The 56,822-nt window shown below is 60.0% G+C and carries 55 protein-coding genes (1 of these 55 running past the window's edge); 32 read left to right on the forward strand and 23 right to left on the reverse strand.

All coding sequences use genetic code 11. The features are described from left to right. Nucleotides 1-242 precede the first annotated feature (242 nt). The 6 genes from msrQ to SOP95_RS25190 form a co-directional block, all read right to left on the reverse strand. Nucleotides 243-863: a protein-methionine-sulfoxide reductase heme-binding subunit MsrQ gene (gene msrQ, locus SOP95_RS25165; RefSeq protein WP_323608701.1), complete on the reverse strand. Its 621-nt coding sequence runs from the start codon at nucleotides 861-863 to the stop codon at nucleotides 243-245. Continuing rightward, the gene (gene msrP / locus SOP95_RS25170; RefSeq protein WP_274074597.1) at nucleotides 863-1,876 is read right to left on the reverse strand and encodes a protein-methionine-sulfoxide reductase catalytic subunit MsrP; all 1,014 of its coding nucleotides are present in this window, start codon (nucleotides 1,874-1,876) and stop codon (nucleotides 863-865) included. The genes msrQ and msrP overlap by 1 nt, the downstream gene beginning before the upstream one ends. A 63-nt stretch (nucleotides 1,877-1,939) precedes the next feature. Beyond that, nucleotides 1,940-2,797, reverse strand: coding sequence for a CDP-diacylglycerol--serine O-phosphatidyltransferase (gene pssA / locus SOP95_RS25175; RefSeq protein WP_274074596.1), 858 nt, complete (start codon nucleotides 2,795-2,797; stop codon nucleotides 1,940-1,942). Nucleotides 2,798-2,941: 144 nt separating this feature from the next. Then, nucleotides 2,942-3,958, reverse strand: a complete 1,017-nt coding sequence (gene ilvC / locus SOP95_RS25180; RefSeq protein ID WP_007909969.1) for a ketol-acid reductoisomerase — start codon at nucleotides 3,956-3,958, stop codon at nucleotides 2,942-2,944. 45 nt (nucleotides 3,959-4,003) lie between these two features. Continuing rightward, the gene (gene ilvN / locus SOP95_RS25185; RefSeq protein WP_003176102.1) at nucleotides 4,004-4,495 is read right to left on the reverse strand and encodes an acetolactate synthase small subunit; all 492 of its coding nucleotides are present in this window, start codon (nucleotides 4,493-4,495) and stop codon (nucleotides 4,004-4,006) included. A 2-nt stretch (nucleotides 4,496-4,497) separates the two neighbouring features. Beyond that, nucleotides 4,498-6,222 (reverse strand): acetolactate synthase 3 large subunit, encoded by a 1,725-nt coding sequence (locus SOP95_RS25190; RefSeq protein WP_274074595.1) that lies wholly within the window; start codon nucleotides 6,220-6,222, stop codon nucleotides 4,498-4,500. A 397-nt stretch (nucleotides 6,223-6,619) separates the two neighbouring features. Here SOP95_RS25190 and SOP95_RS25195 point away from each other — a divergent pair, with 397 nt between their 5' ends. Next, entirely contained in the window at nucleotides 6,620-7,039 is a 420-nt protein-coding gene (locus SOP95_RS25195; protein ID WP_323608702.1) for a DUF4124 domain-containing protein, read from the forward strand. Between the two features lie 118 nt (nucleotides 7,040-7,157). On the opposite strand, the gene SOP95_RS25200 is transcribed toward SOP95_RS25195, so the two are convergent. Genes SOP95_RS25200 through mrcB form a run of 3 tightly spaced genes read right to left on the reverse strand, consistent with a single transcriptional unit; the run spans nucleotide 7,158 to nucleotide 10,583 of the window. Further along, nucleotides 7,158-7,493, reverse strand: a complete 336-nt coding sequence (locus SOP95_RS25200) for a YqcC family protein (RefSeq protein ID WP_154910693.1) — start codon at nucleotides 7,491-7,493, stop codon at nucleotides 7,158-7,160. Then, entirely contained in the window at nucleotides 7,493-8,245 is a 753-nt protein-coding gene (locus SOP95_RS25205; protein ID WP_274074593.1) for a tetratricopeptide repeat protein, read from the reverse strand. The genes SOP95_RS25200 and SOP95_RS25205 overlap by 1 nt, the downstream gene beginning before the upstream one ends. Before the next feature lie 16 nt (nucleotides 8,246-8,261). Further along, nucleotides 8,262-10,583, reverse strand: coding sequence for a penicillin-binding protein 1B (gene mrcB, locus SOP95_RS25210; protein ID WP_274074592.1), 2,322 nt, complete (start codon nucleotides 10,581-10,583; stop codon nucleotides 8,262-8,264). A gap of 115 nt (nucleotides 10,584-10,698) precedes the next feature. Here mrcB and SOP95_RS25215 point away from each other — a divergent pair, with 115 nt between their 5' ends. From SOP95_RS25215 to SOP95_RS25235, 5 genes are all read left to right on the forward strand, one after another. Next, a complete protein-coding gene (locus SOP95_RS25215) occupies nucleotides 10,699-12,255 on the forward strand; it encodes a bifunctional aminoglycoside phosphotransferase/ATP-binding protein (RefSeq protein WP_274074591.1) in 1,557 nt (518 codons plus the stop codon). Nucleotides 12,256-12,346: 91 nt separating this feature from the next. Beyond that, nucleotides 12,347-12,691, forward strand: a complete 345-nt coding sequence (locus SOP95_RS25220; RefSeq protein ID WP_274074590.1) for a pentapeptide repeat-containing protein — start codon at nucleotides 12,347-12,349, stop codon at nucleotides 12,689-12,691. 243 nt (nucleotides 12,692-12,934) lie between these two features. Beyond that, nucleotides 12,935-13,207: a TfoX/Sxy family protein gene (locus tag SOP95_RS25225; protein WP_007971093.1), complete on the forward strand. Its 273-nt coding sequence runs from the start codon at nucleotides 12,935-12,937 to the stop codon at nucleotides 13,205-13,207. A 16-nt stretch (nucleotides 13,208-13,223) separates the two neighbouring features. Continuing rightward, complete coding sequence (locus SOP95_RS25230) at nucleotides 13,224-14,033, forward strand: Crp/Fnr family transcriptional regulator (RefSeq protein WP_274074589.1); 810 nt, start codon at nucleotides 13,224-13,226, stop codon at nucleotides 14,031-14,033. A 294-nt stretch (nucleotides 14,034-14,327) separates the two neighbouring features. After that, a complete protein-coding gene (locus SOP95_RS25235; protein WP_274074588.1) occupies nucleotides 14,328-14,645 on the forward strand; it encodes a Rieske (2Fe-2S) protein in 318 nt (105 codons plus the stop codon). Here the strand turns inward: SOP95_RS25235 and sfsA are convergent. Then, nucleotides 14,642-15,355: a DNA/RNA nuclease SfsA gene (sfsA, locus tag SOP95_RS25240; protein WP_274074587.1), complete on the reverse strand. Its 714-nt coding sequence runs from the start codon at nucleotides 15,353-15,355 to the stop codon at nucleotides 14,642-14,644. The genes SOP95_RS25235 and sfsA overlap by 4 nt on opposite strands. Further along, complete coding sequence (locus SOP95_RS25245) at nucleotides 15,355-16,527, reverse strand: pyridoxal phosphate-dependent aminotransferase (protein WP_274074586.1); 1,173 nt, start codon at nucleotides 16,525-16,527, stop codon at nucleotides 15,355-15,357. The genes sfsA and SOP95_RS25245 overlap by 1 nt, the downstream gene beginning before the upstream one ends. A gap of 334 nt (nucleotides 16,528-16,861) precedes the next feature. On the opposite strand from SOP95_RS25245, the gene dksA reads away from it, so the two are divergent. The 14 genes from dksA to SOP95_RS25315 all read left to right on the forward strand — a co-directional run bounded on the left by dksA (nucleotide 16,862) and on the right by SOP95_RS25315 (nucleotide 36,772). Continuing rightward, nucleotides 16,862-17,305: an RNA polymerase-binding protein DksA gene (dksA, locus tag SOP95_RS25250; RefSeq protein WP_046815673.1), complete on the forward strand. Its 444-nt coding sequence runs from the start codon at nucleotides 16,862-16,864 to the stop codon at nucleotides 17,303-17,305. 218 nt (nucleotides 17,306-17,523) lie between these two features. Continuing rightward, the gene (gluQRS, locus tag SOP95_RS25255; RefSeq protein ID WP_274074585.1) at nucleotides 17,524-18,420 is read left to right on the forward strand and encodes a tRNA glutamyl-Q(34) synthetase GluQRS; all 897 of its coding nucleotides are present in this window, start codon (nucleotides 17,524-17,526) and stop codon (nucleotides 18,418-18,420) included. 77 nt (nucleotides 18,421-18,497) lie between these two features. Then, nucleotides 18,498-18,674 carry a hypothetical protein gene (locus tag SOP95_RS25260; RefSeq protein WP_003176118.1) on the forward strand — a complete coding sequence of 59 codons (177 nt, stop codon included), beginning with the start codon at nucleotides 18,498-18,500 and terminating at the stop codon, nucleotides 18,672-18,674. Continuing rightward, nucleotides 18,658-21,612 (forward strand): sensor histidine kinase, encoded by a 2,955-nt coding sequence (locus SOP95_RS25265; protein WP_274074584.1) that lies wholly within the window; start codon nucleotides 18,658-18,660, stop codon nucleotides 21,610-21,612. Before SOP95_RS25260 ends, SOP95_RS25265 begins: the two co-directional genes overlap by 17 nt. Nucleotides 21,613-21,634: 22 nt before the next feature. Then, nucleotides 21,635-23,074: a sigma-54-dependent transcriptional regulator gene (locus tag SOP95_RS25270; RefSeq protein WP_274074583.1), complete on the forward strand. Its 1,440-nt coding sequence runs from the start codon at nucleotides 21,635-21,637 to the stop codon at nucleotides 23,072-23,074. Nucleotides 23,075-23,781: 707 nt separating this feature from the next. Beyond that, complete coding sequence (locus tag SOP95_RS25275; RefSeq protein ID WP_274074582.1) at nucleotides 23,782-25,182, forward strand: polynucleotide adenylyltransferase PcnB; 1,401 nt, start codon at nucleotides 23,782-23,784, stop codon at nucleotides 25,180-25,182. Between the two features lie 3 nt (nucleotides 25,183-25,185). Further along, on the forward strand, nucleotides 25,186-25,671 hold the full coding sequence (folK, locus tag SOP95_RS25280) for a 2-amino-4-hydroxy-6-hydroxymethyldihydropteridine diphosphokinase (protein WP_323608703.1): 486 nt from the start codon (nucleotides 25,186-25,188) through the stop codon (nucleotides 25,669-25,671). 328 nt (nucleotides 25,672-25,999) lie between these two features. Next, on the forward strand, nucleotides 26,000-26,800 hold the full coding sequence (panB, locus tag SOP95_RS25285; RefSeq protein WP_323608704.1) for a 3-methyl-2-oxobutanoate hydroxymethyltransferase: 801 nt from the start codon (nucleotides 26,000-26,002) through the stop codon (nucleotides 26,798-26,800). Then, on the forward strand, nucleotides 26,797-27,657 hold the full coding sequence (panC, locus tag SOP95_RS25290) for a pantoate--beta-alanine ligase (protein WP_274074579.1): 861 nt from the start codon (nucleotides 26,797-26,799) through the stop codon (nucleotides 27,655-27,657). Before panB ends, panC begins: the two co-directional genes overlap by 4 nt. A gap of 209 nt (nucleotides 27,658-27,866) precedes the next feature. Further along, on the forward strand, nucleotides 27,867-29,531 hold the full coding sequence (gene pgi, locus SOP95_RS25295; protein ID WP_323608705.1) for a glucose-6-phosphate isomerase: 1,665 nt from the start codon (nucleotides 27,867-27,869) through the stop codon (nucleotides 29,529-29,531). Nucleotides 29,532-29,690: 159 nt separating this feature from the next. Next, a complete protein-coding gene (acs, locus tag SOP95_RS25300) occupies nucleotides 29,691-31,628 on the forward strand; it encodes an acetate--CoA ligase (protein ID WP_323608706.1) in 1,938 nt (645 codons plus the stop codon). A 111-nt stretch (nucleotides 31,629-31,739) separates the two neighbouring features. Then, nucleotides 31,740-32,612 (forward strand): oxygenase MpaB family protein, encoded by an 873-nt coding sequence (locus SOP95_RS25305; protein WP_274074576.1) that lies wholly within the window; start codon nucleotides 31,740-31,742, stop codon nucleotides 32,610-32,612. 95 nt (nucleotides 32,613-32,707) lie between these two features. Next, nucleotides 32,708-33,724 carry a class I SAM-dependent rRNA methyltransferase gene (locus tag SOP95_RS25310; RefSeq protein ID WP_323608707.1) on the forward strand — a complete coding sequence of 339 codons (1,017 nt, stop codon included), beginning with the start codon at nucleotides 32,708-32,710 and terminating at the stop codon, nucleotides 33,722-33,724. 93 nt (nucleotides 33,725-33,817) lie between these two features. Next, nucleotides 33,818-36,772, forward strand: a complete 2,955-nt coding sequence (locus SOP95_RS25315) for a DUF748 domain-containing protein (protein ID WP_323608708.1) — start codon at nucleotides 33,818-33,820, stop codon at nucleotides 36,770-36,772. Between the two features lie 887 nt (nucleotides 36,773-37,659). Here SOP95_RS25315 and SOP95_RS25320 read toward each other — a convergent pair. After that, entirely contained in the window at nucleotides 37,660-38,013 is a 354-nt protein-coding gene (locus tag SOP95_RS25320; RefSeq protein ID WP_274074573.1) for a BON domain-containing protein, read from the reverse strand. A 308-nt stretch (nucleotides 38,014-38,321) separates the two neighbouring features. Then, nucleotides 38,322-38,741 carry a pilin gene (locus SOP95_RS25325; protein WP_274074572.1) on the reverse strand — a complete coding sequence of 140 codons (420 nt, stop codon included), beginning with the start codon at nucleotides 38,739-38,741 and terminating at the stop codon, nucleotides 38,322-38,324. 11 nt (nucleotides 38,742-38,752) lie between these two features. Here SOP95_RS25325 and SOP95_RS25330 point away from each other — a divergent pair, with 11 nt between their 5' ends. The 6 genes from SOP95_RS25330 (at nucleotide 38,753) to SOP95_RS25355 (ending at nucleotide 42,704) form a co-directional block, all read left to right on the forward strand. Further along, nucleotides 38,753-38,926, forward strand: a complete 174-nt coding sequence (locus tag SOP95_RS25330) for a hypothetical protein (protein WP_274074571.1) — start codon at nucleotides 38,753-38,755, stop codon at nucleotides 38,924-38,926. A 100-nt stretch (nucleotides 38,927-39,026) separates the two neighbouring features. After that, nucleotides 39,027-40,244, forward strand: a complete 1,218-nt coding sequence (locus tag SOP95_RS25335) for a type II secretion system F family protein (RefSeq protein ID WP_323608709.1) — start codon at nucleotides 39,027-39,029, stop codon at nucleotides 40,242-40,244. A gap of 1 nt (nucleotide 40,245) precedes the next feature. Further along, nucleotides 40,246-41,118, forward strand: a complete 873-nt coding sequence (locus SOP95_RS25340) for a prepilin peptidase (protein WP_323608710.1) — start codon at nucleotides 40,246-40,248, stop codon at nucleotides 41,116-41,118. Beyond that, the gene (gene coaE, locus SOP95_RS25345) at nucleotides 41,115-41,738 is read left to right on the forward strand and encodes a dephospho-CoA kinase (RefSeq protein ID WP_274074568.1); all 624 of its coding nucleotides are present in this window, start codon (nucleotides 41,115-41,117) and stop codon (nucleotides 41,736-41,738) included. Before SOP95_RS25340 ends, coaE begins: the two co-directional genes overlap by 4 nt. Beyond that, complete coding sequence (gene yacG / locus SOP95_RS25350; protein WP_060543361.1) at nucleotides 41,735-41,935, forward strand: DNA gyrase inhibitor YacG; 201 nt, start codon at nucleotides 41,735-41,737, stop codon at nucleotides 41,933-41,935. Before coaE ends, yacG begins: the two co-directional genes overlap by 4 nt. Nucleotides 41,936-42,143: 208 nt before the next feature. After that, nucleotides 42,144-42,704, forward strand: coding sequence for a magnesium transporter (locus SOP95_RS25355; protein ID WP_274074567.1), 561 nt, complete (start codon nucleotides 42,144-42,146; stop codon nucleotides 42,702-42,704). Nucleotides 42,705-42,736: 32 nt separating this feature from the next. Here SOP95_RS25355 and SOP95_RS25360 read toward each other — a convergent pair whose 3' ends face one another. The 5 genes from SOP95_RS25360 to SOP95_RS25380 are packed head-to-tail and all read right to left on the reverse strand — an operon-like array spanning nucleotide 42,737 to nucleotide 47,765. Beyond that, nucleotides 42,737-43,054, reverse strand: coding sequence for a cytochrome C oxidase subunit IV family protein (locus SOP95_RS25360; protein ID WP_323608711.1), 318 nt, complete (start codon nucleotides 43,052-43,054; stop codon nucleotides 42,737-42,739). Between the two features lie 13 nt (nucleotides 43,055-43,067). Further along, on the reverse strand, nucleotides 43,068-43,781 hold the full coding sequence (locus tag SOP95_RS25365; protein WP_323608712.1) for a heme-copper oxidase subunit III family protein: 714 nt from the start codon (nucleotides 43,779-43,781) through the stop codon (nucleotides 43,068-43,070). Between the two features lie 6 nt (nucleotides 43,782-43,787). After that, the gene (locus tag SOP95_RS25370; RefSeq protein ID WP_323608713.1) at nucleotides 43,788-44,477 is read right to left on the reverse strand and encodes a cytochrome c oxidase subunit 3; all 690 of its coding nucleotides are present in this window, start codon (nucleotides 44,475-44,477) and stop codon (nucleotides 43,788-43,790) included. Beyond that, nucleotides 44,474-46,249: a cytochrome c oxidase subunit I gene (gene ctaD / locus SOP95_RS25375; RefSeq protein WP_274074608.1), complete on the reverse strand. Its 1,776-nt coding sequence runs from the start codon at nucleotides 46,247-46,249 to the stop codon at nucleotides 44,474-44,476. Before ctaD ends, SOP95_RS25370 begins: the two co-directional genes overlap by 4 nt. 43 nt (nucleotides 46,250-46,292) lie before the next feature. Next, complete coding sequence (locus tag SOP95_RS25380; protein WP_323608714.1) at nucleotides 46,293-47,765, reverse strand: c-type cytochrome; 1,473 nt, start codon at nucleotides 47,763-47,765, stop codon at nucleotides 46,293-46,295. Between the two features lie 228 nt (nucleotides 47,766-47,993). Here SOP95_RS25380 and SOP95_RS25385 point away from each other — a divergent pair, with 228 nt between their 5' ends. Then, nucleotides 47,994-48,329: a hypothetical protein gene (locus SOP95_RS25385; protein ID WP_323608715.1), complete on the forward strand. Its 336-nt coding sequence runs from the start codon at nucleotides 47,994-47,996 to the stop codon at nucleotides 48,327-48,329. A gap of 57 nt (nucleotides 48,330-48,386) precedes the next feature. Here SOP95_RS25385 and SOP95_RS25390 read toward each other — a convergent pair whose 3' ends face one another. Both SOP95_RS25390 and SOP95_RS25395 read right to left on the reverse strand, forming a co-directional pair. Beyond that, nucleotides 48,387-49,076: an energy-coupling factor ABC transporter permease gene (locus SOP95_RS25390; protein ID WP_274074561.1), complete on the reverse strand. Its 690-nt coding sequence runs from the start codon at nucleotides 49,074-49,076 to the stop codon at nucleotides 48,387-48,389. A gap of 74 nt (nucleotides 49,077-49,150) precedes the next feature. Then, entirely contained in the window at nucleotides 49,151-50,083 is a 933-nt protein-coding gene (locus SOP95_RS25395; RefSeq protein ID WP_274074560.1) for a LysR family transcriptional regulator, read from the reverse strand. A gap of 248 nt (nucleotides 50,084-50,331) precedes the next feature. Here SOP95_RS25395 and SOP95_RS25400 point away from each other — a divergent pair, with 248 nt between their 5' ends. Further along, a complete protein-coding gene (locus SOP95_RS25400; RefSeq protein ID WP_274074559.1) occupies nucleotides 50,332-50,574 on the forward strand; it encodes a DUF2790 domain-containing protein in 243 nt (80 codons plus the stop codon). 13 nt (nucleotides 50,575-50,587) lie between these two features. Here the strand turns inward: SOP95_RS25400 and SOP95_RS25405 are convergent, their stop codons facing one another. The 3 genes from SOP95_RS25405 to SOP95_RS25415 are packed head-to-tail and all read right to left on the reverse strand — an operon-like array spanning nucleotide 50,588 to nucleotide 54,440. Further along, nucleotides 50,588-51,856, reverse strand: a complete 1,269-nt coding sequence (locus tag SOP95_RS25405) for an OprD family porin (protein ID WP_274074558.1) — start codon at nucleotides 51,854-51,856, stop codon at nucleotides 50,588-50,590. A gap of 16 nt (nucleotides 51,857-51,872) precedes the next feature. Then, nucleotides 51,873-53,093 (reverse strand): benzoate/H(+) symporter BenE family transporter, encoded by a 1,221-nt coding sequence (locus SOP95_RS25410; protein ID WP_274074557.1) that lies wholly within the window; start codon nucleotides 53,091-53,093, stop codon nucleotides 51,873-51,875. A 3-nt stretch (nucleotides 53,094-53,096) separates the two neighbouring features. Further along, nucleotides 53,097-54,440: an aromatic acid/H+ symport family MFS transporter gene (locus SOP95_RS25415; protein ID WP_323608717.1), complete on the reverse strand. Its 1,344-nt coding sequence runs from the start codon at nucleotides 54,438-54,440 to the stop codon at nucleotides 53,097-53,099. A gap of 219 nt (nucleotides 54,441-54,659) precedes the next feature. On the opposite strand from SOP95_RS25415, the gene SOP95_RS25420 reads away from it, so the two are divergent. The 4 genes in view from SOP95_RS25420 to SOP95_RS25435 are tightly spaced (at most 60 nt apart) and all read left to right on the forward strand, a layout consistent with a single transcriptional unit that may run on beyond the window. Further along, complete coding sequence (locus SOP95_RS25420; RefSeq protein ID WP_007970534.1) at nucleotides 54,660-55,286, forward strand: DUF1780 domain-containing protein; 627 nt, start codon at nucleotides 54,660-54,662, stop codon at nucleotides 55,284-55,286. Next, entirely contained in the window at nucleotides 55,283-55,810 is a 528-nt protein-coding gene (locus SOP95_RS25425; RefSeq protein ID WP_323608718.1) for an MOSC domain-containing protein, read from the forward strand. The genes SOP95_RS25420 and SOP95_RS25425 overlap by 4 nt, the downstream gene beginning before the upstream one ends. 51 nt (nucleotides 55,811-55,861) lie before the next feature. Further along, nucleotides 55,862-56,035: a DUF3094 family protein gene (locus SOP95_RS25430; protein WP_007996394.1), complete on the forward strand. Its 174-nt coding sequence runs from the start codon at nucleotides 55,862-55,864 to the stop codon at nucleotides 56,033-56,035. Nucleotides 56,036-56,095: 60 nt separating this feature from the next. After that, nucleotides 56,096-56,822 carry the 5' portion of an NAD(P)/FAD-dependent oxidoreductase gene (locus SOP95_RS25435; protein ID WP_323608719.1) on the forward strand. It continues 572 nt past the right edge of the window, so the window shows 727 of its 1,299 coding nt (coding positions 1-727); it begins with the start codon at nucleotides 56,096-56,098; its stop codon lies off the right edge, out of view.

The raw sequence follows: 56,822 nt of genomic DNA on the forward strand, positions 1-56,822 counted from the left end.
TTCAAGGAATCCTTAACAACTTCAACCACTTGCGCTTCAGATCTCTCGTCAGCGGGAGGCGAATTCTACAGCGTTACACGCTGCTGTCAACACCTCTTTTTCAACTTCCTTCGCGCCTCGATGAACTGAAGCAACCTGCTGTCAAAACTGCGTAACTCATTGTTTACCAAGGAGTTTTCCGTTTCGACTGCGCCGGAAGTGGGGCGAATTATAGGCTTCCAGAATCTGCCGTCAACCACTAATTAGGCCTTTTTGGCAGAAGTGCCCTTTTTAGCCACCAAACGCGGGATTCGACGCGCCAGGGGCGGCAGCCTCAGCACTAACAACAGCGCACCTATGGACGCATAGATCGCCCACTCCTTCAGATCGGCACGCACGATCCAGAGCATGTGCAGCAATCCGAGCACCAGAATCAGATACGCCAGACGATGCAGCTTCTTCCAGCGCACGCCCAAACGCCGCTGACTGTAGCGATTGGAAGTGCACGCCAACACCAGCAAACACAAAAAGCCCAAGGCCCCGACAATGATGTACGGACGTTTGCGCAGCTCCACACCCAGCTGCGACCAGTCGAACCCAAGGATGAACGCAAGGTAGGCGCTCAAATGCAGGACGACGTAAGCGAAACACCACAACCCCAGTTGCCGCCGGACAGCTATCCACCCGGCCCAACCCGTGAGCTTTTGCAGCGGCGTCATGCTCAATGTGATGAGCAACAGAACAAGCGTCCCCAACCCCAACCGGTCCACCAGCACCTTGCCAGGATCTGGCCCCAGTGCATCCTGCCAGGCCTGGTCCAACCACAGCAGCGGCCACACCATTGCACTCACGAAAACCGCTGTACGCCAGAGCGGATGGCGCATCAGTAATTCTTCCGCAGATCTAGCCCTGCATATAAAGAAGCGACTTCATCCGCATAGCCGTTGAACATCAGCGTGTCGCGTACATTCGGCTTGAACAGGCCACTGGGCAATCGACGCTCGCGCGCCTGAGTCCAGCGCGGGTGGTCAACCGTAGGGTTCACGTTCGCGTAAAAGCCGTACTCGTCGGAGGCAATGCTCTGCCAGGTGGTTTCAGGCTGCTCGCTCACCAGGCTTATCCGGACAATGGACTTGATGCTTTTGAACCCGTATTTCCATGGCACCACCAGACGCAGGGGCGCCCCGTTCTGATTCGGCAACTCTCGCCCGTACATGCCCACCGCCAGTATTGCCAGTGGGTTCATGGCTTCATCCAATCGCAGCCCTTCTACATAAGGCCAGTCGATCAAGGCGAACCCGGACCGTTGGCCTGGCATGCTCTTGGGATCCTGCAGGGTTTCGAAGCGGATGAATTTGGCTTTTGACGTAGGTTCCACCTGTTTGAGCAATGCCGAAATCGGGAAACCGATCCATGGAATCACCATCGACCACGCCTCCACGCAGCGCAGACGGTAGATGCGCTCTTCCAACTGATAAGGCTTCATGAAGTCTTCCAGCGCATACCGCCCAGGCCGGCCCACCTCCCCGTCCACGACCACGGTCCAGGGTTGGGTCTTCAGTGCGCCAGCGTTGGCAGCCGGGTCGCCTTTGTCTGCGCCGAACTCATAGAAGTTGTTGTAGTGCGTGGCGTCCTTGAACGGGGTGATCGCTTCGTCCTTCACGCTGACGGCGCCCCACTGGGTGGATGGAAGCTTTTCGGCAAACCAGGACGGTGCCTTGCCAGGCTCGACATCCGGGTAACGCGCCGCTTCATCGGCCACAGCCCATCGAGGCAGACTGCTCACGGCCAATCCGGCCACGGCCGCACCCAAAACATTGCGTCGAGAAAGGTAGAGGGATTCAGGCGTGACGTCCGACTCATGGCAGTCGGACGCTTTTGGGACTTTGATCAGCATGGCTACTCCGCAGCATTGGAGAACAGACGCACCAACGTACTGCGGAGTATGAGGGAAATTACATCACTCAGCGCTTTTGCGCCGACGAAGATGTAACAGGTATTGCACGGGACCTGAGGCTGCGTAGCCGAGGAATACCAGGAGCAGGATACGCGGCGGATCACTGAACACGACCGCAAACACCAGCACCACGGCGAGGATCGCCACGAAAGGTACGCGCCCCTTCAAATCCAGTTCCTTGAAGCTGTTGTACTTGATGTTGCTGACCATCAGCATGCCGGCCGCCGCAACCAACAGCGCCACCAGGAAGGACATCTTCGAACCCTGGATGCCGTAATCGCTGAACGCCCAGACTATCCCCGCCACCACACCGGCTGCGGCCGGGCTGGCCAGACCGATGAAATAGCGCTTGTCGGCGGTACCGACCTGGGTATTGAAACGCGCCAGGCGCAACGCCGCGCCCGCTACATAGATGAAGGCGACCATCCAGCCGACCTTGCCCATGTCGCCCAGGGCCCAGCCGAAGGCGAGCAATGCCGGCGCCACACCAAAGGCGACCATGTCCGACAGTGAGTCGTACTCGGCACCGAAGGCGCTCTGGGTATTGGTCATGCGCGCAACGCGGCCGTCGAGGCCGTCGAGCACCATCGCCACGAAAATCGCGATGGCGGCAAAGGCGAAATACTTGCTCGCACCGATCGAGTCACCGGCGCTCAAGGCAGCCTGGGCACTCATCGAGTTGATGATGGAATAGAAACCGGCGAACAGGTTCGCCGTGGTAAACAGATTCGGCAGAAGATAGATACCACGATGCCGGACTTTACGGCCTTCAGCGTCATGCCCTTCTTCGACATGTTCATCGATGGGCAGCAGGCTTTCGGCGTCAGAGGCCTGGTTTGGCTCTTCGGGACGTTCGCTCATGGACATTACCTTGCAACGGGGTGGAAAGTTTCGACAGGTGTCTGGGACGACGGTTCGACCGCAAACGATGCAGCTTTATACCAGAACCAGCCCCCCAAACGAAAAAACGCGGCCTAAGCCGCGTTTTTCGTACAAGAGCTCGACTTAGTTCTTGGCTTTGTCGACGATCTTGTTGGCACCGATCCACGGCATCATGGAGCGCAGTTGCTCGCCGATGACTTCGATACCGTGCGCGGCGTTGTTACGACGCTTGGCGGTCATCGAAGGATAGCCGGTAGCGCCTTCGCTGATGAACATCTTGGCGTATTCGCCGTCCTGAATACGTTTCAGGGCGTTGCGCATGGCCTGACGGGATTCGGCGTTGATGACTTCCGGGCCGGTCACGTACTCGCCGTACTCGGCGTTGTTGGAGATCGAGTAGTTCATGTTGGCGATACCGCCTTCGTACATGAGGTCAACGATCAGCTTCAGTTCGTGCAGGCACTCGAAGTAGGCCATTTCCGGCGCGTAGCCAGCTTCAACCAGGGTTTCGAAACCGGCTTTTACCAGTTCAACGGTACCGCCGCACAGAACGGCTTGTTCGCCGAACAGGTCGGTTTCGGTCTCGTCCTTGAAAGTGGTTTCGATGATGCCGGTACGACCGCCACCCACGCCAGCTGCGTAGGACAGTGCTACGTTTTTAGCGTTGCCCGAAGCGTCCTGGTAGATCGCGATCAGGTCAGGGATACCGCCGCCTTTGACGAACTCGGAACGCACGGTGTGGCCTGGCGCCTTCGGCGCGATCATGATCACGTCGAGGTCAGCGCGTGGCACTACCTGGTTGTAGTGGATCGCGAAGCCGTGGGAGAAGGCCAGGGTGGCGCCTTTCTTGATGTTCGGCTCGATTTCGTTCTTGTACAGGGAGGACTGGAACTCGTCCGGGGTCAGGATCATGACCAGGTCGGCAGCAGCAACGGCGGAAGCAACGTCAGTCACTTTCAGGCCGTGGGCTTCAGCCTTGGCAACGGTGGCCGAGCCTTTGCGCAGGCCAACAGTCACGTCAACACCGGAGTCTTTCAGGTTGCACGCTTGAGCGTGGCCCTGGGAACCGTAACCGATGATGGCAACTTTCTTGCCCTGGATGATCGACAGGTCGCAGTCTTTATCGTAGAAAACTTTCATGAATTTCCCCTATATCAGGCCGTTCAGGCCATTCGCTAATTTGGTTTAGATGCTGAGTACTTTGTCGCCGCGGGCGATACCGGTGACGCCACTGCGGACGGTCTCCAGGATCGAGGCGGTGCCAATGGACTGGATGAAGCTGTCGAGCTTGTCGCTGGTACCGGTCAACTGAACGGTATACACGCTGGCACTGACATCGACGATCTGTCCACGGTAAATATCGGTGGTGCGCTTGATCTCGGCGCGCTGGGCGCCGGTGGCCTTGACCTTGACCAGCATCAGTTCGCGCTCGATGTGAGCACTTTCCGACAGGTCGACCAATTTGACCACTTCGATCAGCTTGTTCAGGTTCTTGGTGATCTGCTCGATGACTTCATCGTGACCCACGGTGGTCAGCGTCAGACGCGACAGGGTCGGGTCTTCGGTTGGCGCCACGGTCAGGCTTTCGATGTTGTAGTTGCGCTGCGAGAACAGGCCGACTACACGAGACAAAGCGCCAGGTTCGTTTTCCAGAAGCAAGGAAATAATGTGCCGCATGATTAAGTACGCTCCGTCTTGCTCAGCCACATATCGCGCATGGAGCCGTCTTTGATCTGCATCGGGTAGACGTGCTCGCTGGTGTCGACCGAAATATCGATCACCACCAGGCGATCTTTCATGGCGAACGCCTCTTCCATCTTCGACTTCAAATCTTTCGAATCGGTAATGCGCACGCCAACGTGGCCGTAGGCCTCTGCCAGCTTGACGAAATCAGGCAGCGATTCCATGTAGGAATGAGAGTGGCGGCTGCCGTAGCTCATGTCCTGCCACTGGCGAACCATGCCCAGCACACCGTTGTTCAGGATGACGATTTTTACCGGCAAACCGTATTGCAGGCAGGTCGACAGTTCCTGAATGTTCATCTGGATGCTGCCCTCGCCCGTTACGCAGGCGACGTCGTCATCCGGAAAGCTCAACTTGATACCCATGGCCGCCGGGAAACCGAAGCCCATGGTGCCCAGGCCACCGGAGTTGATCCAGCGGTTCGGCTTGTTGAACTTGTAGTACTGCGCCGCGAACATCTGGTGCTGACCCACGTCGGAAGCAACAAAGGCATCGCCCTTGGTCACTTCGCACAGGGTCTCGATCACCGCTTGCGGCTTGATGACACTGCCGTCGCCCTTGTCATAAGGGAACAGGCCGCGGTCACCGCGCCACTCGTCGATCTGCTTCCACCAGCTGGCAACGGACTCCTTGTTCGGGGTCTCGCCGATTTCCTTGAGGATCGCGACCATTTCGGTCAGGACGCTCTCGACCGGACCCACGATAGGCACATCGGCCTTGATGGTCTTGGAGATCGAAGCCGGGTCGATGTCGATGTGAATGATCTTGGCGTTCGGGCAGAACTTCGATGCGCCGTTGATGACGCGGTCGTCGAACCGTGCGCCGACGGCCAGGATCACGTCAGCATGGTGCATCGCCAGGTTGGCGGTGTAGCTGCCGTGCATGCCCAGCATGCCGATGAACTGACGGTCGGTGCCAGGGAAACCGCCCAGGCCCATCAGGGTATTGGTCACTGGCAGGTTGAGCATTTTCGCCAGCTCGGTCAGCGGCGCGGAGCCGTTGCCGAGAATCACGCCACCGCCCGAATACATCACGGGACGCTTGGCCGCCAGGAGCATTTCTGCCGCCTTGCGGATTTGCCCCGAGTGGCCGCGAACGGCCGGGCTGTAGGAGCGCAGCTTGGCTTTTTTCGGGAAGATGTATTCGAACTTCTCGGCCGGGTTGGTCATGTCTTTCGGGATATCGACAACGACAGGACCAGGACGACCGGATTGCGCCAGGTAGAAGGCTTTCTTCATGACTTCCGGGATTTCCGACGCGTGCTTGATCATGAAGCTGTGTTTCACGATCGGCCGGGAGATACCGATCATGTCGGTTTCCTGGAAGGCGTCGGTACCGACCATGGTGCTCGGCACCTGGCCGGAAATCACCACCATCGGAATGGAGTCCATGTAGGCCGTGGCGATACCGGTGATGGCGTTGGTCGCGCCCGGGCCGGAAGTCACCAGTACCACGCCGGCTTTACCGGTGGCACGGGCGTAGCCGTCAGCCATATGGGTCGCGGCCTGCTCGTGACGAACCAGGATGTGGGTCACTTCCGGTTCTTTGAACAGGGCATCATAGACATGAAGAAGAGCACCACCCGGGTACCCGTAGATATATTTGACGCCTTCGTCACGCAAAAAGCGGACGAGCATCTCACCGCCAGATAAAAGCTCCACGTTGTTCACCTCTAAAACGCCAGAATACCGCCCACAAAAGGGACGGGTCTTAATAGGTTTACTTCTCAGCAGAGCATGAGCGACGGTGGTCGCCGACTACGTCAGCACTGACTGAGCAAGTATTGGGATCGTCCCAAGTGTTGCGGGCCTTTCCCACCCAGCGCGAGGTAACGCGTTGCGGGTGTAACAGGTCGGCGCGGATGTGCGCCTCATGATCTGCCGAGTGGGTCTGCTTCTGGCAGTCCCTCTACAGCGGACTTTGGATTCTTCTGTTTCGTCCCCTGCAAGTCAAGTCGTCTATGAGGTTTATTCTACTAACCACATGAGAACGCAAGAAAAAACCTGTAAACCTCCAGTGTGTTAGCTTCAATTGCGCAACTTTTGACTAGGAATTGGCATGCGTACGCACTTCTTCATCGCCGGCCTGATGGCCGCCCTCAGCCCGCTGTCCCTGGCCGCGCAAATTTACCAGTGGGTCGACGCCCAGGGCGTTACCCATTTCGATGCGCAACCGCCCAGGGATCAGCCAGCCACGACCCTCGTCACGCCCGCCTCCTCTGGAAAATCGGGTACCGCCGCACAGAGCGGCGCCATTGGTGACCAACAGGCGATCGACAAGTCGGTGAAGCAGCAGGTGGCCGAGCAACAGAATCAATTGAGGGCTTTCTGCGAACAGGCACGAACCAACCTGGCGCAGTTGCAGAATAATCCGCGCTTGAGAGAGGAAGTGGATGGTCAGATGCGGCGTCTGGATGACTCCCAACGCCAGGAGCGCATCGGCGAAACGCAGAAACAGATTGCCGACAACTGCATGTAGGAGCTGTCTCGTGGAACGAGGCTGCGATCTCTTGATCTTTGAAAAGATCGCAGCCTCGTTCCACGAGACAGCTCCTACAGGTTCCCGCAGGCACCACAGGTTCCGACGAAGGGGCGGGTTAGCGGGAGGCAGTGATCAGTTGATCGAACTCTTTGAGCAACACCTGCAGCTGACGATCCCGGCCCTGGACATTGCGTCCGGCGAAGACCATTTCCGCCATTTCCTGGATGCCCGATGCGTTCGGCAATGGCAGGTCCTGCTCGAGGATCATCTTCATGCGCGGCAGGAAGATCCATTGCAGCCACTGCTCGAAGTCCAGTGTATCGACCGAAAACGGCTCAACACTGGACAGCGCTTCAGCGGAGGGTGGAACTTCGTCCCACCACCCTTGCACGCGCAATTCACGCTCGATCAGCAGTAGCTGATCGGCGATTTTTAGAAAGCGTGCATCCATTACGACGTGACCTTGGCTTTCTGACGAGCCAGTGCCGCGCCCGAGGAGTCGCCCTGCTTCTCACGCGCCTGGGCGATCAGTTCCCACAGGCTGGCTTGAAGTGCCGGACGGCCGTTGGCGAAGGTCAGGCCACGGCGGGCAAATTGCTCGGCTTGCGGCGCATCGCCTTGGGCCATGCGCACTTGTGCCAGGCGATACAGCACTTGCGGCTCACGCGGGGCCACACGCTGGGCACGTTCGAGGCTGGACGAAGCGCCATTGAGGTCGCCGCTGGCCTGTTGTTGCTGAGCGGTGGTCAACAGGGCCAGTACCGGACCGTCCAGTTGCTCGTCGGCGGACAGGCCACCGGAACTACTGGCCGACGGAATACCGCTCGGCGTCGACGGCATGCTGTAGCTGCCCTGATTGACCGGTGCCGACTGTACAGGCGACGTGTCGATCGGGCCTGGCGTTATTGGTCCTGGAGTAATGGGCCCCGGAGTAATTGGACCAGTGCTGATCGGTGCCGACGCCACCGCACCACCACCTGGCACCATCACGACCACACCGGTATCGCCTTGTGGAATCTCCTGAGGCCTGGACTGCACAGGACGTTGCACCGTCGTCTGACGGTATCCGCCGTTCGCCGATACGCGCTCGCTGTTGGAAACCCTGGTGCCGGAGTCCTCCACCGGAATCGAGCCGCGCTGCACCGTGGAGCAGCCGCTGAGCAAAGCCACGGCGGTAACCGCTGGAATCAACCACTTGTTCACTTGAAACCCTCTTTGCTTAATTCATCCAGCCCTTGACCCAATCCATCACCGTTTCGCCGGAAGGGCTTTCGCCACCGCAAGCGGCACCGGGAGGCGGTTCGCTGCCGCGAATATACGGCATCTGCACGGCGCCCGGGCAACCGGCGTCGGAACCTTGTCCGGTGCGCGAATCGACCCAGGCCTGAACGATATTATCCGGCTGCGGCATGTCCAGCGGCAACGGGTCGGCCTTGCGCATGAAGCTGGTCCAGACCTGCAACGCACCGGTGGCACCGGTGAACGGGGTCTTGCCGTTATCGTCGCGCCCCAACCAGACCACCGCCAGCAAGTCCTGACTGAACCCGGCGAACCAACTGTCCCGCGAGTCGTTACTGGTGCCGGTCTTGCCGGCCAGGGTCAAAGTCTTTGGTAACACGTTGTAAACCGAGCTGCCGGTACCCTCGCGCATGACCCGCTGCATCGCGCTCTGGATCAGGTAGATCGACGCCGGGTCGAAACGCTGCTGGATCTGGAACGGATAGCGCTTGAGCGGCTCGCCTTCAGCCGTCAATACACTGCGAATCCCGCGCATTGGCGTATTGAAACCACCGTTGGCGAGCGTCTGGTACATGGTTGCCACTTCGATCGGGGTCATGCCGCCGGCACCCAACAACATCGACGGGAAGGCCGGGAACTCGCGGCTGACACCCAGGCGCCCGAGTGTCTTGAGGACATTCGGCACGCCCACGGCCAGGCCCAGGCGCGCGGTCGACAGGTTGTAGGAGTGCGCCAGCCCTTGATAAAGGAACACCGTGCCGTGGGAGCGGCGATCGTAGTTCTGTGGTTTCCAGACCTGGCCGTCCGCGCCCTTGACCGAGAAGGACTCATCCGACAGCCAACTGGTCAATGTGTACTGGCTGGGTTTTTCCAGCGCCGTCAGATAAACCGCCGGCTTGATCAACGAGCCGATCGGCCGCACCGCGTCCAGCGCCCGGTTGAACCCGGCAAAGCTGGCCTGGCGACTGCCGATCATCGCCTGCACCTCACCGGTTTCCGGGTTGGTCACGACCATGGCCGCCTCGACATCATCCGACCCCTTGCGACCCGACAGGCGCTTGAAGGTATCGTTGACCGACGCTTCGGCTTTCATCTGCAGGATCGGATCGAAGCTGGTAAAGATCCGCAGCCCCTCCTCGGTCAAGTCTTCGTCGCGGTAGTCTTCGCGCAGCTGGCGCTTGACCAGGTCCAGGAAGCCAGGGAACGAGCTGTCCGCCAGGCTGCCGCGCTTGGTCACGCCCAGCGGCATTTTCTTCGCCGCTTCGACTTGCTCGGCCGTGGCAACGCCCTGTTCCTGCAGCACATCGAGCACCAGGTTACGCCGCTCGAGTGCACGCTCCGGATAGCGGCGCGGGTTGTAGGAGGATGGCCCCTTGACCATGCCGACCAGCAAGGCCACCTGATGCAGCTTGAGCTCAGCCAATGGCTGACTGAAGAAGAACTGGCTGGCCAACCCGAAACCGTGCACCGCGCGTTGACCGTCCTGGCCGACAAACACCTCGTTGAGGTAAGCCTCGAGGATTTCACGCTTGTCGTAGTGCAGTTCGAGCAGCAGCGCCATCATCGCTTCGGTCAGCTTACGGCTCAGGCTGCGCTCGTTGGTCAGGTAGAAGTTCTTGACCAGCTGTTGAGTCAGGGTACTGCCACCCTGGCGCATGCGGCCCGACGAACCGTTGACCCAGATCGCACGGGCGATCGACTTCGGCGAAACACCAAAGTGGTGATAGAAATCACGGTCCTCGACAGCGACCAGGGTTTCGAGCAGATACGGCGGCACCTGGTCGATCTTGATCAGGATCCGGTCTTCGAGGTTTTTCGGGTACAGGCCGCCGATCAGCAGCGGCTCCAGACGCACCACCGACAACTTCGAGCCTTTGGTCGACGACAGCTCGGCCACGTAATCACCCGAGAAGCGCACACGCACCGGCTGCGCTTGCTCCATACCCTCATAGAACTGGAAGCCACGGGTATTCAGATCGACGGTATTGCCGTTGACCGACGCCGCGCCCGGACCGTTGGCCACGCTTTCACGGCGATAGCCCAAGGCATCGAGCTCGGTGAGAAAATCGTCCCTGCTCAACTTTTGTCCGACGAACAGCTCGAGCGGGCGCGCGTAGACCTTGGCCGGAATGGTCCAGCGCTTGCCGGAGAACTTCTCCTGCACGATGGCATCGAGGTACACGGCGAACCCGGCCAACACCACGAGGCCGACCAGGCTGAGTTTAAGGGCCCAGCCCAGCCAGGGCCGCAGGCCTCTGGAGGGTGGTTTTTTTGGGGTACGGGGGGATCGAGTACGAGTCATGGCGGCGGATTATACGCACTTTATTCATACTCAACAGGAGGCCCGCAAGTTTGCGTTAGGCTGGCTAGACGCCATAATGACGACCTGAATTTTTTCCGACTCTTAAGGATCGCCTGTGAGCCAGTCCCTGATCGCCGCCCTGCAAAACAAGGCCCTCTACCCGCATCCTGTAGATGGATTCAAGGTCATCGAGACCCACATTTCCTGGGTCGTGCTTACCGGCCCCTTTGCTTATAAAGTGAAGAAGCCGATGAACTTCGGCTTCCTCGACTTCACCACCCTCGAGGCTCGCGGGCATTTCTGCGCTGAAGAACTGCGCCTGAACCAGCGCCTGACCCAGGATCTTTATCTCGAAGTGCTACCGATCACCGGTAGCGCCGAAGCACCGCAACTGGGCGGCGAAGGCCCGGCCATCGAGTACGCCCTGAAAATGCGCCAGTTTGGCCAGGACGGTTTGCTCAGCACGCTGCAAGCCAACGGCGAATTGACGCCCGCGCACGTCGACCAGATGGCTGACCAGATCGCCCGCTTCCACCTTGACGCACCGCGCGTGCCGGCAGAACACGAAGCCGGGACCCCGGACAGTGTCATGGCCCCTGTGCGGCAAAACTTCGAGCAGATTCGCCCCTTCCTCAGCGACAAGGCCGACCTGCTGCAACTGGACGCCCTGCAGGCCTGGGCCGACAGCAGCTTCGAACGCCTCAAGCCACTGTTCAGCCAGCGCAAGGCCGAGGGTTTCATTCGCGAATGCCACGGTGATATCCACTTGGGCAACGCTACGGTGATTGACGGCCAGGTCGTGATCTTCGACTGCATCGAATTCAACGAACCGTTCCGCTTCACCGACGTGTACGCCGACACCGCGTTTTTGGCGATGGACCTGGAAGACCGCGGCCTGAAGTGCCTGGCACGCCGATTCATCAGCCAGTACCTGGAGCTGACCGGCGATTACCAGGGCCTGGAACTGCTCAACTTCTATAAGGCCTACCGCGCCCTGGTTCGCGCCAAGGTAAGTCTGTTCAGCATGCCGGCCGAGGCGACCCCGGTACAGCGCGCCACGACACTGCGCCAATACCGCAACTACGCCAACCTGGCGGAAAGCTACAGCACCATCCCTTCGCGTTTCATGGCCATCACCCACGGTGTGTCCGCCGTGGGCAAAAGCCACGTGGCGATGCGCCTGGTGGAAGCACTGGGGGCGATTCGCCTGCGCTCCGATGTCGAACGCAAACGCCTGTTCGGCGAGCAAACCGTGGCCAATGACCTGCAGGCCGGCATTTACAGCGCTGACGCCAGCGCCGCGACCTACCAGCGCCTGCACGACATTGCCGCAGTGATCCTGCACGCCGGGTTCCCGGTGGTGGTCGACGCCACTTACCTCAAGCATGCGCAGCGCGACAGCGCGGCGAAAGTGGCCGAGGCAACCGGCGCACCGTTCCTGATCCTAGACTGCAATGCACCGCAAGCAGTGATCGAGAGCTGGCTGGCCCTGCGCCAGGTCGACAAGAAGGATCCGTCCGACGCTACCCTGGCCGTGATCGAAGCCCAGCAAGCCAGCCGTGAAGCGTTGACGCCTGCAGAAATTCTCTGCAGCAAGCGCGTACAGACCAATGAAAGCGGCACCCTCGACACGGTGGTGGAACAGATTCGCCAGCGCCTGCCGGGACTGTAAGCAAACCTTTGGGCCGTGAAGCCTGCCCCGGCTTCGCGGCTTTTAGATAGTGGCACTACACTGGCGTCATGAATCCAACAGGTGACGCAAAATGAGCCAACCGAAACTGCTCGACACCCCGCTCTACGCCTTGCTGCACAAAGACGACATCGCGGGCTTCAATAAAGAGCGCCCCGAGCAAGGGCCTATCGACATGGTCGGTGGTGATTTCCGCGGCCTGGACCTGCGCGAACTGAACGCCGACGGCATCGACTTCACCGACGCCTATTTCCGCTCCGCCGATTTGCGCGGCATCGATTTTCGCAACGCATCGCTTGAAGGGGCGAGCCTCGCCCACGCGCAGATTTCCGGCGCCTACTTCCCGGTGGAACTGAGCGCCGACGAAATCCTGATGTCGATGAACTTCGGTACGCGCCTGCGTTATCGCACCCGCTGATCGCCCGTCTGAATTGACAAGTCCCGCGCCCTCGCCTCGCGCTTGACTGCGTGCTTTTTTGCCTGAAATTCTATCGTTTTTATCATCCTTACCCTCCTCTTCGCAGCTTTTCGAAGCACTCGCGCCTGCACCCTCTTAGAAGCGTTTGCGTCAAAAACGAGCAAACAATCACGCTTTTCCTACTGATGGCTACACTCCTCAGAAGCTTGCCCACGCACCATTCGGCCATCGCAAGGAGGCTTGATGAATGATGAACTGCAACACCTGAAGAATCTTGGCAAGACGTCGGCGCAGTGGCTGCATGCCGTGGGCATCCACAGCGCCTCGGACTTGCGTCGCCTGGGGGCGGTGGATGCCTATCGGGCCGTGCGCACGCGCGGGTTTCGGGCGTCCAAGGTGTTGTTGTACGCAATCGAAGGCGCGTTGATGGACGTGCACTGGAACGACATTCCCGCCGAACGCAAGGAAGCCTTGAACAAACAGCTCGAAGCCATCTCGTCACGCCACAAGAATTGAACGAGTACCGCTCGCCATGTACTTACTTGGGGAACAACCGGCTTACGCCGAAACACTGATCAATCGACTGCAAAACCTTCCTGCCCGCCTGTTGCAGGGGTTGGCACCGAGTGGGCCCGCCGTCGAGTTTCCTGCCATCGACGACCTCGCCGCGGCGCTACCCAGCGACCAGCTGTACATGCTGGACAGCGGTCGATTGCACGGATGCATCGATGATCGCGCGCTGTTCTATCTGCGCCAGGGCGACCTGATCGGCCTGCGCCAGGACGCGGGGTTGCCGCGCTGTCGCCTGTGCAGCAAGACGCCCCTGGCGCTGACGCCCTACCTTCGATCGCAGGTGTTCCAGCACATCTACGCCGACCCGACCCGCTCGGAACTGTTCCTGCAATACATGGCGGGCCAGACGGCCCTGCTGTCCGATGCCGTAGCACGCCTCAAGCAACCGGAATTTCGCGCCACCAACGGCTTCCAGCGCGTCGCCAGCGGCGAAACGCTGATCCATCAGGGCGATGAGGCGGACCATGTGTTCGTGATCATCGAGGGTCACGCCGAAGCATTTGTCGATGGATTCAAAGTGGGCGATGTGCCCAAGGACGAGATTTTCGGCGCCATGGCGGTGTTTACCGGCGAGAAACGCAGCGCTACGGTCATCGCCAGCGAACCAAGCACCATAATGCGTATTCCCAAGGACCAGTTCCTGAGCCTCACCCAGAGCAATCCGAAGATTGCCAGCTGCCTGATCGAGAGCATGGCCCGCCGTATCGACCTGCTGAATAAACAGGTTACACAACTGATGGCACTGAAAACGACAGGCAGAGCTCAATGAATACAAGGACTTGGAACGAGCGTGCGACAGGAATCGAAGAAATGGAAAATCACCTGTTGACTTGGTAATGAGAATCGATATGATTATCACAACTGGTCGCGAGACTGGTCGATCTTCTGAAAAGCCCTTGGTTCGGACTCTCAGATTATCTCCTCATCAGGCTAATCACGGTTATTTGACCCGGCTCTTGCCGGGTCTTTTTTTGCCTGTGGAAAAGTCATCCGGCGCTGCGCCAAGTATCCTGAGCACCTGAGTTCTGCTCGCACCGGGCAATTGCGCCATTTGAGGATCAGCATGAAATTTCTCTGTACCGGCATCGAGTTGGCCGATGCCAGCAGCCGCGGTTTCGACATTGACGGCCAGAGGCTGTTCGCCGTGCGCCGGGGCGGCCAGGTCTACGTCTATATCAACCGCTGCCCGCACCGTGGCGTCGGACTGGAATGGAGCCCCGACCAGTTCCTCGACCCCAGCAACAGCCTGATCCAGTGCGCCACCCATGGCGCCCTGTTCCTGATCGAAGATGGCGAATGTGTCGCCGGCCCTTGCGCAGGGCAATCGTTGACCCGTGTCGATTGCCGCGAAGACGCGCAAGGCATCTGGGTCAGCCTCTAACCGCCGAGCAACACCTGCAGACGCCGGTCCACCACCATCTCCTCATGGCTCAGGCGTACGCCGTAGGCCAGCACTTCAACTCCGCACGCCACGGCTTCGCGCAAGGCCTGGGCGTAGGCTGAGTCGATCTCTTCAGCCGGCCGCACGGCCTCGATGCCCGTGAGATTGACGCAATACAACTGCACCGCGCGAATCCCGTCCCGGGCCAGATGCGCCAATTCACGCAAATGCTTGGCCCCACGCTGGGTAACCGCATCGGGAAACGCCGCCACGGGCGTGCCGTCGTAACCCAAGGTGACGCTTTTGACCTCCACGTACGCTGGGCCACCCGGGTAATCGAGGCGGAAATCGATGCGACTGCTTTCCTGGCCGTAGGCAACTTCGCGTTTCAGTTCGGTGAAACCGTTCAACTCGGTGATCACGCCCGCCCGCAGCGCCTCTTCGACCAGGCCATTGGCCCGCCCCGTGTTCACGCAGAACAAGCGCCCGTGCGGGGTCTCGCCGACTTCCCAGGTGCCGGGCAGCTTGCGCTTGGGGTCATTGGAGCGGCTGAACCAGACCTGCCCGCCTTCGACCTGACAATTGAGCATCGAGCCAGTATTGGGGCAGTGAATGGTCAGCAACTCGCCATCGACGGTTTCGATGTCGGCGAGAAAACGTTTGTAGCGGCGAATCAGCCGACCTTCTTCGAGGGGAGGATGAAAACGCATCAGCCTTGCCAGCTCCGCAGGCCACGACCGATACGCTCCACCGCTTCCTGCAAGCGTTCGAGGTTTTGGGTGTAGGCAAACCGTACGTGGTGCCCGGCTTGATAACGACCGAAGTCCAGCCCGGGGGTGATGGCGACATGTTCGGTTTCGAGGAAGTGACGGCAGAACGCGAAGGCATCGCCGCCGAACTTGCTGATATCGGCGTACAAGTAGAAAGCACCTTCCGGCTCGACGGCGATGCCGAAACCGAGGTCTCTCAGGGCCGGCAGGAGGAAATCCCGACGACGACCGAATTCGGCGCGACGCTCTTCCAGGATCGCAATGGTGGCCGGCTCGAAACAGGCCAGCGCCGCGTGCTGGGCCATGCTTGGCGCGCTGATGTAGAGGTTTTGCGCAAGCTTTTCCAGCTCGCCCACCGCCGCGTCCGGCGCTACCAGCCAGCCCAGGCGCCAGCCGGTCATGCCGAAATACTTGGAAAAACTATTTAGCACAAAGGCACTGTCGTCGACTTCCAGCACGCTGGCCGCATCGGTGCCGTAGGTCAGGCCATGATAGATCTCGTCCACTACCAGGTGGCCGTGGCGCTGCTTGATGGCCTGGGACAGGCCAGCCAGCTCGTCGCGGGTGAGGATGGTGCCGGTCGGGTTGGCCGGGGAAGCCACCAGCGCGCCCACGCTGTCGTGATCCCAATGCCGGGCGATCAAATCCGGGGTCAGTTGATAACGCACCTCCGGTCCGACCGGGACCAGCTGCGCCGCGCCTTCCACCAGTCGCAGGAAGTGCCGGTTGCACGGGTAACCCGGGTCGGCCAGCAGCCAGTGCTTGCCTGGATCGACCAGCAAGGCACTGGCCAGCAGCAACGCACCGGAACCGCCGGGCGTGATGAGAATGCGGCGCGGGTCGATGTTCAAGCCATAACGCTGCTGATAAAAGGCCGAAATGGCCTCACGCAGCTCGGGAATGCCACGGGCGGCGGTGTAGCGCGTCTTGCCCCCTTCCAGCGCGGCCTGCCCGGCGCGGATGATCGGCTCGGCGGTGGTGAAGTCCGGTTCGCCGATTTCCAGGTGGATCACATCGTGACCGGCAGCCTGCAATTCATTGGCCCGCGCCAGCAACGCCATGACATGAAATGGTTCGATCGCGCGACTGCGGGCACTGTAGGACTGAGCCATTGGCCTTCCTTCAACAGGGAAAAGAATCGATTCTACCCAAGCGCAGGAACGAGCGAGAACCTAAAGCGGTCAGAGGCCATATCACCCGGGCCACAAACGAACTGAGCGAGTGCCCCAGGTTTGACTAAAATCATTAATTGAGCCGGGTTCCAGAGCCACCAGGCAACACTTTGCCAGCATTTGCCAGCACCGCGGGCTGCGCCCTCGACATCCGGGAGTAGCGCGGTCTGATTTGATCTGGTAAGTTCGCCCGCTTGCAGCCGCAGGGCCGGCAGGTGCCGGTGATGGAGCAATCCTGCGCAGATGGATTACAAGAGTAGAGGCGGTCTATTTCATGTCCACCCAAGCAAAGCAACAAGCGAATCAGACGATCAGCGGCTTCGAGCCCTATGTTCAGAAAGCTGGCGAAGAGTACATGGGCGAGCCCATGCGCAAGCACTTCACCAAGGTTCTGAATCAGTGGAAAAAAGAGCTGATGGAAGGTGTCGACAAGACTGTGGACCACATGAAGGACGAAGCGGCCAACTTCCCGGACCCGGCAGACCGTGCCAGCCAGGAAGAAGAGTTCGCTCTCGAGCTTCGAGCCCGCGATCGTGAGCGCAAGTTGATCAAGAAGATCGACAAGACGCTGCAGCTGATCGAAGACGAAGAGTACGGCTGGTGTGAATCCTGCGGCATCGAGATCGGCGTCAAGCGCCTTGAGGCCCGTCCTACCGCTGACTTGTGCATCGACTGCAAGACACTGGCGGAAATCAAGGAAAAGCAAGTCGGCAAATAATCGCGGCTTGAACGAAGAACGGAGCGTGCGAACGCTCCGTTTTTGTTTCTGATATTTGCTTCGGCAGGAAACCCTGTGGGAGCGGGCTTGCTCCGGGCGGCGTTCCGACGAAAGCGGTGCATCAGCCTGTATTGATGTTGAGGCTGATGGCCTCTTCGCGAGCAAGCCCGCTCCCACAGGGTGGTTGGCGCAAGCCTGGAAAAAGTAATATTGCCCTTATGACTGCCATCGCCGCCTCTACCTACATCGGGCGTTTTGCCCCCACGCCCAGTGGTCACCTGCATTTCGGTTCGCTGGTCGCCGCATTGGCCTCCTACCTCGACGCCCGCTCGGTGGGTGGCCGCTGGCTGATGCGCATGGAAGACCTCGACCCGCCCCGCGAAGAGCCCGGCGCCCAGGCGGCGATCCTCAAGGCTCTGGAGAGCTACGGTTTCGAATGGGATGGTGAGATGGTCCGCCAGAGCGACCGCCACGAGGCCTATGCCGAAGTGCTCAACCGCCTGTTCAGCCAGGGTCTGGCCTACGCCTGCACCTGCTCGCGCAAACAGCTGGAGCCGTACCACGGCATTTATCCGGGGCTGTGCCGCAATGCCGGACACGGCACGGAAGACGCCGCCATTCGTATTCGCGTGCCTGAACTGGATTATCACTTCATCGACCGGGTGCAGGGCGAGTTCCACCAGCACCTGGGCCGGGATGTCGGCGATTTCGTGATTCGCCGCCGCGACGGGCTGTACGCGTATCAACTGGCGGTGGTCCTGGACGATGCCTGGCAAGGCATCACCGACATCGTCCGCGGTGCCGACCTGCTGGACTCGACGCCGCGCCAGCTCTACCTCCAGGAACTGCTCGGCCTGCGCCAGCCGCGCTACCTGCACATCCCGCTGATTACCCAGCCCGATGGTAACAAGCTCGGCAAGTCCTACCGCTCACCGCCCTTGAGCGAAGACCAGGCCACCCCCTTGTTGCTGCGGGCCCTGCGCGCACTGGGGCAGAAACCCGGCGCCGAACTGGCCTACGCCACGCCACGGGAAGTGCTGGACTGGGGCATAACCCACTGGGATGCCCTGCTGATCCCGCGCACACTGAGCCTGCCCGAGGCGCAGCTACAGTGATCGTGCTTGCAGTGGCGCACCCATCCGTTACCATCGCCGCACGTTTTCGGGCACGCGCATAAAAAAGAGAGGCCGGGATGTACATCTATCGCTTGGTCCTGCTCCTGGTAGTGGGGATTTATCTGTTTTCCCCGGCCATCATGGATTGGTGGATCGACGCCACTGGCGCCTGGTATCGCCCTTATCTGCTCTGGCTGATCCTGATCGTCGTGACCTTCATCCTGCAGAGCCAAAAAGATGCCGATGAGCTTTAGCCTGACCCAGATGATCCTGATCAGCGCCGCGTACCTGGCGGTGCTGTTCGGCGTGGCCTGGGTCAGCGAACGGGGCATGATCCCCCGGGCGATCATTCGCCATCCACTGACCTACACCTTGTCGCTGGGGGTCTATGCCAGTGCCTGGGCCTTTTATGGCACCGTGGGCCTGGCCTACCAGTATGGCTATGGGTTCCTGTCCAGCTACCTGGGCGTTTCGGGCGCATTCCTGCTGGCGCCGGTGTTGCTGTATCCGATCCTGAAGATCACCCGCACCTATCAGCTGTCGTCCCTTGCCGACCTGTTCGCTTTCCGCTTTCGCAGCACCTGGGCCGGCGCGCTGACCACGATTTTCATGCTGGTCGGGGTTCTGCCCCTGCTGGCGTTGCAGATCCAGGCGGTCGCCGACTCCATCGGCATCCTCACCCGCGAGCCGGTACAGCATCGCGTGGCACTGAGCTTCTGCGCCCTGATCACGCTGTTCACGATCTTTTTCGGCTCCCGGCACATCGCCACCCGGGAAAAACATGAAGGCCTGGTGTTCGCGATTGCTTTCGAATCGGTGATCAAGTTGATCGCCCTCGGCGGCGTCGGCCTTTATGCGCTGTATGGCGTGTTCGACGGCCCGCAACAGCTGGAACTGTGGCTGCTGCAAAACCAGACCGCCCTCGCCGCACTGCACACGCCACTGCAGGAAGGCCCTTGGCGCACACTCCTGCTGGTGTTCTTCGCCTCGGCGATCGTCATGCCGCACATGTACCACATGACCTTCACCGAAAACCTCAATCCGCGCTCGCTGGTCAGCGCCAGCTGGGGCCTGCCGCTGTTCCTGTTGCTGATGAGCCTGGCCGTGCCGCTGATTCTCTGGGCAGGCCTGAAGCTCGGCGCCACCACCAACCCGGAATACTTCACCCTGGGCATCGGCATCGCCGCCAACAGCAAGGCCCTGGCACTGCTGGCCTATGTCGGTGGACTGTCCGCCGCCAGCGGCCTGATCATCGTCACCACCCTGGCCCTGTCCGGCATGGCTCTGAACCACCTGGTGCTGCCGCTGTACCAGCCGCCGGCCGAAGGCAACATCTACCGCTGGCTGAAGTGGACCCGTCGAGCCCTGATCGTCGCCATCATCATGGCCGGCTACGGCTTCTACCTGCTGCTGGGTGCCGAGCAGGACCTGGCCAACCTCGGCATCGTCGCCTTCGTGGCCACGCTGCAGTTCCTGCCTGGCGTGCTGTCGGTGCTGTATTGGCCGACCGCCAACCGTCGCGGCTTCATTGCCGGGCTGCTAGCGGGGATCCTGGTGTGGCTGGTGACCATGTTGCTACCGCTGGTCGGCAACCTGCAGGGCTTCTATATCCCGTTGCTGAACATGATCTACGTGCTCGACGACACCAGTTGGCACATGGCCGCGATCGCCTCCCTGGCCGCCAACGTGCTGATGTTCACCCTGATTTCGCTGTTCACCAATGCCAGCACCGAAGAAGCCAGCGCCGCCGAAGCCTGCGCCGTGGACAACGTGCGCCGCCCGCAACGCCGCGAACTGCACGCCGCCTCGCCCCAGGAATTCGCCACCCAGTTGGCCAAACCGCTGGGTGCCAAGGCCGCGCAGAAGGAGGTCGAGCAGGCCCTGCGCGATCTTTACCTGCCCTTCGACGAACGACGGCCGTACGCCTTGCGCCGCCTGCGCGACCGCATCGAAGCCAACCTCTCAGGCCTGATGGGACCGAGCGTGGCCCAGGACATGGTCGAGACCTTCCTGCCCTACAAGGCCGGCGGCGAAAACTATGTCACCGAAGACATCCACTTCATCGAAAGCCGCCTCGAGGACTACCATTCACGCCTGACCGGCCTGGCCGCCGAACTCGATGCCCTGCGCCGTTATCACCGCCAGACCCTGCAAGAGTTGCCGATGGGCGTCTGCTCGCTGGCCAAGGACCAGGAAATCCTCATGTGGAACAAAGCCATGGAGGAACTGACCGGGATCGCCGCGCAGCGCGTGGTCGGTTCGCGCCTGAGCACCATTGCCGATCCGTGGAAAGCGCTGCTGCAAGGCTTCATTAACGTTCCGGATGAGCACTTGCACAAACAGCACCTGGCCCTCGACGGCCAGACTCGCTGGCTGAACCTGCACAAAGCGGCGATCGATGAACCACTCGCACCGGGCAACAGTGGCCTGGTGTTGCTGGTGGAAGACCTGACCGAAACCCAGATGCTCGAAGACAAACTGGTGCATTCCGAGCGCCTGGCCAGCATCGGTCGCCTGGCCGCGGGCGTGGCCCATGAAATCGGCAACCCGATCACCGGCATCGCCTGCCTGGCGCAGAACCTGCGCGAAGAGCGCGAGGAAGACGGCGAGCTCAAGGAAATCAGCGGGCAGATCCTCGAACAGACCAAGCGCGTGTCGCGCATCGTGCAGTCGTTGATGAGCTTCGCCCATGCCGGCAGCCACCAGCACAGCGACGAGCCCGTCTGTCTGGCGGAAGTGGCCCAGGACGCCATCGGCCTGCTGGCCCTGAACCGGCGCAATTTCGAAGTGCAGTTCTACAACCTGTGCGACCCCGACCACTGGGTCGAAGGCGACCCGCAGCGGCTCGCCCAGGTCTTGATCAACCTGCTCTCGAACGCCCGCGACGCTTCGCCTGCGGGCAGCGCGGTGCGGGTAAAAAGCGAAGCCGGCGAACACACGGTCGACCTGATCGTGGAAGACGAAGGCAGCGGAATTCCAAAGAGCATCATGGACCGATTGTTCGAACCCTTCTTCACCACCAAGGACCCGGGTGAAGGTACCGGTCTGGGCCTTGCACTGGTCTATTCCATCGTTGAAGAGCATTATGGACAAATCACCATCGACAGCCCGGCTGATGTACAGAGCCAACGCGGCACCCGGATCCGGGTGACTTTACCGCGTCATGTCGAAGCGACGTCCGCTGTGAACTGAGACCGTCGAGAGTATCGAATCAATGCCGCACATTTTGATCGTCGAAGACGAAACAATTATCCGCTCCGCCTTGCGCCGCCTGCTGGAACGCAACCAGTACCAGGTCAGCGAAGCCGGTTCAGTGCAGGAAGCACAAGAACGCTTCACCATTCCCACGTTCGACCTGATCGTCAGTGACCTGCGCCTGCCGGGCGCGCCGGGCACCGAGTTGATCAAGCTGGGCCAAGGTACGCCGGTGCTGATCATGACCAGCTATGCCAGCCTGCGCTCGGCAGTGGACTCGATGAAGATGGGCGCGGTGGACTACATCGCCAAGCCTTTCGATCACGACGAAATGCTCCAGGCCGTCGCGCGCATCCTGCGTGACCGGCAATCGGCGCAAGCCAGCAGCGAACCGGTTGCCGCCAAAGCCGGCAATGGCGCGGCCAAACCCGGCACCGACAACAGCAACGGCGAGATCGGCATCATCGGCTCGTGCCCACCGATGCAAGACCTGTATGGCAAGATTCGCAAAGTCGCGCCGACTGACTCCAATGTCCTGATCCAGGGCGAGTCCGGTACCGGTAAGGAATTGGTGGCGCGTGCGCTGCACAACCTCTCCAAGCGGGCCAAGGCACCGATGATCTCGGTGAACTGCGCCGCCATTCCTGAAAGCCTGATCGAGTCCGAACTGTTCGGCCACGAGAAGGGCGCGTTCACTGGCGCCAGCGCCGGACGTGCCGGCCTGGTGGAAGCGGCGGACGGCGGCACCTTGTTCCTCGATGAAATCGGCGAGTTGCCACTGGAAGCCCAGGCGCGCCTGCTGCGCGTGTTGCAGGAAGGTGAAATTCGTCGAGTGGGCTCGGTCCAGTCGCAAAAGGTCGATGTGCGCCTGATCGCCGCGACTCACCGAGACCTCAAGAGCCTGGCAAAGATCGGCCAGTTCCGTGAAGACCTTTATTACCGCCTCCACGTGATCGCCCTGAAACTGCCTGCACTGCGCGAACGTGGCGCGGACGTCAATGAAATCGCCAACGCCTTCCTGGCGCGGCAAAGCGCGCGGATCAACCGTACCGACCTCAAGTTCGCCGCGGACGCCGAGCAAGCCATTCGTCACTACTCGTGGCCGGGTAACGTTCGTGAGCTGGAAAACGCAGTAGAGCGCGCGGTCATCCTGAGCGAGAGCCCCGAGATTTCCGCCGAGCTGCTGGGCATCGACATCGAACTGGGCGACCTGGAAGACGACGAATTCATCGGCCTGCCCCCACAACAGGGCAACGGCAACGCCGGTAACAACAATCATGAGCCGACCGAAGACCTGTCCCTGGAAGACTACTTCCAGCACTTCGTGCTCGAGCATCAGGACCACATGACCGAGACCGAGCTGGCGCGCAAACTCGGGGTCAGTCGCAAATGCCTGTGGGAACGCCGTCAGCGCCTGGGTATCCCGCGGCGCAAAACCGGGGTGGCCAGCGAAAGCTGAACCCCACCTGTCTCATGTGCGGGTAACACATGATTTTGTGAAAAAACTGTTACCTCAGGTTTTTCACGTAACAGAAGCCGGGGCTTACGGTAACGAAGCCCCGGCTTTTTTTCGGCCCCATTTACCCCCTCGAACCGCCTAACCCCTTGTTTTACTGGGGTTCGCAAAAGTTGGCACGCACCCTGCTATATGTTTGGTACAAGAACAATAACAAGCAATGCACAAGACAATAAAAATAAGACGTATCGACTCACGCACAATAAAAACAAGACGGCGAGAGGCGCAGCTAACTGATTCTTTTGGAGAGGCGTTGTATTTGGGGCATGCCCCACGACCAGGCCGAGAACAACAAAAAACTGTCTTAAGACAGAGCCTGAACTGGTTGGATCGCAAGATCACTGCAGCACAGCGACCAAAGCAATCCGTTTGCTCTTGGCTCCCGATTGGGAGTGTCATGAAGGAAAGCTTCATGGCGAGGGCACTCAACAAAAACAAGAAGCCCGAAACCAATAACAAAAATGAGCATGCAACTACTTCTTGGGGAGCTTCGGCTCCCCTTGTAGTTTCTGCGATTCGCCCGCCCCGCCTCGCTCCTACACCTCAAATCCGCTGTGTCCTACACCATCCCTCGACTAAATGCTAGAATCCCCGCCCATCATGCGGTCATTCTTCGTTTTGGCCGAACATTCCTTCAAACAGTGCATCCCATGCTGAAGAAGCTGTTCCAGTCATTCCGTACTCCCGTGCGTCGTACGCAACACATCCGCAGCACGCCTGAAGTGCTCAATAGCGGCCAACATTCGCTGCAAAAGGGGCAATTCAGCCGTTACGCGGTGAACATCGTCGAACGCCTGCAGGGCGCCGGTTACCAGGCCTATCTGGTCGGCGGTTGTGTGCGTGACATGCTGCTCGGCATCACGCCGAAAGATTTCGACGTCGCCACCAGCGCCACCCCTGAACAGGTACGCGCCGAATTCCGTAATGCACGGATCATTGGCCGCCGGTTCAAACTGGTGCATATCCACTTTGGCCGCGAAATCATCGAAGTCGCGACCTTCCGCGCCAACCACCCGCAGAACGACGAAGAGGAAGATCAAAATCAATCCTCGCGTAACGAAAGCGGGCGCATCCTGCGCGACAACGTCTACGGCACCCTGGAAGAAGACGCGCAACGCCGCGACTTCACCATCAATGCCCTGTATTACGATCCGGTCAGCGAACGCATTCTCGATTACGCCAACGGCGTGCACGACATTCGCAACCAACTGATCCGCTTGATTGGCGACCCCAAGCAGCGTTACCAGGAAGACCCGGTGCGGATGCTGCGCGCCGTGCGGTTTGCCGCCAAGCTGAATTTCGGCATCGAAAAACACAGCGCTGCGCCCATCCGCGACCTCGCGCCCATGCTGCGCGAGATCCCGTCGGCCCGCCTGTTCGAAGAAGTACTCAAGCTGTTCCTGTCCGGCCACGCGGCCGACACTTTTGAAATGCTGGTCGACCTGCAATTGTTCGATCCACTGTTCCCGGCCAGCGCCGAGGCACTGGAATACAACCCGACCTACACCCACACCCTGATCAGCGAAGCCCTGATCAACACCGACCTGCGCATCAAGCAGAACAAGCCGGTCACCCCGGCGTTCCTGTTTGCCGCCCTGCTTTGGCCCGCTCTGCCGGCGCGCGTATTGCGCCTGCAGGATCGTGGCATGCCGCCGATTCCGGCGATGCAGGAAGCCGCTCACGAGCTGATTGCCGAGCAGTGCCAGCGCATCGCGATCCCGAAACGCTTCACCATGCCGATCCGCGAGATCTGGGACATGCAGGAGCGCCTGCCACGGCGCAGCGGCAAACGCGCCGACCTGCTGCTGGACAATCCGCGCTTCCGCGCCGGCTACGACTTCCTGCTGCTGCGCGAAAGCGCGGGCGAGCAGACCGATGGCCTGGGCGAATGGTGGACCGACTACCAGGATGCCAATGACAGCGAGCGCCGCGACATGATTCGCGACCTCAGCGGCAAGGACGACGGTACCGGCGGCCCACGCAAACGTCGCCGCAGCGGCGGCTCCAAGCGCAAGCGCTCAGCGGACGCTTCGAGCACCACGGGCGAGTAATCCATGGAACGCATCTACATCGGCATGGGCAGCAACCTCGCTGACCCCGCCGAACAGCTGCGCAGCGCCATCGAGGCGCTGGCTCAGTTGCCGCAATCGCAACTGGTCGGGGTTTCTGCCTTCTATCAAAGCGACTCGTTGCTGCCCGGCCAGCCGCGTTATACCAACGCAGTGGCCGCGCTCGACAGCGCTCTGGCACCGCTTGAGCTGCTGGACGCCTTGCAGTCCATCGAAACCGGCCAGGGCCGCGAGCGCCTTGAGCGCTGGGGCCCGCGTACGCTGGACCTGGACATCCTGCTGTTCGGTGACCGCCTGATCGACGAACCTCGCCTGAAAGTCCCGCATTACCATATGCAGGAGCGGGCCTTCGTCCTGTATCCCCTGGCCGAACTGGCGCCCGCCGACCTGCGCCTGGGCGATGGCCGCACACTCGCCGACTTGCTCGCTGCCTGCCCGTTCGTCGGGCTGGAACGCCTGCCGGTAGACTGAGTTGCACCAAAAGATCGCAGCCTTCGGCAGCTCCTACAGGACGGTGATGACCTGTAGGAGCTGCCGAAGGCTGCGATCTTTTGATGTTGGCATTTGCTGAAACGCATCAGTCACCCCGGTAACACCGCGGGCGTAACAATGCGGTAACACACGCAATTGACTTCCCACGTTCTCCTCACGACTATAGGCGTCCCGCTGCCGTCACCACGGCATCAAGGGCGCAATCCAGGCCTTCAAAGCACGACAAAAGACCGTGCGCCTGTATTCAACGAAGAATCACGCGCGTTACTCGCAGTAGTTTCCACAGCGCCTGAATGAGGAACTTTTCATGCCAGCCATCACCCTGACCACTCTGCAAGGTCTCAAGCAAAAAGGTGAAAAAATCACCATGCTGACCTGCTATGACGCAACCTTCGCCCACGCCTGCAACCAGGCCGGCGTCGAAGTGCTGCTGGTGGGCGACTCACTCGGCATGGTTCTGCAAGGTCACGACAGCACCCTGCCGGTCACCACCGCCGAAATGGCTTACCACGTGGCATCCGTCAAACGCGGTAACACCGACGCCCTGATCCTTGCCGACTTGCCGTTCATGGCCTACGCCACCACGGAACAGGCCATGACCAACAGCGCCCTGCTGATGCAGGCCGGCGCTCACATGATCAAGGTTGAAGGCGCGTTGTGGCTGGCGGACTCGATCCGCCTGCTGGCAGAACGGGGCGTTCCGGTCTGCGCCCACATGGGCCTGACGCCGCAATCGGTGAACATCCTCGGCGGCTACAAGGTCCAGGGTCGCAACGAAAACCAGGCGCGGCAGATGCGTGCCGATGCCATCGCGCTGGAACAGGCCGGCGCGTCGATGCTGCTGCTCGAATGCGTGCCGAGCGAGCTGGCCGAAGAAATCACCCAGGCCGTGGGCATTCCGGTCATCGGGATTGGCGCCGGCCACCGCACCGACGGCCAGGTACTGGTCCTGCACGACATGCTGGGCCTGTCGATTACCGGTCGCGTCCCCAAGTTCGTGAAAAACTTCATGGCCGGCCAGGAAAGCATCCACGCGGCCCTGAGCGCTTACGTCACTGAAGTCAAAGCGGCGACTTTCCCAGGCATCGAACACGGATTCTCTGCATGAACACCGTCAAAACCGTACGCGAACTACGGGCCGCCGTGGCCCGTGCCCGCAGTGAAGGCAAGCGCATCGGCTTTGTGCCGACCATGGGCAACCTGCACAGCGGGCATGTCGCGCTGATCACCAAGGCCACCCAGCGGGTGGATTTCGTGGTCGCGAGCATTTTCGTCAACCCGCTGCAGTTCGGTGCTGGCGAAGACCTCGACAAATACCCGCGCACCCTCGCCGCCGACCAGGAAAAACTGCTCGAAGCCGGTTGCGACCTGCTGTTCGCGCCTACCGTTGAAGAGATGTACCCCGGCGGCATGACCGGCCAGACCCGCGTCAGCGTCCCGCAGCTTTCCGAAGGCCTGTGCGGCGCCAGCCGTCCGGGGCATTTCGAAGGCGTGGCAACGGTGGTCAGCAAGCTGTTCAACATGGTCCAGCCGGACCTGGCGATCTTCGGCCAGAAAGACTTTCAGCAACTGGCAGTCATTCGCGCGCTGGTGCATGACCTGAACATGCCGATCCAGATCATTGGCGAGCCGACGGTGCGGGCGGCCGATGGCCTGGCGCTGTCGTCGCGCAATGGCTTCCTCGACGCAGATCAGCGCGCCGTGGCGCCGGTGGTGTATCGCACGCTGAGCGAGATCGCCGAAGCGATCAAACAAGGCGAGCGCGATTACCCGGCCCTGATCCGTGCCAAGCTGCAACAACTCGAAGCGGCGGGCCTGCGTCCCGACTACCTGGAAATTCGCCATGGGCTGAGCCTGCGCCCGGCCACCCCGGAAGATCGCGACCTGGTGATCCTGGTGGCGGCGTTCCTGGGGACGACGCGCCTGATCGACAACCTGCACCTGAACCTCGACACCCCCGCCTGAAATCCCCCCACGACCGCACCGGTACAAAAAAGTACCGGTCGCAGGTCCGACAAAGCCAAGACAGATCGCCTCTCTGGGTTTACTGTTACCGGTCTGCGCTATTTAATCGTGTGCACGCAGGCTAACCGGGTTACCGCCAGTCAGTGGTCAGGACATTCCGGTATTTTCAGTGTCTTAAAGGCAGTTCAAGTAAAAGGAAACCCGCAGCGATGGCGTATTACCGCACCCCCCACGACGTGACCACCCTGCCCGCCTGGCAGGCGTTGAAAGACCACCGCCAGGCCATGCAGGATTTCAACATGCGCGAGGCCTTCAACGCCGACCCGCAGCGCTTCAATCAATTCACCCTCAGTAGCTGCGGTCTGTTTCTCGACTACTCGAAGAACCTGATCAACGCCCAGACCCGCGACCTGCTGGTGGGCCTGGCCGACGAAGTCGACCTCAAGGGCGCAATCAAATCGCTGTTCGATGGCGAGATCGTCAACGCCTCCGAAGGACGCCCGGCCCTGCACACCGCCCTGCGTCGCCCGGTCGGCGACAAGTTGTCGGTCAACGGCGTCAACGTGATGCCAGAAGTGCACAAAGTGCTGAACCAGATCACCGACCTCGTGGGCCGTATCCACGACGGCCTGTGGCGCGGCTACTCAGAGAAGCCGATCACTGACGTGGTCAACATCGGCATCGGTGGTTCGTTCCTGGGGCCCGAGCTGGTCTCCGAAGCCCTGCTGGCCTATGCCCAGAAAGGCGTGCGTTGCCACTACCTGGCAAACATCGACGGCAGTGAGTTCCACGAACTGGCCATGAAGCTGCGCGCCGAGACCACGCTGTTCATCGTTTCGTCGAAATCCTTCAACACCCTCGAAACGCTGAAGAACGCCCAGGCCGCCCGCGCCTGGTACCTGGCCCAGGGCGGTTCGGAAGCCGAACTGCATCGCCACTTCATCGCAGTATCAAGCAACAACGCCGCCGCCGTAGCGTTCGGCATCCGCGAAGAGAACATCTTCCCGATGTGGGACTGGGTCGGCGGGCGTTACTCGCTGTGGTCGGCCATCGGTTTGCCGATCGCCCTGGCCATCGGCATGTCGAACTTCAAGGAACTGCTGTCCGGTGCGTACACCATGGACCAGCACTTCCTGAACACCCCGTTCGACCAGAACATGCCGGTGCTACTGGCCCTGCTCGGCGTGTGGTACGGCAATTTCTGGGGCGCGCAAAGCCACGCGATCCTGCCGTACGACCACTACCTGCGTAACATCACCAAGCACCTGCAACAGCTGGACATGGAATCCAACGGCAAGAGCGTGCGCCAGGACGGTACGCCCGTCAGCACCGACACCGGTCCGGTGATCTGGGGTGGCGTAGGTTGCAACGGCCAGCACGCTTACCACCAGTTGCTGCACCAGGGCACCCAACTGATCCCGGCCGACTTCATCGTGCCGATCGTCAGCTTCAACCCGGTGGCCGACCACCACCAGTGGCTGTACGCCAACTGCCTGTCGCAAAGCCAGGCGCTGATGCTCGGCAAGACCCTGGCCGAAGCCCAGGCCGAGCTGCGTGACAAAGGCATGAGCGAAGAGCAGGTGCAGAGCCTTGCGCCGCACAAGGTGATCCCGGGCAACCGTCCGAGCAACACCCTGGTGGTCGAGCGCATCAGCCCGCGGCGCCTGGGTGCGTTGGTGGCGATGTACGAGCACAAAGTCTTCGTGCAAAGCGTGATCTGGGGCATCAATGCCTTCGACCAATGGGGTGTGGAGCTGGGCAAGGAACTGGGCAAAGGCGTCTACAACCGCCTGGTCGGCAGCGAAGAAACCCCGGCTGACGACGCGTCCACCCAGGGCTTGATCAACTACTTCCGCGGACGTCACCGCGGCTGATTTGACGCTTGTACTAACCTTTGTAGGAGCTGGCTTGCCAGCGAAGACGGTATATCAGGCAATACTTATGTCGACTGATACACCGCTTTCGCTGGCAAGCCAGCTCCTACGAGGGTCGCGCAGCTCCCCTCTTCGCCACAACAAGAAGAAGGAACCGTCATGTTCGATATCAGCACGTTCCCTAAAGCCGATGCCGTGCGCCGGGCTGCACAACTGAGTCAGGACGACTATCACCGCCTGTACCGCGAATCCATCGAACACCCCAGCACCTTCTGGGCCGAACAAGCCACCCGCTTCCTCGACTGGAGCACACCGTGGCAAACCGTCCAGCGCTACGACCTGAAGACCGGTGAAGCCCACTGGTTTGCCGGCGCAAAACTGAACGTCAGCTTCAACTGCATTGACCGTCACCTGGCCAAGCGCGGCGATCAAACCGCGATCATCTGGGAAGGCGACGACCCCGCCGAATCCACCCAGATCACTTACAAGAAACTGCACCATTACGTCTGCCGCCTGGCCAACGTGCTCAAAAGTCGTGGCGTGAAGAAAGGCGACCGGGTGTGCATCTACATGCCGATGATCCCCGAAGCGGCCTACGCCATGCTCGCCTGCACACGCATCGGCGCGGTGCATTCGGTGGTGTTCGGCGGGTTCTCGCCGGATTCGCTGCGCGACCGGATCCTCGACGCCGACTGCCGCACAGTGATCACTGCCGATGAAGGCGTGCGCGGCGGCAAATTCGTGCCACTCAAGCACAATGTCGACAAGGCGCTGCAAAGCTGCCCGGATGTCAGCACCGTGGTCGTGGTCGAACGAACCCAGAACCCGGTGAACTGGGTCGAGGGCCGGGACCTCTGGTATCACCAGGCGCTACGCGACGTAGGCGACGACTGCCCGCCTGAGCCGATGGACGCCGAAGACCCGCTGTTCATCCTCTACACCTCCGGCAGCACCGGCAAACCCAAAGGCGTGCTGCACACCACCGGGGGCTACCTGCTGCAAGCGGCCATGACCTTCAAATACGTGCTGGACTACCGCGACGGTGAAGTGTTCTGGTGCACCGCCGACGTCGGCTGGGTCACCGGCCACAGCTACATCGTCTACGGCCCCCTGGCCAATGGCGCCACCACCCTGATCTTCGAAGGCGTGCCGAGCTACCCGAGCACCTCGCGGTTCTGGCAGGTGATCGACAAGCACAAGGTGAACATTTTCTACACCGCCCCTACCGCACTGCGCGCGCTGATGCGCGAAGGCGCAGAACCGTTGAAGGAATCGTCTCGCGCCAGCCTCAGATTGCTCGGCACTGTCGGTGAGCCGATCAACCCGGAAGCCTGGGAGTGGTACTTCAATGTGGTCGGCGAACAACGCTGCCCGATCGTCGATACCTGGTGGCAGACCGAAACCGGCGGCATCATGCTCAGCCCGCTGGTCAGTGCGCAACGGATCAAACCGGGCTGCGCGACGCAGCCGATGTTCGGCGTACAACCGGTGCTCCTGGACGAGCATGGCAAGGAAATCAAAGGCGCCGGCAGCGGCGTGCTGGCGATCAAATCCAGCTGGCCGGCGCAGATCCGCAGCATCTACGGCGACCCGCAACGAATGGTCGACACCTACTTCAAGCCCTACCCCGGCTACTACTTCACCGGCGATGGCGCCCGCCGCGACGAAGATGGCGACTACTGGATCACCGGGCGCATCGACGATGTCATCAACGTCTCCGGGCACCGCATCGGCACCGCCGAAGTGGAGAGCGCCCTGGTCCTGCACGACAACATCGCCGAAGCCGCCGTGGTCGGTTACCCACATGACGTCAAGGGCCAGGGCATCTACGCCTTCGTCACCCCCATGAACGGCGTCGAGCAAAATGAAGAACTGAAAAAAGCCCTGCTCGCCCACGTCAGCAAGGAAATCGGCAGCTTCGCCAAGCCCGACCTGATCCAGTGGGCGCCGGCCTTGCCGAAAACCCGTTCAGGCAAGATCATGCGGCGCATTCTGCGCAAGATCGCCTGCAACGAACTGGACAGCCTGGGCGACACCTCGACCCTGGCCGATCCGAGCGTGGTCCAGGGCCTGATCGACAAGCGCCTGAATCAATAACGTACTGCCGCCTCCTGTAGGAGCTGCCGCAGGCTGCGATCTTTTGACGTTGCTTTCAGGATCAAAAGATCGCAGCCTGCGGCAGCTCCTACAGTCAATCACCGGGACACCATGGAATTCATCCGCAATCGCATCGAAACCCAGATCATGAGCCTGACCGGCCTGTCCCTGGGCAAACTCGACCTGGAAAACCCCAAGGGCGACCCCGGGCTGTTCGGGCCCGACTCGGTGAGCTGGCAAGTCCACGGCGACTTCAGCAGCATGTTGATCGGCGGCATCAGCGCCCTGATGTTGCAGGCCCTGCACCCGCTGGCCCTGGCGGGTGTGTGGGACCATTCGAACTTTCGCGAGGACATGCTCGGTCGCCTGCGTCGCACCGGGCAATTCATTTCCGGCACCACTTTTGGCTCACGACAGGATGCCGACTGGCTGATCGAAAAAGTGCGCACCATCCACCTGCAAGTCACAGGCACCGCACCCGATGGCCGGCCCTATGCCGCCAGCGACCCCGATCTGCTGACCTGGGTGCATGTGGCGGAGGTCAGCAACTTCCTCGCCGCGCATTTGCGTTATCGAAATCCGCACCTGTCCCTGGCCGATCAGGATCGTTATTACGCAGAGATCGCGCTGGTGGCCGAACGTCTGGGCGCCCGTGACGTGCCGCGCTCCCGGCAGGAGATTGCCGCTTATCTTGAGCGCATTCGCCCGCAGCTGCTGTGCGACGAACGCAGTCGGGAAGTGCTGCGATTGCTGTTGAACGCCCCCTCCCCCAGCCGTCTGGCCAAGCCATTCGGCGGTTTGATGATGCAGGCCGGGATCGATCTGCTGCCGGACTGGGCCAGTGACATGCTTGGCGTGCACCAAGGCCCGCTGCAACGCAAATTGATCCGCGCCAGCGTCAACCGCAGTGCGCCGATGCTGCGCTGGGCGGTGCGCAATGGCTCGGTACATCGTGCGAAAAGACGGATGGGTCTGCTGAGCTGAAGCTCGGAGCGGCAAGCTTGAAGCTCGAAGCTTGAAGCTTCAAACTCAGTACCTGCTAAACTCCCGCGCCCAATTCCACCTGCAAGGCGCCCGGCATGTCCTCCTTGAATCAGGCGCTGCGCGCCGCCCTTGAACATCGTCAGGATCTGCTGGCCGAACTGCACAGCCAGGGCACCGACTGCTATCGCCTGTTCCATGGCAGCCAGGAAGGCGCCGGCGGCCTGACCATCGACCGCTACGGCCCGCAACTGATGGTGCAGAGTTTCCACCAGTCGCTCGACCGCGAAGCGTTGCTGCAACTGCACGAAATGGTCAATCAAACCCTGGGGTTTGAAACCCTGCTGGTCTACAACGACCGCTCCCGTGGCAACTCGCGCATCGACCGCGAAGACACTGTCTACCGTGCCGACGAAGCCGCGCTGCAAGACCTGGTGGGCCACGAGTGGGGCCTCAATTATCGGGTGCGCGGGCGCCACGCCGGGCAGGACCCGCTGCTGTTCCTCGACCTGCGCAACACCCGCGGCTGGGTCAAGGACCACAGCAAGAACAAAAGCGTACTGAACCTGTTCGCCTACACCTGCGGGGTCGGTCTCAGCGCCGCAGCCGGGGGGGCCAGCGAGGTGTGCAACCTGGACTTCGCCGAAGGCAACCTGGCGGTCGGTCGCGAGAATGGCTTGCTCAACCCGCAATTGCCGACCATGCAATTCATCCAGTCCGACTACTTCCCGGCCATTCGCCAGTTGGCCGGCCTGCCCATCAGCCAGCGTCGCGGGCAGAAACTGCCGAGCTATCAACGCCTGGAACAGCGTCAGTATGACTTGGTGCTGCTCGATCCACCGGCCTGGGCCAAGAGCGCTTTCGGTACCGTCGACCTGCTGCGCGACTATCAGAGCCTGCTCAAGCCGGCAGTCCTGACCACCGCTGACAACGGCGTGCTGATCTGCTGCAACAACCTGGCAAAAGTCAGCATGGACGACTGGCGCGAGCAGGTCCTGCGTTGCGCCGAGAAAGCCGGCCGGCCGGTCCGGGAGTGGACGGTGATGAAACCAGGCGGCGATTTCCCGTCGATGGACCAGCAGCCACCCCTGAAAACCCTGATTCTGCAGTTCTGAAAGTCGCCGTTGTTTTCCGACAAATCCCGCAGGATGTGAGGACTTCGGAACCGAAATCGCGTGCCATACTCCAAGGCACTCCGATCCAGACAGATGAAGCCGCACATGTACAAAGGATTGATTCGCGCCATCGGCGCCTTGTTGACTGCTCTGGCGCTCTACAGTCTGCTGGGCTTTCTGATTTTGCCGGGCATCGCGTTGCGCGTTGCCAACCAACAACTGGCCCACTACGCCACGACGCCCGCCACCCTCCAGCGTATCGAACTCAACCCGTTCAGCCTTGAAGTGACCCTTTGGGGCCTGAACATCGGCGAGCCCGGCAAAGAGCAGGTCGGCTTCGAACGCCTGTACGCCAACCTGCAGCTCGACAGCCTCTGGACCCAGGCGCTGCACCTGTCGGAAATCGAACTGGAAAAATCCAAGACCGAAATCCTCTTCGGCAAGGACGGCAAACTCAATCTGCGCGGGCTGTTCAAACTGCCAGCGAGCGAACCCACGCCGGCCGATCCGAACGCCAAGCCGTTCCCGCTGCGCATAGACCGGATCAAACTGGCGGGCGGCGCCTTGCACTTCAAGGATGAGCGCCCCAGCGAACCGATCGAATTTCTCTACGACAAACTCGACTTCGAACTGAAAAACCTCAGCACCTTGCCCGAAGACAGCGCCGACATGGAACTGGTCGCTATTGGCCCCAACGGTGGCCAGGTCGACTGGACCGGCAACTTCAGCCTCATTCCGTTCGCCTCTGAAGGTAAGCTGAAAATTACCGACGGCAAGATGAAAGCCTTTTGGCCCTATGTCCGCGACGCCGTGCCCCTGGACCTCGAAAGCGGGGTGATGAGCCTCAGTACCGACTACAAACTCAGCCTGGCCAAGCAGACCGAACTGCTGCTGAACAACCTCGCAGTCAGCGTCGCACCCTTCGCGATCAAGGCCCCGGACGGACGGCCGCTGGCGAAGCTCGAGCGTCTGGACATCAGCGAAACCACGGTGGACCTGGCCAAACAGCAAGTGGTGGTCGGCAAGATCCGCAGCCAAAAGCTGGAAACCTGGGCGGCACTGGAAGCCGATGGCCAGCTCGACTGGCAGAAACTGTTCGCCAGCCAACCGTCAAAACCGGCGGCCAAGGCCAACGCCGAACCGCCGAGCACCCCGGCGGCCGCCGATTCGCCGAAACCCGAACCGGCAGAGCCTGGCAAACCCTGGCAAGTGCTGCTCACCGATGTGCAATTGCGCGATTACAAAGTGCATCTGGCGGACCGCAAGGCGCAACCGCCGGTGGAAGTAGAGCTGAGCCCGCTGAATCTCGACTTGCAGAAGTTCGACAGCCTCAATGGCTCGCCCTTCGCCCTCAAGCTCGACACCGGCGTGGGCAAGCAGGGCAAGCTCACGGCCGATGGCGAGGTCAACCTGGCGCCTGTCAGCGCCAGGCTCAACGTACAGACCAAGGACATTGACCTGCGTGTCGCCCAGTCCTACATCAGCCCGTTCATTCGCCTGGAGCTGCGCAGCGGCATGCTCGGCAGCGACCTGGCGGTCAACCTGAAAAGCACCGAGCCGCTGGCCCTCAGCGTCACCGGTCGCGCTCAGGTCGATCAGCTGCACACCCTCGACACCCTCAAGACCCGCGACTTTCTCAAGTGGCAACAGTTGGTGGTCGAAGGCCTCAACTACCAGCACGGCGACAGCCTGTCGATCGACAAGGTCAACCTGCTGCAACCCTATGCGCGTTTCATGATCAACGATGACCGCACCACCAACATCGATGACCTGCTGATTCCGCAACCGCCCGACGCAGGGGCAAAGCCTGCCGCGGCCAAACCCGTCGCCAGCAAGGACAAGCCCCTGGGCATCCATATCGGCGGCATTGCCATCAACGACGGTTCGGCGAACTTCGCCGACTTCAGCCTGACCCCGAACTTCGCCACCGCCATCCAGCAGCTCAACGGTTCGATCGGCACCATCGACAGCCGCCAGGCGAAACCGGCCACTGTCGATATCAAGGGCAAGGTCGACCGCTACGCACCGGTGACCATCAAGGGCGCGGTCAACCCGTTCGACCCGATGGCCAGCCTCGACATCGCCACCAGCTTCAAACGCGTGGAACTGACCACGCTGACCCCCTACTCCGGCAAGTTCGCCGGTTATCGCATCCGCAAAGGCCGACTCAACCTCGACCTGCATTACGTGATCACCAAAGGCCAGCTCAAGGCTGAAAACAAGGTAGTGGTCGAGCAGTTGCAACTGGGCGAAAAAGTCGACAGCCCGGATGCCGTGAGCCTGCCGCTGAAACTGGCGATCGCCCTGCTCAAGGACGTCGACGGCAAGATTTCCATCGAACTGCCGGTGACCGGCGACCTCAACAATCCGCAGTTCAGCGTGATGCCGATTGTCTGGCAAACCCTGCGCAACCTGATCGTCAAGGCTGCCGCCGCGCCGTTCAAACTCATTGGTGGCCTGGTGGCCGGTGGTGGCTCGGAGGACCTGGGTACCGTGTCATTCGCGCCGGGCTCGAGCGACCTGAGCAAGGACGCCGAAGCGGCCCTGGTCAAACTGTCCCAGGCCCTCAAGGAACGCCCGACCCTGCGCCTGGAAATCGAAGGCACCGCCGCCAAGAGCAGTGATGGCCCGCTGCTCGCCGAGCAACGCCTGGAACGGGAATATCAGTACAACTACTACAAGATGCTCCAGCGCCGCGGCGACAAGGTGCCGGCGAAGGCGAATCTGCTGGAGGTGCCGGACAGCGAGAAAGGTCCGCTGCTCGAAGGGATCTACCGCACGCGCCTGAAGGTCCAGCCGCCCGCCGAATGGAAAGACCTGGGCAAGGAAGAACGCACGGCGAAAATGCGTGCGGACGTGATCCAGTTCTGGAGCTCCAGCGAAGTGCTGTTGCGTGAGCTGGGCCAGGAACGCGCCAGCAGCATCAAGGATTATCTGGTCGACAAGGGTCAGCTCGCGGACGACCGGGTGTACTTCATCGACGCCCAGTTGGGCGAAGCGGAAAAGGACGGCAAGGTGGTCACCCCAATGCACCTGGACGCCGAATAATCGGCAAACACTGCAATTAAACAACACACATACCAATGTGGGAGCCAGCCTGCTGGCGATAGAGGGGTGACAGTCAACATAGGTGTTGAATGTTACATCGCTATCGCCAGCAGGCTAGCTCCCACAGTTGTTTTGCCTGGACTGAAATAGAACAGGCCCCGACACGAATGCCAGGGGCTGGATGCACCAAGACGCCGAGTAATAGACAAACACTGCAATTGAACACCACACATCCCAATGTGGGAGCCAGCCTGCTGGCGATAGCGATGTGACAGTCAACATAGGTGTTGAATGTTACATCGCTATCGCCAGCAGGGTAGCTCCCACAGTTGTTTTGCCTGGTCCTAAATAGAACAGGCTCCGACACGAATGCCAGGGACTGGATAATGGACGCCGAGTGATAGACAAACGCTGCAATTGAACACCACACATCCCTATGTGGGAGCCAGCCTGCTGGCGATAGCGCTGTAACAGTCAACATAGGCGTTGAATGTCACACCGCTATCACCAGCAGGCTAGCTCCCACAGCTGTTTTGCCTGGACTGAAATAGAACAGGCCCCGACACGAATGCTGGGGCCTGGATGCTGGATGCCGAGTGATAGACAAACGCTGCAATTGAACACCACACATCCCAATGTGGGAGCCAGCCTGCTGGCGATAGCGCTGTAACAGTCAACATAGGCGTTGAATGTCACACCGCTATCGCCAGCAGGCTAGCTCCCACAGCTGTTTTGCCTGGACTGAAATAGAACAGGCCCCGACACGAATGCCGGGGCCTGTAATGGCCACATCCCTGTGGCCGGTCGCATGAACTTCTCAGTTGCGGCAGACGTATGACTCGGCCCGCCTACCGCGCCTTCTCCCAGTCCAGGCGAGAAGTCTTGCCTTACTCGGCTTTCAGGCCGTCAGCGGAGACCGCCTTGACGCCTTTGATTTTCTTGGTGATAGCCACTGCGGTGGTTTTCTGGGCATCCGTTACCGCAACGGTGGACGACAGAGACACAACACCTTTGTTGGTTTCCACTTTGATGTCGGTGCCGGGAATGCCTTTTTCGGTGACCAGGTCCGATTTGACTTTGGTAGTGATCCAGGTATCGGAAACATCCTCTTTCGCTTCGGTGACTTCACCGGCGGCCAGCATCATGGGTGCTTGTGTGGCCTGAGTCTGGGCAAATGCAGCGTTGGCCATGGTCAGGGTCAGCGCGGTAGCAGTAGCGGCAGCGATAGCGAACTTCTTCATACGAGTAACTCCTGTTTTTCTGGAAAATCTGCTGATTGTCTTTTCAGCAGGCTTACCGGAGATATTGCGAACGCTGTGCCAACTTTGAAACAGATGCAAATACCATATAAATCAACAACTTATAAAATCAGCGATTTCTCGAAATCATGCAAAATGCATGAGTTGGAAATTCTCTACATGCAAGTTGCGGGTTTTGAGTAAGGCCTAAGGCCATGAATTGTCGGAAGTTTTCTCAAATACTCGGTAGCCCTGAACGTCGAACAAAAAATACCCCGCACAGGCGGGGTATCAGGCAATAAATGAATGGATCAGGCTTTCGGGGCAACCCCCGTGCAGCCTTTCGGCGCGTACTCCTGGTCGACGGTGGTGGCACAGGTCCAGCCTGCCACCGTACGCGAAAGGGTGATGGTTTTATTCAGCACCTGAGCCGGCGCGTTAAGGATCGTGCAACCGATAGTCCCGGAACCATCAGTGGCTTTACCGCTGGCCGAGGTCGTGCAGTTGGACGTTAATGCAGCGCCGCCGACATTGGACAAATCAGGGTCGTCGCCTTGATTGATCACATCCTCGAACGCCACCTTCAACGCCGATATCTCGGCCAGCCCCGCCGTCACCTTGGCCCGCGCCTGGTACTTGGAGTAAGCCGGTATCGCAAACGTCGCCAGAATCCCGATGATCGCCACCACGATCAGCAGCTCGATCAGGGTAAAACCTTTTTGATTGTTCAAGGACAGCCTCCATGCATGAGTCGAAATCTCATGATCTGCACCTGCAGCAGCACAGCCCATGCCAAGCCCGGCGCGCCCTGTTCTCGGGGGTGCGCGATCGCGACGAGGCACCTTCCCACCCCCAGGAACCGCACTATCTGACACTTTTCGTCACCTCGACAGCGCTGTTTGGTTCCACCGATTGACTAGGCTATAAGTCGTTTCCCGAGGAACGCATCGGCACATTCACGATCTATGAGCCGGTCGGCTTGCGATCAACGCATCGGCGGTTACAAAGGGCTGAACATGGCAGTCAAGGCAGCAAGCACCAGCGTGTACAGCTGGGAAGGCACAGACAGGAAAGGCGCGAAGGTGACGGGCGAGCTGAGCGGCCAGAACCCGGCACTGATCAAGGCGCAATTGCGCAAGCAAGGCATCAATCCCGGCAAGGTGCGCAGGAAATCCACGTCGATGTTCAAGCTGGGCAAACGCATCACGCCCCAGGACATTGCCCTTTTTACCCGGCAGATGGCGACCATGATGAAAGCCGGCGTGCCGTTGTTGCATTCCTTCGACATCATCGGTGAAGGCTTCGACAACCCGGCCATGCGCAAGCTGATCGACGAGGTGAAACAGGACGTGGCGGCAGGCAACAGCTTCGCCACGGCCCTGCGCAAGAAGCCGCAATACTTCGATGAGTTGTACTGCAACCTGGTGGACGCCGGGGAACAGGCCGGCGCGCTGGACACCCTGCTGGAACGGGTGGCGACCTACAAGGAAAAAAGCGAAAGCCTCAAGGCGAAGATCAAGAAAGCCATGACCTACCCGCTGATCGTCGTGTGCGTGGCGATCATCGTGAGCGCTATCCTGCTGATCAAGGTGGTGCCGCAGTTCGAGTCGGTATTCAAGGGTTTTGGCGCTGAACTGCCGGCCTTCACGCTGATGGTCATCGACCTGTCGCAATGGCTGCAGGCGTGGTGGTGGATGCTGCTGGGCGCACTCAGCGCGGGCGCTTTCGCTGTGCGCCACGCGCTGAAAACCTCGCAGGGTTTTCGCGACCGCATGGATACCTGGCTGCTGAAACTGCCGCTGGCAGGTACCTTGATGTACAAGTCCGCCGTGGCCCGGTTCGCCCGCACGCTGTCGACCACCTTCGCTGCCGGTGTGCCACTGGTGGAAGCCCTGGAGTCTGTGGCCGGCGCCACTGGCAACATCGTGTTCAAACGCGCGGTGCTGCGTATCCGGCAGGACGTTGCGACGGGCATGCAGCTGAATTTCTCCATGCGTACGACCGGTATTTTTCCCAATATGGCCATTTCGATGACCGCCATTGGCGAGGAGTCTGGCGCACTCGACGACATGCTCGACAAGGTCGCCGGTTTCTACGAGGACGAGGTCGACAATCTGGTCGACAATCTCACCAGCCTGATGGAACCGTTCATCATGGTGGTGCTGGGTGTTATTGTCGGCGGCCTGGTGGTTGCAATGTACCTGCCCATCTTCCAACTCGGCTCAGCGATCTGACATGCCCTTGAACGAAATCCTGATCCACTTCCCGCTGGCTTTCGTCGTCGTCGCCGGGGTAGTCGGCCTGCTGGTTGGCAGCTTCCTCAACGTACTGGTCTGGCGCCTGCCGAAAATGCTCGACCGCGAGTGGCGCGTGCAGGCCCACGACATCCTCGGCCTGCCCGGCGAAACGCCGCTGTCGACCTTCAATCTGATGCTGCCCCACTCCCAGTGCCCACACTGCGGTCACCGGATTCGCGCCTGGGAAAACATTCCGGTATTGAGCTTTCTGTTCCTGCGCGGGCGCTGTTCGGCCTGTGCGACGCCGATCAGCAAACGTTATCCTTTGACCGAACTGGCCTGCGCGCTGCTGTCGGCGTTCATTGCCTGGCACTTCGGGTTCGGCTGGCAAGCCGGCATGGCGATGCTCCTGACCTGGGGCCTGCTGGCCATGAGCCTGATCGACGCCGAGCATCAACTCCTGCCGGATGTGCTGGTGCTGCCGCTGATGTGGCTCGGGCTGATCGTCAACAGCCTCGAGCTGTTCGTGTCATTGCCCGAGGCGTTGTGGGGCGCCATTGCCGGCTACATGACGCTGTGGACGGTGTTCTGGGTGTTCAAGCTGATCACCGGCAAGGATGGCATGGGTCATGGCGACTTCAAACTGCTGGCGATGTTTGGCGCCTGGGGCGGTTGGCAGATCCTGCCGCTGACGATCGTCCTGTCGTCCGCGGTGGGTTCGATCATCGGCGTGATTTACCTGCGCCTGCGCAAGGCGCAAACATCGACGCCAATCCCTTTCGGCCCCTATCTGGCCATTGCCGGCTGGATTGCCTTGCTCTGGGGTGGTCAAATAACCGACTTCTATTGGCAGTTTGTCGGTCTGAAATGAATACCCCTGTGGAAAAACCCTGGATTCTCGGCTTGACCGGCGGCATCGGCAGCGGCAAAAGCGCGGCGGCCCAACACTTCATCGACCTGGGCGTGCACGCGGTCGATGCCGACCATGCCGCTCGCTGGGTGGTGGAGCCCGGTCGACCGGCGCTGGCGAAGATTGCCGAACACTTCGGTCCCGGCGTGTTACAAGACGACGGACAACTGGACCGCGCCGCGTTGCGCAAACTGATCTTCGAAGTACCGGAGCAACGCCTCTGGCTCGAAGCCTTGTTGCATCCGCTGATCGCCGAAGAGATTGCCCATCACCTGGCGCTGGCAAAATCACCTTACGCGATCCTGGTTTCGCCGCTGTTGATCGAGTCTGGCCAGTACGCCATGACCCAGCGGGTGCTGGTGATCGATGCCCCCGAACAGTTGCAGATCGAACGCACCCTGCGGCGTGACCAGACCAGCGAACAGCAGGTCCAGGCGATTCTCAAGGCCCAGTCCAGCCGCCAGGATCGCGTAAGCCATGCCGACGACGTGGTGGTCAACGACCGCGACCTCGCCTGGCTGCACAGCGAGGTCGAACGCCTGCATCACTTTTACCTTACTTTGCGTGGAGGCCAGTCATGAGCCAGATCCCAACCGTCGAATGCCCAACCTGTGGTGCCCCTGTCGAATGGAGCCCCGAGAGCAAGTTCCGGCCGTTCTGTTCCGACCGTTGCAAATTGATCGACCTGGGCGCCTGGGCGTCGGAAGAGCACAAGATTCCGGTGGCCCCGGATGCCGAGGACGAGCTGTTCAGCGGCGATTTCGACCCGCGTCACTGATTCCGCGCATCGCAGGGCCTGACTCGCGGCAGAAATCGACGAGATGAACCAGGCCCTGACGTCGCCTCCCGGGGTATTGACACCCAAAACCCATCATGCTAGCGAGTGCTATACTTCTTTCAAATTGCACGACGTGTGCAACGTTCCCCACGGGTACAGGCTGCAGGACAGAGGAGGTCCAGAGCAAACACGAGATGGGAGGTGTGGCATGAATCGGCACTATTACATCAGTGACAACCTCAACGATCTTGAAACCGTTGAAAATGAGCTGGAAGCCAGCGGCATCAATTCCGAACAAATTCATGTGCTCAGTGAAAAGATTGCCGATGTTGAAGAACATCACCTCCACGAGATCAGCTCGTTGATGGAACAGGATACCGTTCACTCCGGGGAGATTGGTGCGCTGGTCGGTGTGCCACTCGCAGCACTGGTCCTGGGTGGCGCCTGGTGGATGGGCTGGACTGAATCCGCCGCAGGCTGGATGCCTTTTGTCTTCCTGGCCATTGTCATTTTGGGCTTCAGCATCTGGGAAGGCGGTTTTTTTGGGTTCCAGGTGCCGAACACCCACTTCCGCAATTTCAAGCAGGCGGTGCAAGAAGGCAAACATATTTTCTTTGTGGATGTCGAGCCGAATCAGGAACCGCTATTGGACCAGGTCATCGGCCATCATCCCAATCTGACGATCGCCGGCACGGGAGCGGCAGCTCCCCACTGGACAGTCGCCTGGCAGCACAAATGGCATCAGTTCAAGCGAGTGATATCGGGTTAACGCCTGGAGACTGAGGGCCATCCGACAGCGGTTCATTGGCCAAAGAAAATGACCCGGCTGAGGAAAACATAGTCCGCCTCGGTGGCCATCAGTCCGATCAGCACCAACAAACACAGGGGCGGAACCAATATGGCGTAGACCATGGCTAACCGTTCCCAGGCCAGATGCATGAAGATGGAGACAATCAAGCCTGCCTTCAGCAACATGAACGTGATAATCAGCGACCACCTGAGGTAGCCGTGGAATTGGAAATAGTCGACCAGGTACGACAGGGTACTGAGGACGAATAACAGTCCCCAGATCTTGAGATACAGGCTGATCGGATGTTGCTGACCCTGAGCATGTGCCATCACCCGCGCTCCTCTACCACAAATAGAAGAAAGCAAAAATAAACACCCACACCAAATCCACGAAGTGCCAATAAAGCCCGGCTATCTCGACGTTCTGATAGTTTCCGGAGTGCTCATAGTCTCCCCGCCATACTTTCATCGCCACAATGCTCAGGTAAATCGCGCCGATTGACACATGCAGGCCGTGGAAACCGGTAATCATGAAAAAGCTGGCACCAAATTGCGCCGCCCCCATGGGGTTCCCCCAGGGACGCACCCCCTCTGAGATGAGCTTGCTCCATTCAAAGGCCTGCATGCCGACGAAGGTCACACCCAAGGCAGCCGTCGCCAGCATCAGTGCTGTGGTTTTCGCGCGATCGCGGCGATAGGCGTAATTGACAGCCATGGCCATCGTGCCGCTGCTACTGATCAGCACGAAAGTCATGATGGCGATCAGAATCAGCGGGATTTCCTTACCGCCGATCGTCAATGCAAACACTTCGCTGGGATTTGGCCAGAGGTCGGTGATGGTCATGCGTACCGACATGTAGCCGGTGAGAAAACAGGTGAATACAAACGTATCGCTGAGCAGGAATATCCACATCATCGCCTTGCCCCAAGGCACCTGCTTGAACGCCTCTCTATCGGAGGACCAGTCGCTGGCGATGCCCTCCCATCCCGGTGCAGGTAGCGAGCCTGGTGGATTGGATGAGCCGGAGCCGACTGGGGCTTGTGGATGCGATGCCATGGTTTTTCACCTCAGGCCGCAGAGCCTGGCGATGGCTTCATAGGTTTCTGGCGTGCTGGTCAGCAGCGCGAATAGCACGAACCAAAGACCCAACAGGTAATGCCAATAGATGGCACAGAGCTCTACGCTGGCGCGCAGTTGCGGCAACGGCACGCGATGCAGGAATTTAGCGACGATCATGCCCCAGGCTATCAATCCGCCCAGCAGGTGAAGCCCATGAAGGCCGGTCAACAGGTAGAAGAAACTGTTGGCCGGATTGCTGGCGACAAAGTAGCCCCAGGCGACAAACTGCTGCCAGACCCAGAGTTGTCCCGCCAGAAAGGCAATGGCAAACACGCCCGCCACGACGAAACCGATAACCGTGGCGTCCAGTCGAACCTGTCGGGCTGCCATGCGCGACCACTGCAGTGCGATGCAACTGAACACTAGAAACGCCGAATTCAGCCAGAGTTGCCATGGATTGGCCAGCGGCGCCAGGGGCTCTGTCAGGGGTAGCCAGTCGACCATCTGGGAGCGGGCGATAAAGGCGATCAGGAAGAGAAAGAATAACGAGCTGACCACGGCCAGAAACAGGCGCAGGCCTGTTTTTGCGATTCGGCTTCTATCGGCACCCTCGGCCTGAATACCTTCAGGATCGCGATTCCAACCGCCTGCAGGGTCACCGTCATCCGCGTTTCTCAATAGCAATCTGTTCATGGTTTAACGTCCGCTATTCGGGTTCCGGCACTGAGTTGGCGCATTTGCTCCAACTCCTCGGCAGACACCGTTTGCGCAACGAAATCCTGTTCTATGCCCGGCACACTGTAGTCATAGGCCCAGCGATGCACGACCGGCAACTTCTCTCCCCAGTTACCGTGTTTCGGTGGAGTGTTCGGTGTTTGCCATTCCAGGCTGGCCGCGCCCCAGGGGTTACCGCCTGCGGGTTTGCCTTTGAATACACTCCAGGCCAGGTTGAACAGGAACAGCAGCTGGGAAACACCGACAGTCAATGCGACCACCGTAATGAAGGCATTCAACTCTTGCGCCGACTGTGGAATGAACGCGTAGTTGTCGTAGGCGTAGTAGCGGCGAGGCATGCCCTGGAAGCCCAGATAGTGCATGGGGAAGAAGATGGCGTAGGTGCCCAGGAAGGTAATCCAGAAGTGCAGCTTGCCCAGGGTGTCGTTCAACATGCGCCCGGTCACTTTCGGGAACCAATGATAAATGCCGCCGAACACCACCAGGACCGGTGCGACGCCCATGACCATATGAAAATGGGCGACGACGAAATAGGTGTCCGAGAGCGGAATATCCACAATCACATTGCCGAGAAACAGCCCGGTCAGACCGCCCACCAGGAAGGTGACGATAAAGGCCAGGGCAAACAGCATCGGCACGGTCAGATGGATGTCGCCCTGCCACAGGGTCAGGACCCAGTTGTAGACTTTCAGAGCGGTTGGCACCGCGATGATCAAGGTGGTGACGGCGAAGAAAAAACCGAAATACGGGTTCATTCCGCTGACATACATATGGTGCGCCCAGACCACAAAGCTCAGTACGCCAATCGCAATAATGGCCCACACCATCATGCGGTAGCCAAAGATGTTTTTACGCGCATGCGTACTGATCAGGTCGGAGACCAGGCCAAACGCAGGGAGCGCAACGATATAGACTTCCGGGTGGCCAAAGAACCAGAACAGGTGCTGGAACAATATCGGGCTGCCACCCTGGTGATCGAGCTGCTGTCCCAGCGAGATCATCGCCGGCATGAAAAAACTGGTGCCCAACAGTTTGTCGAACAGCATCATGACCGCACTGACAAACAACGCCGGGAAAGCCAGCAAGGCCATGATCGAGGCCATGAAGATGCCCCATACCGAGAGCGGCATGCGAAACAACGTCATGCCGTGCGTACGCGCCTGCAACACCGTGGTGACGTAGTTCAACCCGCCCATGGTGGCGGCGACAATGAAAATCGCCAGCGAGACGAGCATCAGCACGATGCCCCACTCGACCCCAGGCGTCCCCTGGGTAATGGACTGTGGCGGATAGAGCGTCCAACCCGAACCGGTGGGGCCGCCGGGGACAAAAAAACCGGCGAGCAACACCAGTACCGCGAGCAGATAGAACCAGTAACTCAGCATGTTGACATAGGGGAAGACCATGTCGCGTGCGCCCACCATCAGTGGGATCAGGTAATTGCCGAAGCCCCCGAGAAACAAGGCCGTCAGCAAGTAAATGACCATGATCATGCCGTGCATGGTCATCGCCTGATAGTAAGCACTGGCGTCCATGAACGCCAAACTGCCGGGGAAGCCTATCTGTATGCGCATCAAGCCAGACAACACCACGGCGATAACCCCCACGAACAACGCCGTCAGGGAGTATTGAATGGCGATGACCTTGTGGTCCTGGCTCCAGATGTATCTGGTCAGGAAACTCTTGGGCTCGTGCAGTGCCTCTGTTTCGGCTTGCTCCGCATAGGCCATCACGTCATCCTCCTGCCGAAGTTTGCGTGTATTTCTGGCTGCTTTACGGCGACTTCCCTGGCTCAGCCTTGTTCGCGTCAGCGTCGGCATTCGCTTTTGATTTGATGAAAGCGATCAGCGCGTTCAAGTCCTGATCACTCGGGGTAAAGGCCGGCATGACGGCTGCATAGCCTTTGACGATTTTGGCACCGGGATTGAGGATCGAATCCTTTATATAGCCCTCGTCGGCCTTGATACTCGTACCGTCGGCAAGGGTTACGGGCTCGTTATACAGGCCCTGCCAGCTCGGGCCGATACCCTTGCTGCCATCGACACTGTGGCAGGCCAGACAGCCTAGCGACCCGGCTAGCCGCTGTCCTTGCGTCGCCAAGTCGTCACCTCTGTCCAGCGCTTCGCTGGCAGAAGGTTCTTGCGACGCAGCACCCAGTGATTTGATCAGGGCGACGAGCGCACCCAGTTCATCGTCATTGAGAGTATAGGCCACCATGACCGGCGGGTAGCCTTGTACCAGACGGGCCTGCGGTTGGAGGATCGATTGTTTCAGGTAGGCCTCATCGACCTGAACGCTGGTGCCATCGGCAAGCTGTTCGGTGCGGCCGTACAGCCCCTTCCATCCCGGCCCGAGGCTGGTACTGCCATCCTGGCTGTGGCAGGCGCCGCAGCCGTATTGCTCGACCAACTGACGACCTTTTTCCAGTACGCTGTCCTGACCGGGTTTGGTAGCTGCCGCTAATGTCTGCGCAAAGGTCGGCTGGCTGCTGAGCCATTGATCGAAGGCACCCTGCTCCTCCACGATCATCTGGCCGCGCATGTTGTAATGACCTACGCCACAAAATTCAGCGCAAAGGACTTCATATTTCCCGGTTTTAGTCGGCGTAAACCAGAAGTACGACACCATCCCCGGCACCATATCCATCTTGCTGCGAATTTGCGGTATATAAAAATTGTGCAATACATCTTTAGAGCGCAGTAAAACTTTTACCGGTCGATCCAGCGGAAGTCTGACTTCGTTACTTTTTATTAGCACATCGTCCTGGCCGGCGGGATCCTTGGGATCAACGCCAAACGGGTTGACGGAATCAACTAACTTAATTTCAGACTTGCCCAGTTTCCCGTCCTGGCCCGGAAAACGAAAGGCCCACTGCCACTGCTGGGCGACCACTTCAAGTTCATAAGCATTTTTTGGTACCCGGATGAAATCGTTGTAAACAACCAGGCCTGGCGCCAACATCGCGGCAATACCTATCGAGGTAACGACAATCAACCAGAATTCCAACCTCTTGCTTTCCGGCTGGTAGTGGGCCTTGGCCCCCTCTTTATGACGATAACGCATCACGGCTACCGCCATGAATAGCGTAATGGCGATGAAAAATATTCCGCTGATGATCAGGGTGATGAACAGAGTGGTGTCTATTGATCCCCAGTTGGAAGCTGCCGGTGTTGCATGCCAAGGCGCTAGTACATGGAATAGCACTGATCCAATAACGATGAGTACCAGGACAATTGCTATTGCCATTTCTCTTCATCCTATTCCTGTTGCTCATTGGTTATGCGCAAGCATCGCCACTGACGTCCAGGCAGGGCAGACAAGTACCACCCATCCGGGTGGCAAAGTCAGTTAAAAGTATAGTGCCATCGGGTTGTGCCGTGAGGGTTGGCGAGCGAGTCCCGGTTGCCAGCTATACTGAATTTCAGATCAGAGACAGAGCAATTGAATCCAGCAGTCTACGACGGAGGCTTCGTTATGAGCGCCATGACGATCGAAGGCTGGTGCAAAACCAGCCCCGACCAAAAATCCACCCCAATAGGTGAAATCCATTTTTACGTCGATGTGCCACTTCGTCAGCGCCTGGAGCAGGCTGAAGAACACCTGAAGAGTTCCCATGGGCCTGAAGCCATGGTTGATGTCGACATGAGCACTCTGGATCTGAAATTGCCAGAGGGATACGACCCCTTGTCCGACTGCCAAATGCGCGTCTATTTGCACCTCGATCGTGGTCAATACCATTTGGTTGGGCACCGCGCGAGCGATGGTAGCTTGATCTATAGCAACGCGGTTTTGATTGATCAGCAGATCTAGGGAACCGCTGGAAAAACGGAGTATGGGATCGTCATCATTTGGCGAATCTGAAATGGATCAAGATTCGGGGTCGTCGTCCTTCCAGGGCGCCGACAGATAACGCGTGCGGTTGAAGGTCTCGAGCCACTCAGGGCTGAACACCACCAGCGCGCTCACCACCATGCCGTTGATAAACGCCTCGGGAAAAATGATCAACCACAGGTAACCGACAAAATCTTCCAGCCAATACGGCATGGCGAACCGTTCGTCGTACCACAACAACGTCAGCGCCAGCACCAGGCACAGCAATGCTGAAAGGGCTGCGGCGAAGAAACCGGAAACGAAGATGTACACGAAGAGATTTCGTGGCTGCGCGCGCTCCACCGCTATCGCACAGCATTCAGTGATCAACACCGGCAACAAAATGAACAGCGTGCCATTGACCCCCATGGCCATCAGGTCCTGACGCCCCAGCAACACCAGGCCTGCCTGCGCCACCAGACCGCCGACGATTGCCAGCGGCCAGTCCAGCAACAGCGTCACCGCTGTCATGCCGATGAAGTGATAGGACACGCCGGTATCGAAGTCCCGCCGCACCAGCCACAGCATGAACAGCGCGAACACCGTACCGAACAGCAGATGCTGGCGACGATTGTCGGTGAACAACTCGACCCAGGGTGCGCGCACGACGGCCCAGAGTAATACCGGTATGTAGATCAACCACCCCACGTTCAGGGTCTGGGATGACAATAACTCGGCACCGATCATGGCTGGGCCCACTCCCTGTCTTTCCGAAAGAGAAAGAGCCTCAGTCTACACCGCCCTTCACCGTCCCTTCGACCTCAAGCCCAATGCCGTGGATCGTTCATCACCGCTTCATGTTCGGCAAACAATTTGGGAAGCTCGGCCTTGAGAAAATCCACCCAGGTGCGGACCTTGGCATCGAGAAAACGCCGTGATGGATACAGCGCATAGACATTGCGCTCGCGCAATCGCCAGGTCGGCAATACACGCAACAAGGTGCCATCGCTCAAGGGCCGTGTGGCGGTGTGGAAAGGCAGCAGGCTGATGCCCATGCCGGCCTCCGAGGCCTTGACCATCGACTCGGCGACATTGCACTGGAAGGTCTTGGCCGGACTGATGGCATGTTCGCCGTGTTCGTCCTGGAATACCCATTGATCGCCATACAAGGGATCAAGCAGGCGCAGGCATTGATGCTCGTTCAGCGCCAGCGGCTGCTGTGGAATGCCCTTGCGGCGCAGGTAGTCCGCGGAGGCGCAAGGTACGCTGTAGATCTGTCCGAGGGCCTGGGCGACCAATTGCGAATCGGGCAGTTCGGGGGCGATCGAAATCACCACGTCGTGCCCCTCCTCCAGTGGATCGGGATTGCGCTGGGACAAGGTCAGTTCGAACACCACGTCGGGATATAGCTCGCTGTAGCGGGCGATCAGAGGCGTGATCAGTACGCCCAGGCCGTTCATGCTGTGCACCCGCAGGCGCCCGGCGGGGTTGATATGCGCGCCACGGGCCTCGGCCGTCGCCTCGTCCATTTCTTCGACAATCTGCCGGCTGCGCAACAGGAATCGCTCGCCTGCTTCGGTCAGGCTCAGGCGTCGCGTGGTGCGTTGCAGCAGGCGTGCCTGGAGATGTTCTTCCAGGTCCGCGACCAATCGGGATACCTGCGCCGTGGACAGATCCAGCGTGTCGGCCGCGGCGGTGAAACTGGCGCAGTCCACCACACGGATGAACACGCGCAAGTTGTTAAGCAAATCCATAAGCCCCCCTCGGGCGAAAATACTGTTCATTGCGAGAAACCTGCAGGAGCAAGCTTGCTCGCGATGGAGGTCAACGATGACGCGGGGAGCCTGACACCCGCGCAGCTCTCAGGTTTTTCGCTAGCAAGCTCGCTCCTACAGTTGTGACTATTACATTTTGCGTAACGCTGCATCCGCCGTTGGCCCCTTTATCCACGGGTGCCGAAGACTAAAATCAACTCATCGAAACCCACGCGGAGCACGCCAGCATGAAAACGTTGATCAGCCTGTTTCTGGCCGTCATCGCCACCTCGGCCATGGCCGCTGACAACGAGCCTCTCGCTGTCTTGTACAACCCCGCGCAGCCGCTGGACATCGCCAAGGTGGTGTCTGTTTCGGACACCGCGACCGCCTGCGGGGTTGTGCCGGCGACCATGGTGTATGTCGATCATCAGGGCCAGACCCGGCGGGTGACGTACAACGTCATCGGCGATTGCACCAGCAACCTGTGATTCGCCGCTGCACTCAGAGCAGCGTCCAGGTGTAGCTGAGGATCAGGCGGTTTTCATCGATATCACTGCGGTAATTGGACCGCGCCATCGCATTACGCACGCGGATCCCCAGGCCTTTGAGGCTGCCGCTCTGCAGCACATAGCCGATGTCCAGGTCGCGCTCACGGTCCTTGCCCTCATACCCCTTGCCGGTATCGACATTGTTGCCGCTGATGTAGCGCAGGGTACTGGTCAAGCCCGGTACACCCAGGGCCGCGAAGTCGTAGTCGTAACGTGCCTGCCAGGAACGTTCATCGGTGTAGGCGAACTCATAGGTGGGCACCTCGTTACCCAACGGTGAGATGTTGGCGAATACCCGCGGGAACGCGCTGTCGCCAAACATGCCCTGATAGCCGACATAAAAGGTGTGGCCGCCACGTTTGGCCGACAGCAACGAGTAGAACGCCTGGTTGTCGATGTTGCCCAGCAGTTTTTTGCCGTCCTCGCGCGAATCGAAGTAGCCGAGGTTGGCGCCGAGGATCCAGTCACCCACGGGTTCGCTGTGCTTGAGGCCGAGGAAGCGCTGGTTGTAGATGTCCTCCAGTTGCCCGTACCAGGCGCTGACCGAGGTGCGCTTGTCGTTGAAGGCATAATCGCCACCGGCAAAGTTGAACCCGTCACTGCTGACCTGACGTTGCGGCACATGCCCGAGCATCGCCTGCATTTTTTCATCACCCGCCTCGTTGCGCAGGCTGGTTGAACTCAGGTGTCCGCCCTGCAAGGTCAGACCATTGATCTCACTGGAGGTGATGCTTGCACCCTGGTAACTCGGCGGCAGCAGGCGAATATCACTGAACACCAGTACCGGTAGATTGGGTTGCAGCTCACCGACTTTCAGCTCGGTTTTCGAGTAACGCATCTTCAACGCGCCTTCCAGACGGCTGTAATTGTCCGCTGCGCGACCGTCGTCCTGCACCGGCAGCAAGCCGGTATTCACCCGGTCCGGGCTGCTGTCGAGCTTGAGACCCAGCAAGCCGATGACATCCACACCAAAGCCGACGGTGCCCTGGGTGTAACCGGACTTCACGTTGAGGATGAAGCCCTGGGCCCACTCCTCGGCCTTCGATTGCTGGTTGGCGCCGACGATGTCGGAGTAGTCGCGGCTGAAGTAGTAATTGCGTGCCTGCAACGTTGCGGTGGTGTCTTCGATAAACCCGCTCTCGGCGGCCATAACGCCTGTGGAAAAACCCGAGACGACAGCCAGGGACAACGCCGTACCCGTTGCTTGGAGATTCTGCTTCATCGTTTTTCTCTTATTGTTATTGATCGACTGATTGAACAGCCTCAGTTGCAGTGGATTTACGAAGGAGATCGGGACGACGGGCGCTTAACAGCACATGGGTGACCATGCCGAAAATCAGACCCCAGAACGCGGCGGACAAGCTGAACAGCGACATGCCTGAAGCGGTGATCAAAAAGGTCACCAGCGCGGCTTCGCGGTCGCTCGGCACGGCCATCGCCCCCGTCAGCGCCCCGGCAATGGCAGCAAACAGCGCCAGCCCCGCCAACGCCGCAATCAGCTCTTTGGGGAACGCAGAAAACAGCGAAACCAACGTGGCGCCGAAGATGCCCAGCACCAGGTAGCACAAGCCCCCGACAACGCCGGCCACGTAGCGCTTGCGCGGATCCTCGTGAGCCTCTCGACCGGTGCAGATAGCCGCCGTGATCGCGGCCAGGTTCAGTCCATGGCAACCAAAGGGGGCCAGCAGCGCGGTGCCCAATGCGCTGCTGGCGATGATCGGGCTCGCAGGCGTTTGGAAACCACTGGCACGCAGCACGGCCATGCCCGGCACGAACTGGCCGGTCAGCGCCACCATCACCAGTGGCAAGGCGATGTTCAGCGTCGCGCCCAGGCTGAACTGGGGCGTGATCCACACCGGCGTAGCCAACCCGATGACCAATGCCTCGCGATGCAGATCACCGCTGAACGCGGCAATCGAACAGCCCGTCAGCAACACCAGCATCACCGCGTAACGTGGCATCACCCGCTTGCCGATCAGATAGGCCGCGAACATCGCCAGCACCAACAACGGCTTGTGCTGCATCGATACGAACAGCCCGGTGCCGAAGCTGAACAGGATCCCGGCCAGCATCGCCGCCGCAATCGCGGCGGGCAGTTTGCTGATGATCCGGTCGAAAGCCCCCGAGACCCCGACCACAAAGATGATCAGGCTGCTGACCAGATAAGCCCCCACCGCTTCTGCCATGGAAATTTCAGGCAACAACGCCACCAACAACGCCGAACCAGGCGCCGACCAGGCGATGATGACCGGAACGCGATAGCGCAGGCTCAAACCGATGCCCAGCACGGCGCTGCCGATGGAGATCGCCCAGATCCAGGACGACAACAGTTCCCGCGGCAGATGGGCCGATTGCGCCGCCTGAAAGATGATCACCAAGGGCCCGGCATAGGAAATCACCGTGGCGATAAAGCCGGCGACAGCGGCTGACAGGGAGAAGTCCTGGATAAACGCCTTCATGACTCAAGCGCCCGTCGGCGACAGCGTTGGGCTGACAGCCATGGCGCTGCGCCGGTTGCTGATGGCGAACACGGTCATGGCGAGGGCCGCCACGGCACCCGGCAAGGCAAATGCCATGAAGTTCAGTTGCAGCGGCAGGCTGATGCCGAGCAAGGCGCCACCCAGCAGGGGACCGACGATGGCACCGTTGCGGCCGATGCCCGACGCCCAGCCCAGGCCAGTGGAACGAATGGTCATGGAGTAGAACTGCGCGGCGCAGGCGTACAGCAGAATCTGCGAGCCGATGGTGGTGGCGCCAGCGATGGCGATCAGCAGGTACAACACCGGCATCGGGCTGTTGAAGCCCAACAGGGTGATCGACACCGCCGCCATGGCGAAGAACACCGACAGCACCCGCGGCAGGTTGAGCTTGTCACCCAGCACACCGCCGCCGACCGCACCGAAGATCGCCCCGAAGTTCAGCACCAGCAGGAACGACAGGCTCGAGCCCAGGCTGTAACCAGCGTTGGCCATCAGTTTAGGCAGCCACGAACTCAAGGCGTAGACCATCAGCAGGCAGCAGAAAAACGCCAGCCACAACATCAGCGTACGCAGTGCACGGCCTTCGCGGAACAACTGCAACACCGGGGTGCCCGTGCCCTTCACTTCACTCATGTGCAACTGATCATCGCCCTGGGCGATGTAGGCCGGGTCGATGCGCTGGAGAATGTTGCGGGCTTCTGCAGTGCGCCCCTGGCGCAGCATGAAACCCACCGACTCGGGCAGGAAGTACATGATCAGCGGCAACAGCAGCAACGGCAGGACCGCCACGTAGAACACCGACTGCCAGCCGAAACTCGGGATCAGCACGATGCCCAGCCCCGCGGACAGCATGCCACCCACCGAGTAACCACTGAACATGATCGCCACCAGGGTGCTGCGGATCTTCTTCGGTGCGTATTCGTTCATCAACGCCACGACATTGGGCATCACGCCACCAATGCCCAGCCCGGCAATGAAACGACAAATCCCAAACTCGGCGGGGTTGCGGGCGAACCCGTTGAGCACGGTGAAACCACTGAAGAGGATCACGCAGAGGGTGATGGCTTTCTTGCGCCCGATTTTGTCCGACAGCGGGCCGAAGAACAGCGCGCCGAACATCATGCCGAACAATGCATAACTGCCCAGTGCACCGGCTTGCAGAGGACTGAGCCCCCACTCTTTCATCAGCATCGGCAAGACCACGCCGTAGATCACCAGGTCGTAACCATCGAAAATGATGATCAGGGCACACCAGAACAGCACCATCCAGTGGAAGCGGTTGAATCGAGCGTTGTCGATAACCTCATGTACGTCGATCTTGCGCATGGCGTTCATCTCTTGTTTTTGTTTTTTAAGGGCGGCGGCAGCACGGCTCACGTCCGTACAGCCGAGGGTAGAGTCACCAGGCGCGGGTCAATATCCGCATTGCGCAGACCACTATCCGTTTTGTGCAGCGCCCTGGACCGGGCTTGGGAGCGAGAGGATTTGCTCCTCTCCGATAAACTGTCTTCTTTACAATCACATTTGAGCGCTAAGCTTGGGCGTATGGATGATTCAGATTACTTACGCCTGCTGACCATTGCGGCCGAGCAAGCCAACGCGTTCCTGTCCAATGCCCGCAAATGGGAGCGCGAGCGTTGGGTCTGCCAACGCCTGCTGCAGGGCCTGAACATTCCCTACCGTGCCGACGAATTCGCCCCGGCCGGGGAGCCGCCGGATGTATTGTTCCGCGACGCCAGTTTCGAGGTGTTCTTCGTGCTCGACGAGGGCCGGCGCCTCAATGATGAATGGCGCGATGAACTGCAGCGGCGGCGCAGCGCGTTCTCCCTGAGCCAGCTGGTACGGCGCGAGGCCAAGCCTCGGCGCATACCTGCCAACGAGTTCTTGCTGCGCCTGGCGCCGACCTTGCGCAAAAAAGCGCACAACTACAAAGAACGCGGCATGGACCTTGGCGAGCTGGACATCATTGCCTTCGCCAGCCTCAAGCGCGAAGTGCTGGACCTCAACAGTCATTTCCCGCCGCCCACCGAATACCTGCGCCAGGGCTGGCGCTCGCTGTCGCTGGTGGGCCCGACCTTCGCCCGTGTGCTGTTCGCCCATCCCGATGCACCGGACTTCCTGCGCAGCAACCTGGGACGCAGCATTGTGTTCGACGTCGGGATCAGCCTGTGAGCCCACTGCAGGAACTGATTGCCGAAGTCCCGCAAACCGGCCGCGTACGCTGGATAGGCGTGCGCCCGGAACGTCACGCGCCGATGATCGAACTGGATGCCGTGGAGGCTCGACTGGAGGCGGGCCTGACAGGCGATCGCGCCCGACCCGGCATCCGCAATGCACGGCAAGTGACGCTGATCCAGTGGGAACACCTGGCGGTGATCAGTTCGCTGATGGGCCGCCCGGACGATCAGCCGGTCAAGCCTGAAGATTTGCGGCGCAATCTCGTTATCAGTGGGATCAATCTGTTCAGCCTCAAGGGCCGGCGCTTCCGCATCGGCCAGGCGATTTTCGAAACCACCGGATGGTGCCAGCCCTGCGCACGCCTGCAAGCCAACCTGGGCCCCGGGACGTTTCAGGCGGTGCGCGGACATGGCGGAATCACCGCCCGGGTGTTACAAAGTGGCATCATTCGCCTGGAAGACAGGGTGAGCGTCGAGCCCATTCCGGACAGCGGCTATGCTCCGTTCAACGTTCGTTAAATCAGCCTGTAGCTTCTACACCTTCAGCAACGTCTACCTGACGAGGCCTTTATGACCAGCCGCCTGAACCCCGACGACCAAAAGCATGTCGAAGAGTACCTGCAGTTGTCCCAACACCGAGTCGAGCGCCGGCCTTTCCGGCCGTGGATGCTCCTGGTGCTGGTATTGGCAGTGACCATTGGTCTGGGCCTGCTGAGCCGACTTATCAGTTACCTGACGCTATGAGCTGCTTCGCGCTCGCTTGGGTAACCACACCGATTTCCTTTAGCCTTGTGAGTTATCCCCATGTCCCATCGTATTGTCATTGTCGGCGGCGGCGCCGGCGGTCTGGAGTTGGCTACCCGTCTGGGTAAGACTCTGGGCAAACGCGGCACGGCCAGTGTGATGCTGGTCGACGCGAACCTGACCCATATCTGGAAACCGCTGCTGCACGAAGTCGCGGCCGGGTCACTGAACTCTTCCGAAGACGAACTCAACTATGTTGCCCAGGCCAAGTGGAACCACTTCGAGTTCCAGCTGGGGCGCATGAGCGGGCTTGATCGCGCCAATAAAAAAATCCAGCTGGCCGCCACTTATGATGAAGCCGGTCTGGAACTGGTGCCGGCCCGGGAAGTGCATTACGACTCGCTGGTGATCTCCGTCGGCAGTACCACCAACGATTTCGGCACCCTGGGTGCGGCGCAACACTGCCTGTTCCTGGATACCCGCAAACAGGCCGAGCGCTTCCATCAGCAGTTGCTCAACCACTACCTGCGCGCACACGCAGGGCAGACCGACAAGGTCGAGCAGATCAGCGTCGCCATCGTCGGTGCCGGTGCCACCGGGGTCGAACTGGCCGCCGAGCTGCACAACGCCGCCCATGAACTGGCGGCCTACGGCCTGGACCGGATCAAACCGGAAAACATGCACATCACCCTGATCGAAGCCGGCCCCCGGGTGCTGCCGGCCCTGCCGGAACGGATCGGCGGGCCTGTGCATAAAACCCTGGAAAAGCTCGGGGTCAACGTCATGA

This window comes from Pseudomonas sp. YuFO8 (assembly GCF_035065025.1).
GTDB classification, from domain to species: Bacteria; Pseudomonadota; Gammaproteobacteria; order Pseudomonadales; family Pseudomonadaceae; genus Aquipseudomonas; species Aquipseudomonas putida_AE.

Coding starts and splice junctions, on each gene's coding strand:
- SOP95_RS25330 (WP_274074571.1), top strand. CDS start 38,753: ATGCATGAGTCGAAATCTCATGATCTGCACCTGCAGCAGCACAGCCCA.
- SOP95_RS25220 (WP_274074590.1), top strand. CDS start 12,347: ATGAGCCAACCGAAACTGCTCGACACCCCGCTCTACGCCTTGCTGCAC.
- SOP95_RS25235 (WP_274074588.1), top strand. CDS start 14,328: ATGAAATTTCTCTGTACCGGCATCGAGTTGGCCGATGCCAGCAGCCGC.
- coaE (WP_274074568.1), top strand. CDS start 41,115: ATGAATACCCCTGTGGAAAAACCCTGGATTCTCGGCTTGACCGGCGGC.
- SOP95_RS25200 (WP_154910693.1), bottom strand. CDS start 7,493: ATGGATGCACGCTTTCTAAAAATCGCCGATCAGCTACTGCTGATCGAG.
- SOP95_RS25420 (WP_007970534.1), top strand. CDS start 54,660: ATGGATGATTCAGATTACTTACGCCTGCTGACCATTGCGGCCGAGCAA.
- SOP95_RS25305 (WP_274074576.1), top strand. CDS start 31,740: ATGGAATTCATCCGCAATCGCATCGAAACCCAGATCATGAGCCTGACC.
- SOP95_RS25385 (WP_323608715.1), top strand. CDS start 47,994: ATGAGCGCCATGACGATCGAAGGCTGGTGCAAAACCAGCCCCGACCAA.
- sfsA (WP_274074587.1), bottom strand. CDS start 15,355: ATGCGTTTTCATCCTCCCCTCGAAGAAGGTCGGCTGATTCGCCGCTAC.
- SOP95_RS25405 (WP_274074558.1), bottom strand. CDS start 51,856: ATGAAGCAGAATCTCCAAGCAACGGGTACGGCGTTGTCCCTGGCTGTC.
- SOP95_RS25380 (WP_323608714.1), bottom strand. CDS start 47,765: ATGGCAATAGCAATTGTCCTGGTACTCATCGTTATTGGATCAGTGCTA.
- SOP95_RS25335 (WP_323608709.1), top strand. CDS start 39,027: ATGGCAGTCAAGGCAGCAAGCACCAGCGTGTACAGCTGGGAAGGCACA.
- SOP95_RS25260 (WP_003176118.1), top strand. CDS start 18,498: ATGTACATCTATCGCTTGGTCCTGCTCCTGGTAGTGGGGATTTATCTG.
- dksA (WP_046815673.1), top strand. CDS start 16,862: ATGTCCACCCAAGCAAAGCAACAAGCGAATCAGACGATCAGCGGCTTC.
- panB (WP_323608704.1), top strand. CDS start 26,000: ATGCCAGCCATCACCCTGACCACTCTGCAAGGTCTCAAGCAAAAAGGT.
- acs (WP_323608706.1), top strand. CDS start 29,691: ATGTTCGATATCAGCACGTTCCCTAAAGCCGATGCCGTGCGCCGGGCT.
- SOP95_RS25310 (WP_323608707.1), top strand. CDS start 32,708: ATGTCCTCCTTGAATCAGGCGCTGCGCGCCGCCCTTGAACATCGTCAG.
- SOP95_RS25265 (WP_274074584.1), top strand. CDS start 18,658: ATGCCGATGAGCTTTAGCCTGACCCAGATGATCCTGATCAGCGCCGCG.
- ctaD (WP_274074608.1), bottom strand. CDS start 46,249: ATGGCCTATGCGGAGCAAGCCGAAACAGAGGCACTGCACGAGCCCAAG.
- SOP95_RS25245 (WP_274074586.1), bottom strand. CDS start 16,527: ATGGCTCAGTCCTACAGTGCCCGCAGTCGCGCGATCGAACCATTTCAT.
- SOP95_RS25360 (WP_323608711.1), bottom strand. CDS start 43,054: ATGGCACATGCTCAGGGTCAGCAACATCCGATCAGCCTGTATCTCAAG.
- SOP95_RS25430 (WP_007996394.1), top strand. CDS start 55,862: ATGACCAGCCGCCTGAACCCCGACGACCAAAAGCATGTCGAAGAGTAC.
- SOP95_RS25415 (WP_323608717.1), bottom strand. CDS start 54,440: ATGCGCAAGATCGACGTACATGAGGTTATCGACAACGCTCGATTCAAC.
- msrQ (WP_323608701.1), bottom strand. CDS start 863: ATGCGCCATCCGCTCTGGCGTACAGCGGTTTTCGTGAGTGCAATGGTG.
- SOP95_RS25340 (WP_323608710.1), top strand. CDS start 40,246: ATGCCCTTGAACGAAATCCTGATCCACTTCCCGCTGGCTTTCGTCGTC.
- mrcB (WP_274074592.1), bottom strand. CDS start 10,583: ATGACTCGTACTCGATCCCCCCGTACCCCAAAAAAACCACCCTCCAGA.
- folK (WP_323608703.1), top strand. CDS start 25,186: ATGGAACGCATCTACATCGGCATGGGCAGCAACCTCGCTGACCCCGCC.
- ilvC (WP_007909969.1), bottom strand. CDS start 3,958: ATGAAAGTTTTCTACGATAAAGACTGCGACCTGTCGATCATCCAGGGC.
- SOP95_RS25320 (WP_274074573.1), bottom strand. CDS start 38,013: ATGAAGAAGTTCGCTATCGCTGCCGCTACTGCTACCGCGCTGACCCTG.
- pssA (WP_274074596.1), bottom strand. CDS start 2,797: ATGAGCGAACGTCCCGAAGAGCCAAACCAGGCCTCTGACGCCGAAAGC.
- SOP95_RS25315 (WP_323608708.1), top strand. CDS start 33,818: ATGAAGCCGCACATGTACAAAGGATTGATTCGCGCCATCGGCGCCTTG.
- SOP95_RS25275 (WP_274074582.1), top strand. CDS start 23,782: ATGCTGAAGAAGCTGTTCCAGTCATTCCGTACTCCCGTGCGTCGTACG.
- SOP95_RS25270 (WP_274074583.1), top strand. CDS start 21,635: ATGCCGCACATTTTGATCGTCGAAGACGAAACAATTATCCGCTCCGCC.
- yacG (WP_060543361.1), top strand. CDS start 41,735: ATGAGCCAGATCCCAACCGTCGAATGCCCAACCTGTGGTGCCCCTGTC.
- msrP (WP_274074597.1), bottom strand. CDS start 1,876: ATGCTGATCAAAGTCCCAAAAGCGTCCGACTGCCATGAGTCGGACGTC.
- ilvN (WP_003176102.1), bottom strand. CDS start 4,495: ATGCGGCACATTATTTCCTTGCTTCTGGAAAACGAACCTGGCGCTTTG.
- SOP95_RS25410 (WP_274074557.1), bottom strand. CDS start 53,093: ATGAAGGCGTTTATCCAGGACTTCTCCCTGTCAGCCGCTGTCGCCGGC.
- SOP95_RS25355 (WP_274074567.1), top strand. CDS start 42,144: ATGAATCGGCACTATTACATCAGTGACAACCTCAACGATCTTGAAACC.
- SOP95_RS25400 (WP_274074559.1), top strand. CDS start 50,332: ATGAAAACGTTGATCAGCCTGTTTCTGGCCGTCATCGCCACCTCGGCC.
- panC (WP_274074579.1), top strand. CDS start 26,797: ATGAACACCGTCAAAACCGTACGCGAACTACGGGCCGCCGTGGCCCGT.
- pgi (WP_323608705.1), top strand. CDS start 27,867: ATGGCGTATTACCGCACCCCCCACGACGTGACCACCCTGCCCGCCTGG.
- SOP95_RS25390 (WP_274074561.1), bottom strand. CDS start 49,076: ATGATCGGTGCCGAGTTATTGTCATCCCAGACCCTGAACGTGGGGTGG.
- SOP95_RS25365 (WP_323608712.1), bottom strand. CDS start 43,781: ATGGCATCGCATCCACAAGCCCCAGTCGGCTCCGGCTCATCCAATCCA.
- SOP95_RS25395 (WP_274074560.1), bottom strand. CDS start 50,083: ATGGATTTGCTTAACAACTTGCGCGTGTTCATCCGTGTGGTGGACTGC.
- SOP95_RS25225 (WP_007971093.1), top strand. CDS start 12,935: ATGAATGATGAACTGCAACACCTGAAGAATCTTGGCAAGACGTCGGCG.
- SOP95_RS25230 (WP_274074589.1), top strand. CDS start 13,224: ATGTACTTACTTGGGGAACAACCGGCTTACGCCGAAACACTGATCAAT.
- SOP95_RS25195 (WP_323608702.1), top strand. CDS start 6,620: ATGCGTACGCACTTCTTCATCGCCGGCCTGATGGCCGCCCTCAGCCCG.
- gluQRS (WP_274074585.1), top strand. CDS start 17,524: ATGACTGCCATCGCCGCCTCTACCTACATCGGGCGTTTTGCCCCCACG.
- SOP95_RS25370 (WP_323608713.1), bottom strand. CDS start 44,477: ATGAACAGATTGCTATTGAGAAACGCGGATGACGGTGACCCTGCAGGC.